Genomic DNA, 55,365 nt, shown 5'->3' with positions numbered 1-55,365 from the left:
GCGGTGGTATTTTTTTGCAGGTGATTGAGGGTGGTCGCATGGCCATCAGCCAGCTCTACAACCAGATCCAGCGCGATGCCCGCCACAAAGATGTGGTGCTGCTGCATTATGAAGAAATCACCGAACGCCGCTTTGCTGGCTGGACCATGGGTGAGGTCAACATGACACGCATCAATGCCTCCATCTTGCTCAAATACGCCGAAAAGCCTGAGTTGGACCCTTATTCGGCATCGGGCAAGGTCTCCATGGCGCTGCTCGAAGAGCTGATGGCTACCGCCTCGGTGATTGGCCGGGCTTGATTCGCACGGCTTGACAGCTGTGACAGTGCAAGCGGCTGGCCCGAGCCCAGCGTTGCTCGGCTGCGATTTCTCTAGTGCGCCCAGCCGCCAGAAGCCGATTGTGATTGCCCTGGGTGCCCAATTGAACGGGCGCGTTGTGCTATCAAAATTGGTCAAACTCGGCTCTCTGCAAGGCTACGCCGAATGGCTTGGGCAGCAGCCCGAGCCATGGCTGGGCGCGTTTGATCTGCCGTTTGGTCTGCCGCGTGAACTGGTCGAAACCTTGGGCTGGCCGACCGATTGGCAGGCCTGCATGACGCACTACAGCACGCTGAGCCGGGCGGAAATTCGGGCCTCATTTGCCGCCTTTTGTGATGCGCGCCCGGTGGGTGGCAAGTTTGCCCACCGCGCCACGGATCGCCTGGCAGGCTCCAGCCCCAGCATGAAATGGGTGAACCCGCCAGTAGCCTACATGCTGCATGCGGGTGTGCCTTTGCTATTGCAAGCTGGCGTTCACCTGCCTGGGTTGCACCCGGTGGCGCATGCCGCGCCCGCCACGGCGCCAGCAAGGCAGCGGCTCGCACTGGAGGGTTACCCAGGTTTGTTGGCGCGCGAGGTGTTGGGCCAGCGCAGCTACAAAAGTGACGACAAAGCGCGTCAAACGCCTGACCGGATGATTGCCCGCAAAGACCTGATCACCGCGCTAGAGCAAGGCCACACCCGGCTCGGCCTGCGCCTGAAGCTGACCCATGCCCAGCGCGACGCGTTGGCAGACGATGCCCGAGGGGATACTTTGGATGCGGTGTTGTGCCTGCTCCAAGCGGCATGGGCGCAACGCCAATTTGAGGCGGGAGATGCCCGCTATGGCCTGCCGGCGACGATGGACCCGCTGGAGGGTTGGATCGTTACCGCCTGAGAGCGTGGTGGCCTCACTGCGGCGTGTTGATGAGCGTGTCTTCAATTTTGCCGGCCAGTTGCGAGATGGCCAGCGCCGCCGGGCAACCCGGCATGGTCGTCATCATCAGTTGCCGACGCATCACCGCCAGGCGCACCGCCGGGTCGGCAGGGATGTCGCCCATGTGAATCAGGCGTACTTTTTCACCCGGCTTAGCCACCACAAACCGGTCTAACACCTGCTGCAACTGGTTAGTGATGGCACGCCCATCGCCCATGCGGGCGGTCTGGTTGATCACCATGCGGATGATCCGGCGCTGCTGCTCACCCACCAGCACCTTGATGGTGGCGTAGGCGTCGGTGAGCGAGGTAGGTTCTGGCGTGGCGACCACCAGCACCTCAGAGGCTAGCGACACGGCAAACAGCACCACGTCTGAGATACCTGCACCGGTGTCTAGCAACACAATGTCGTAGTGCGGCAGCAGCCCGGCAATGATGCGCAGAAAGTCTTCCCGCACATTGGGCGTCAGACGTGAATACTCGACCATGCCCGAGCCGGCCAGCAGCACCGAAAAACCGCCGGGTGCTTTCACAATGGCCTCTTCAAGCTTGGCCTTGCCGGTAAACACATCGTGCAGGGTAATCTTTGGGTAAAGATTGAGCACCACGTCCAGGTTGGCCAACCCCAGATCGGCATCCAGCACCAGCACCTTCTGGCCACGCTTGGCCAAGGCAGCAGCCAGATTGGCCGACACAAAGGTCTTGCCTACGCCGCCCTTACCGCTGGTAACGGCCAGTACCTTGCCCAGTGGCCTGATTGGCCCGGGCTTGAACGCCTGGCCTTCCGGTGTGGGTTGAATGTCGTCGTTCATTTCAGTTCATTCTGTTCATAACACTACCCGATGAACCGGTAGAACCATCGTTGGCAATGCTTTCAATCCAAGCCGGGTCACCCAGCGACAGCGGACCAAACAGCAAATGCTTTTCCTCAGCGCTGACCGCCAGCACAGGCTGCGCCTCAATACACACGCGATTACGCCCCTCAGACTTAGCGCGATACAGTTCAATATCGGCCCGGTCAACCCACAGCTCGGATGTTGAGCGCACCCAACGCGGCGCAAAGGCGCCGCCAATGCTGATGGTGATGCGCAAAGTCACCCCGGAATTCAGCTGGATTTTCAGCGCACTAACTGCCTCACGAATGCGCTCTGCCACCTGCTGGCCGTACTGTCCCTGGCAACTGGGCAGGATGATCACGAACTCTTCGCCGCCAAAGCGCGCCACGGTGTCCATGGGCCGCACACAACCCGCCAGGGTTTTGGCCACCACCTGCAATACCGCGTCGCCCGCAGGGTGGCCGTGCTGGTCGTTGACAGTCTTGAAGTGGTCGATATCGAGCATCAACAGCAGGGCTGACTCACCTGACCTTGCCACCATTTCGATCTCACGTAGCACAATGCTTTGAAAATACCGTCGGTTGGACAAGCCGGTCAGCGGGTCTTTGAGGGACAACTCGCTGAGCTGGTCGATGACGGTTTGTAAAAACTGCGTGGCATCGGTTTGGTCGTCGGGCAAACGCTGCCCACCATGCTCCAGTAATGCACGCGCGTCGTTGAGCCGCAATTGGCGTAAATCAACGAGAGATGATGCAGGCAATAAACTCAAGGAAATCGCTCTTTTTTTTGGATATTTTGAGTCTAACAGGTCGGTTATTCGGATCAGCCTCTTAACAGCGGGTACTTTTATGACCTTTTCGCGTGTTTCGGGGTGGGCATGACTTCAATGAGCCAACCTGCCAACGAAAGTTTCCATGTGAATGATGATCGGGCAGTGGCCTTTTGGCAGCGCTTGCTTGTCGTGAGTTTTGGCCTCTCTTTTGCTTCTACAGTGATAGCTGACGACGCATATTGGGCAAGGGCTACACGCGTTTCTGATGGTGACACCATGTGGGTGCAGCCGGTATCGGGCGCTGCGCCGAAAAAGCTGCGCTTACAGGGGTTGGATGCACCAGAACTCTGCCAAACTGGCGGCCCGGCCTCGCGTGAAGCTTTGCGCGCCTTGGTGGCACAGCGCGTGTTGAAAGTTCGCGTCAAGTACACCGACGACTATGGTCGGGGCCTGGCCCATATTGAAGCTGACGGGCAAGATATCGCAGCGGTGATGGTGCGCAGTGGCCACGCCTGGTCGTATCGCTGGCGCCGCAGTCTGGGGCCGTATGCTGCTCAGGAAGCGCAGGCGCGCAAGGCCAAAGCGGGCCTGTTCGCCCAGCCAGCGCCTGAACCACCGGGCGACTTCCGTCGACGCACCGGCAGTTGTTACGTGCCGGACGAGCAGGGCAGATTCAAGTTGAAGTAGGTGATCTGCAAACCGGACACGCTGGGTTGCGCTTGATGCGCATCTCGGTGAAGCGCATGCTGCGGCCGTCGAGCATCAGCAGACGCCCGGTGAGCGCTTGCCCCACGCCGCAAATCAGTTTCAGCGCCTCAGCCGCCTGCAGGCTGCCGATGATGCCGACCAGCGGCGCAAACACGCCCAGGGTGGCGCAGCGGGTTTCTTCCAGGCGTTCGTCTGGCGGGAACACACACGCATAACACGGTGAATCGGCATCACGCTGGTCATAAACGCACACTTGGCCATCAAAACGAATGGCCGCACCCGACACCAGTGGTATGTGATGCGCCACGCAAGCAGCGTTGATGGCGTGTCGGGTGGCGAAGTTGTCACTGCAGTCCAGCACCACATCGGCGCCGGCCACCAGTTCGTCCAGCAGGGTAGCATCAGCGCGGGCCTGGATGGGGCGAACCTGCACCTGGTGGTTGATCTCGCTCATTGCCCTGGTCAGGGAGTCGACCTTGGGCCAGCCAACACGGGCCTCGGTGTGGGCAATTTGCCGCTGCAGATTGGTGAGGTCTACCGTATCGTCGTCCATCACCGTGATGTGCCCGACACCGGCTGAGCTTAGGTACAGCGCCACTGGTGAACCAAGGCCGCCGGCGCCGATGATCAGCGCCCGCGCTCGTCCGATGCGCTGCTGTCCTTCAATGCCTATTTCATTGAGCAGGATATGCCGCGAGTAGCGCAGCAGATCGTCGTCATGCATCCGCTGGCGCTGGCTCAGTTCTCTTTTGTCTCTTCAGCGCGTTCCACCTGGGTCTTGCTGACCTGCACCGGCAGGCCCTTGAGCTGTCTAATAGCTTGTTGCAATTGGAAGTCTTTGTCAGAGCCGTACTCGGGCAGTTTGCGCTCGGCCGCAGGTTTTTTTAGGTCTTCTTCGAGCTTCTTGCGGGCCTCTTCGCGCTCTTTTTCTCGGGCAGCGTCTTTGACTTCGTCACCCTGGCCGCTGGCGAGGTGTTTTTCCAGGTCGGCCTCTCGGGTGCGCAGGGCTGCAAACAGGTTGCCCTCTGCAGTCTCGTCAACCATCACGTCAGGCACGATCCCTTTGGCCTGGATGGACTTACCGCTTGGGGTGTAGTAGCGGCTGGTGGTGAGTTTCAGGGCCGCTGTCGGGCAGTTGTCCATACGGAATGCAGAATCCAGGCAGACAGCTGTCTGCACCGAGCCCTTGCCAAAGGTCTGGCTACCCAGCAGTTTGGCGCGCTGGTGATCTTGCAAGGCCCCCGCCACAATCTCGCTAGCCGAGGCGGAACCCTCGTTGACCAACACCACCAAGGGCACTTTTTTCAATGCGCCATGGGTGATTTCCTCCAGATGCCGCAGTGGGTCATTGCCACGGCGGGCGTAGTAACTGGGGGATGCCTTGTAGGTGAATTTGCTCTCAGGCAGTTGGCCGTTGGCCGACACAACCACGACGTTCTCTGGCAAAAAGGCGGCCGATATGGCAACCGCTGCATCCAGGTAGCCACCCGGGTCGTTGCGCAGGTCCAGCACCAGGCCCTTTAAATTGGGATCCTGGCGGTAAAGCTCCTCCACCTTGCGGGCAAAGTCAGCCACCGTGCGTTCCTGGAATTGGCTCAGGCGCACCCAGCCGTAACCCGGCTCAATCAGCCGAGCTTTGACGCTTTGAGTCTTGATCACCTCGCGGGTGATGGTGACCTGGAAGGTGCGGCTTTCGTCTTTGCGGTACACGCTCAGCAGTACCTTGGTGTCGGGCTCGCCACGCATGCGCTTGACGCCTTCGTTGAGTGTCAGGCCTTTCACCGGTGTATCGTCAATTTTGACGATCAGGTCGTTGGGCTTGAGCCCGGCGCGAAATGCGGGGGAATCTTCGATAGGAGATACCACCTTGATCAAACCGTCTTCTTGGGTGATTTCAATGCCGACGCCGACAAATTTGCCGGTGGTGCCTTCGTTGAAATCCTTCAGGGTCTTTGCGTCCATGTAGACCGAGTGCGGGTCCAGCCCAGCCACCATGCCGGCTATCGCATCGGTGATGAGCTTTTTCTCGTCGACCGGCTCAACGTAATTGCTCTTGACCATGCTGAACACCGCTGCCAGTTGCTGCAACTCTTCCAGCGGCAAGGGGGCCAGGGAGGCCCGCGCCACCGTCTGCAGCGAAATGCTGGCAAGTGCGCCAGCCAACACGCCTGCCGACACTAAACCAGCAATTTTCAGTTTTTGACCCATTTTTATTTCCAAAGCGTAGAGAGGCAAGGCGCAAAAAATCGGTTTGATCCCGAATCCTGGCGGGGGGTTCCGGCCTGTAGCGGAAAAATTTTCAGGTTTTGCCCTGTGCGGCTACCGCTGCGGCAGCCCGGGCTGCCGCAGCGGCATCGCCCAGATAGTAGTGGCGAATCGGTTTCAGGTCGTCGTCAAGCTCATAAACCAGTGGAATGCCATTGGGAATATTGAGGCCAACGATGTCGTTGTCTGAGATGTTGTCGAGGTATTTCACCAGGGCGCGGATCGAGTTGCCGTGCGCCGCTACCACCACACGTTTGCCCATTTTGATGGCAGGTGCCAGCGCCTCGTTCCAGAACGGCATGACCCGCGCCACGGTGTCTTTCAAGCATTCGGTCAGCGGAACTTGTTCAGTTTGCAGCTTGGCGTAGCGGATGTCACTGCGTTCGCTACGCGGGTCGCTGGCTTTCAGCGCTGGAGGCGCGGTGTCGTAGCTGCGGCGCCAGACCAGCACCTGGGCATCGCCATATTGCTTGGCCGTCTCGGACTTGTTCAGGCCTTGCAAAGCGCCGTAATGGCGCTCGTTGAGGCGCCAGCTGTTGACCACCGGCAGCCAGGTGCGGTCCATCTCGTCGAGCACATGCCACAGGGTGCGCGTGGCGCGCTTGAGCACACTGGTGTAGCACACGTCAAAGTCATAACCTTCGGCTTTGAGCAGGCGCCCAGAATGGATGGCCTGTTCTAGGCCGACGGGGGTGAGGTCCACATCGGTCCAGCCGGTAAAGCGGTTTTCCAGGTTCCAGGTGGATTCACCGTGGCGGATAAGTACGAGTTTATGCATGGTTTCCCTTAGCGTGGTCTTTGTTCACTGTCGCATCATTCTAAAATGTCTGGCTAAGGTCACCTCTACTCAAAAGGATTTGCAAGTGAAATTTATTCTCGACAACTGGATGATGATTGCCGTAACGCTGTCTTCCGGTCTGATGCTTTTGTGGCCGGCCCTGCGCGGCGGTGGCCCGGGCTCTTTGACGGCCGAGGGCGCGGTGCAGCTGATGAACCGTGAAAAAGCGGTGGTGGTGGACATCTGCGAGGCCAGCGAATTTGCGGCAGGCCATGTGGTGGGCGCTAAAAATATCCCCCTGAGCCAGCTGGAAGGCAAGCTTGCCGGTGCGGTGAAAAACAAGACGCTACCGTTGATTTTGGTGTGCCATTCCGGTGCGCGCAGCTCGCGGGCGGTGCAAATCGCCAAAAAGCTCGGGTATGCAAATGTCCAATCGCTCTCAGGTGGCATGGGTGCCTGGCGCTCGGCCAACCTGCCTGTCGAAAAAGCCTGAACCCAACCACCGAAAGCACCCATGCAAGCTGTCAAGATGTACACCACCGCCGTGTGTCCCTATTGCATTCGCGCCAAGCTGTTGCTGAAAGCGCGCGGCGTGGCGCAGATCGAAGAGATTCGTATCGATTTGAACCCGCGCGAGCGCGATCTGATGTTGAGCAGTACCGGCAGGCGCACTGTGCCGCAAATCTTCATTGGCAGCACCCATGTCGGCGGCTGTGATGACCTGATGGCGCTTGACGGGCGTGGCGCCCTGATGCCGCTGCTGCAGGCCTGACACAACCCCTTTCGACCCTGGTGCCTGAACTCTCGGTGCCGGGTTTTGCCCCCTTTATTAACTAAGAGAACCCCATGTCCGATACCCCCACCCCCGTGTTTCAGATTCAGCGTGTTTACCTCAAAGAGATGTCCCTAGAACAACCGAACTCGCCCGCGATTTTGCTGGAGCAAGAGCAACCCACCGTGGATATTCAGTTGGGTGTGAACGCCGCTCCGGTGGCAGAGGGCATGTTTGAAGTGGTGGTGACTGCCACCGTGCACACCAAAATCCAGGACAAAACCGTGTTTCTGGTGGAAGCATCACAAGCCGGGATCTTCGAGATTCGCAACCTGCCGCCTGAGCAGATGGGCCCGATCATGGGCATTGCTTGCCCGCAAATCGTCTATCCCTACCTGCGTGGCAACGTGGCTGACCTGATCCAGCGCGGTGGTTTTCCGCCGGTGCACTTGTCCGAGATCAACTTTCAGGCCATGTACGAGCAGCAGCAAGCTGCTGCGCAGGGTGAAGCAACGCCGCAAGCGACTCAGTAAGTTTTAAGCCTTTTAGGCCTCTAGCCCTTATGGAACATGCGTAAGTAGCTATGAAAATAATAGTTCTTGGCGCAGGTGCATGGGGCACAGCGCTGGCCGTCAGCGCATCAGGTCAGCAGCACCGTGTTACTTTGTGGGCGCGCAATGCCGACCAAGTCTGGTCCATGGAGCAGCGGCGTCAGAACCAGCGTTATCTGCCAGATGTGGTGTTGCCACCCGGACTGGCTTTCAGTTCGGCAGAGCTGTCTGGGCTGCAGGCGCTGGCGTTTGATGCCGATCTGGTGGTGGTCGCCACGCCGATGGCGGCGCTGCGGCCGATGCTGACGACGCTGCGCGGTTTGCGCGCGCCAGTAGCTTGGTTGTGCAAAGGTTTTGAGACCCCGGTTTGTAAGCCTTTAGGCCTTCTAGCCCATGAAATACAAGCGCTAGTAGCTCCTGAAATGGTAGCTGGCGTATTGAGTGGCCCCAGTTTTGCGCTGGAAGTGGCGCGCGGTCAGCCCACCGCGCTGGTGGCCGCCAGCGTGCATGAAGCGGTGCGCCAGGCGCTGGTAGCGGCGTTTCACAGCCCGAGCCTGCGCGTGTATGCCAATGAAGACATCGTTGGCGTGGAGGTTGGCGGGGCGGTGAAAAACGTGCTGGCGATCGCTACCGGGCTGTGTGATGGCCTGCATCTGGGCTTGAACGCCCGCGCCGCCCTGATCACCCGAGGCTTGGCCGAGATGACACGTTTAGGCCTGGCCCTGGGTGCACGCGCAGAAACCTTCATGGGCTTGAGTGGTCTGGGTGATCTGGTGCTGACCGCCACCGGTGACTTGTCACGCAACCGGCGGGTGGGCTTGGCGCTGGCGCAGGGGCAGACCTTGCAACAAGCCACCAGCGCGCTGGGGCACGTGGCTGAAGGGGTTTACAGCGCCCGCACGGTGGTGCAGCGTGCGCTGGTGCTTGGGGTGAACATGCCCATCGCGCAGGCGGTGGTCGATCTGCTGGACGGCCAGATGACACCCCAGCAAGCCGTCGCGCGCCTGATGGGGCGCGAACCCACGGAAGAATTGGCCGCGTCGGCCTGAAACAAAAAAATAGGGAGCCACACATGACCAAACATTTCGACTTTTCCCACAAACAGGTGGCGGCGCTGGCATTGGAAGACGTCGCTCGCGCCTTGCGTGAAGACGTCGGTGAGGCAGATCTGACCGCAGGGCTGGTCGATCCCCAGCGCCGGGCCTGCGCCACTGTGGTGGCGCGTGAGGCGGCGGTGATTTGTGGTGAACCCTGGGCGCAGCAGGCTTTTTTGCAGATGGACCCAACCGCAGAGCTGGTCTGGCACATTCCCGAGGGTCACCGTTGCGAGGCCGATCAGGTGGTACTGGAGGTGCATGGCCAGGCCCGGGCGATGTTGAGCGCAGAGCGCACTGCGCTCAATTTTCTGCAGCTGCTCAGCGCTGTGGCCACCAAGACCAGCACCTTTGTCGAAGCGGTTCGTGAGGTTCCGGGTTCGCGCACCCGCATTGTCGACACCCGCAAGACCCTGCCAGGGCTGCGTCTGGCGCAAAAGTACGCGGTGCAAATCGGCGGTGGGCTGAACCACCGGCTGGGCTTGTATGACGCGGTGCTGATCAAGGAAAACCACATTGCTGCAGCCGGTGGCGTGAAAGCCGTGCTGGCATGTGCGGCCGAGGTCGCGCCGCAGGCCGTGTTTGTCGAGATCGAGGTGGAAACGCTGGAGCAGCTACGTGAAGCGCTGGAAGCCGGTGCCACCATGGTTCTTCTGGACAACATGGGTCTGATGCATTTGCACGAAGCGGTGCGCCTGAACGCCGGGCGCGCGGTGCTGGAGGTCTCGGGCGGGATAAATCTGTCAAGCGTCTGTGCTATTGCTTCTACCGGGGTTGACCGCATCTCTATTGGTGCCTTGACGAAAAACGTCAAAGCGGTTGATTTTTCGATGCGTTTTGTCAACGACCCGCTCTGAATCGGCCCAACTTTCATGAACTCCGGCCACCCCTCGGTCATGAAAGTTGTTTCGCGTTAATCTGCTCTCAACTTTGAAATCAGGAGTCGCCATGACGAATCCAACCCTGTCGCACAAAGAGGTTGAGTACGAACAGCCGCAAAGCGAGCTGGACGGCGGCCCTGTCTGCACCACCAAACAGGCGTGGGCGCGTGTGCCGGTGGCGCCCACCACCCTAGAGCGCGCTGCCCTCAAAGACAAGATTCGCCGCCTGCTCAAAGAGAAAAACGCGGTGATGGTGTCGCACTACTACGTGCACTCAGACCTACAAGATCTGGCCGAAGAAACCGGTGGCTTGGTGAGCGACTCGCTGGAGATGGCGCGTTTTGGCCGCGACCACGCCGCCACCACACTGCTGGTCTGCGGTGTGCGCTTCATGGGCGAAACCGCCAAAATTCTGTCGCCTGAAAAGCGCGTGCTAATGCCCGACCTGGACGCCACCTGCTCCCTCGACCTGGGTTGCCCAGCGGATGAATTCAGCGCCTTTTGTGATGCGCATCCGGACCGCACCGTGGTGGTTTATGCCAATACCAGCGCAGCGGTCAAGGCGCGCGCTGATTGGCTGGTGACATCAAGCTGCGCGCTCGACATCGTCAAAGCCCTGAAAGACCAGGGCCACAAAATTCTGTGGGCACCCGATCGGCACCTGGGCGGCTACATCCAGCGCGAAACGGGTGCCGACATGGTGATGTGGGAAGGCTCGTGCATCGTGCACGACGAGTTCAAGTCCTTTGAATTGCAAGAGCTGCTGCGCGAACACCCTGGCGCCAAAGTGCTGGTGCACCCCGAGTCGCCCGCAGCGGTAGTGGCGCTGGCCGATGCAGTGGGTTCCACCTCCGCCATCCTGAACGCCGCGCGGCAGATGGATGCCAAAGAGTTCATCGTCGCCACCGACAACGGCATGATGCACAAGCTGCGCACCCTGAACCCGGGCAAAACCTTCATGGAGGCGCCCACCTCTGGCAACAGCGCCACCTGCAAGAGCTGCGCGCACTGCCCGTGGATGGCCATGAACGGCTTGGCTGACGTGGCGCGGGTGCTGGAAACCGGTGCCAACGAGATTCAGGTAGACCCAGCGCTGGGCCTGCGCGCCAAGTTGCCGATTGACCGGATGCTGGCCTTCACCGCAGCGCTCAAACAAGGCTCTGTGCCAAAAGGCCTTGTAGCCCATATCGGTGCTGCCTGAATTGCTATTGAATTAATACTTACTGCCGCCATTCAGCGGCTCACACCATGAACGACACCACCACTGACACCATGACCGACGCCACCATCGACGCCATCACCCGCCCCGAACTGCCTGACCATTTGTCCATTCACGCCCACAGCCCGTTTTACAACGCTGCCGTGGTCGAACACGATGTGGGCATCCGCCTCAACGACAAGGAGCGCACCGACGTTGAGGAATACTGTCTGAGTGAAGGCTGGGTGAAAGTGCCCGCCAGCAAAACCCGCGACCGCAAGGGCCGGCCGTTGCTGATCAAGCTCAAAGGCAAGGTCGAGGCGTTCTACAAGTAATTCCGGGGCCAAAGCAGCTCTGTCGGGCGGGCGCGCATTTAACGGCTTCGCGCGTGGCCGATTCGGTCGTTCGCAGCGCCTCAATTTTTGCTTCGATGCCGAAAGACTGATTGCCTGCTAAAGACGCAAGATCTGGCAACGCAAGAGGGCTGACCCGGCTCGCCGCTGGGCAATGCGCCTCAGATTTCCAGGTTGTCGATAAGGCGGGTGTTGCCCACCCGGGCCGCAGCCAGCAGCACCAGACCTGAGTGGGTCAGCAAGCTGGGCAGCTCGGCGGCAGAGGGTGTCTGCAGGTTGCTGCGTTGGCGCACCGTCAAGTAATCGGGTTTCCAGCCGCGTGCCTCTAGTGCCTCTGTGGCCACAGCTTCGAGCGCGGGGAGGATGGTGGCGCCTGCCTGCAAGGCTTGGGCCATGGCTTTCAGGGCCAGCGAGAGTTGCACCGCCTCCACACGCTCGGCAGGGCTCAGGTAATTGTTGCGCGAGGACAGCGCCAGGCCGTCGTCGCTGCGCTGGGTCGGGCCACCAATCACCTCGATGGGCAGCGCAAACTGCTGCGCCATGCGCTGGATCACCATCAACTGCTGGTAGTCTTTTTTGCCAAACAGCGCCACGCGCGGCTGCACGCAGGCAAACAGTTTCATCACCACCGTGCAGACGCCGCCAAAAAACCCCGGCCTGAAGTGGCCCTCCAACATGTTGGCCAGGTCGGTGGGGGGTTGCACGGTGAAGGCCTGCGGCTCGGGGTAAAGCTCTTTTTCGCTGGGTGCAAAGAGCACGTCGCAGCCCGCAGCGTCCAATGCCTGGCAATCGGCCTCCCAGGTGCGCGGGTAGGTGTCAAAGTCTTCGTGCGGCAAAAACTGCAAGCGGTTAACAAAAATGCTCACCACCACCACATCACCGAGTGGTTTCGCTTGACGCACCAGCGCCAAGTGACCGGCGTGCAAATTGCCCATGGTCGGAACAAACGCCGGGTGCTTGAAGGCCGCCAAATGCGTGCGCAGTTCAGCGATGGTGTGTATTATTTTCATAGTGAATAACCCAGGATGATCCAGGGCTAGAGGCTGATTTGATGATATTTTCTTGGCAAGTACAAGCGTTGGCCGGTTGCCGCTGCTGGAGAGTTAGAGGTTTTGTTGAACTGGTGAGTTGGAGAGCTCACGCTCCACACCAGAGGCGGCGCCTCACTAGGGGGCACCTCACCAAGCGTGCAAGGTGTTGTCTGGGAAACTGCCGTTTTTGACAGCTTGAACATAGGTGCTGATGGCTTCCTTGATGCCGTGCTGGCCAGGAATGCCGGGCAGCTCGGCCATGAAGTTGCGAACAAATTTCGGATTCTTGCCTAGGTTCAGGCCCAGCATGTCATGCAGTACCAGCACCTGGCCTGCTGTGCCTTTGCCAGCGCCAATGCCAATGGTTGGGCAGTGGTCCAGCTCGGCGGTTAGCTCGGCCGACAGGGCGGCGGGCACCATCTCCAGCACCAGCAAGGAGGCGCCAGCATCTTGCAGCGCATGCGCGTGGCGCTTAAGGAGGGCGGCAGATTCAACAGTTTTGCCTTGCACCCGGTAACCGCCCAGCGCGTGCACGGTTTGCGGTGTCAGGCCCAAGTGGGCGCAGACCGGGATGCCGCGCTCCACCAGAAAGCGCACCGTGTCAGCCGTCCAGCCACCACCCTCCAGCTTGACCATGTGGGCACCGGCTTGCATCAGCACAACGGCGCTGCGCAAGGCCTGCTCTTTAGACTCGTGGTAGGTGCCAAACGGCAGGTCGCCAATGATCCAGGCAGTACCTTGCACCCGACGCACGCCGCGGGTGACGCATTCGACGTGGTAGCGCATGGTGTCCAGCGACACACCCACGGTGCTCGACAGCCCCTGGCAGACCATGCCCAGCGAGTCACCCACCAGAATGCACTCCACCCCGGCGGCGTCTGCCACAGCGGCAAAAGTGGCGTCGTAGGCGGTGAGCATGACAATTTTTTCGCCGCGCGCATGCATCTCCAGCAGGCGCGGCAGGCTGACCGGTTTGCGCGTGGCCGGGTTGCTGGCCGGTGGCAAAGTGCCGTAGGGGCTGGCATTCTGGATGGTGGGCTCGGTCATGCGGAAATTTCCCCAAAAAAAAGTGGCGTGAGTCTAAACGAGGCGCGACCGGGCTTGGCGGCTTACGCCTGTGGGCTCAAAATGGTCGGCAGTGCTTCGGGCAGCAGGTCAGGGTAATCGCGGCTGAAATGCAGGCCACGGCTCTCGTGGCGGGCCTGGGCGCTGCGCACAATCAGGTCGGCCACCAGCACCAGGTTGCGCAGTTCCAGCAGGTCACGGGTGACCAGAAAGTTCGCGTAAAACTCCTGAATTTCATCTTGCAGCAGGGCAATACGGTGGGCGGCGCGATCTAGCCGTTTGTTGGTGCGCACGATACCCACATAGTCCCACATGAAGCGGCGCAGTTCGTCCCAGTTGTGCGAGATCACCACGGCTTCATCTGCATCAACCACCCGGCTTTCGTCCCAGGCGGGCAGCGCTATCGCTGGCACCGCTGCTGCAGCGGCAATGTCGGTAGTGGTAGCCTGCGCAAACACCATGCATTCCACCAGCGAGTTGCTAGCCAGCCGGTTGGCACCATGCAAGCCGCTGCAGGCAGTTTCACCAATGGCGTACAGGCCAGGAATGTCGGTGCGGCCATGCAGGTCGGCCAGCACCCCGCCGCAGGTGTAATGCGCAGCAGGCACCACGGGAATGGGTTGTTTGGAGATGTCGATGCCCAGCTCCAGACAGCGCGCGTAGATGTTGGGGAAATGCTCCATCAGGAAGCTCAGGGGCTGGTGCGAGATGTCGAGGTAAACGCAGTCAAAGCCGCCTTTTTTCATCTCGAAGTCAATCGCCCGGGCCACCACGTCGCGCGGGGCCAGTTCCAACCGCGCGTCGTGGTTCTCCATGAAGCGGGTGCCGTCGGGCAGCAACAGGCGCCCACCTTCGCCGCGCACGGCTTCGCTGATCAAAAATGATTTGGCGTGCGGGTGGTACAGGCAAGTGGGGTGGAACTGGATGAACTCCATGTTTTGCACCCGGCAACCGGCGCGCCAAGCAGCCGCAATGCCGTCACCGGTGGCGGTGTCGGGGTTGGTGGTGTAGAGGTAGACCTTGCCTGCGCCACCAGTGGCCAAAATGGTTTGCGGGGCCTCGAAGGTGATGACCTCACCGGTGTCGCTGTCCAGCGCATACAAGCCTGCGCAGCGCTTATCAGACTGGCCCAACTTGTCGGTGGTGATGAGGTCAACCAGTGTGTGCTGCTCAAACAAGGTGACATTGGCGGTTTTTTTAACCGCTTCAATCAGTTTTTTTTGCACCGCCGCGCCAGTGGCGTCGGTCACATGCACGATGCGCCGGGCGCTGTGGCCGCCCTCGCGTGTCAGGTGCAGGAGGCCGTGTTCTTCAGAAAAGGGCACACCCATCGATTGCAGCCAGGCAATCGCCTTGGGCGCGTTTTCCACCACAAAGCGGGTGGCGTCTAGGTCGCACAAGCCGGCACCGGCAATCTGCGTGTCGTGGATATGGGCGTCAAAACTGTCGTCCTTGTTCCAGACCGCCGCAATGCCACCTTGCGCCCAGCCGCTGGAGCCTTCCATGACCGCACGTTTGGTGATCACCGCCACTTTTTTGTCAGGCGCCAGCAGCAGCGCCGCGCTTAGGCCCGCCAAGCCACTGCCGACGATCAGCACATCAAAAACCATTGGCGGGCGGGCAGGGGTGTTGAGGGTGCGAGCGTTCATGGTGTGTGCAGTGTAGGTTCAGGACGGGGTGAAGGCCAGGCGCACATAGATGGGCGCAAAAGCCTCGGCTTGGGTGATGTCGATCAGGGTTTCCTTGGCGAGTTCCAGTAGGGCGATAAACGTCACCACCAGCACCGGCGTGCCTTTTTCCGGGTTGAACAGCGCTTCAAATTCGACAAACCGGTGGCCTTGCAGGCGCTTGAGTATCTGGCTCATGTGTTCGCGCACCGAGAGTTCTTCACGGGTGATCTTGTGGTGCTGCACCAGTTTGGCCCGCTGCAAAATCGCCGCCCAGGCCTGCTGCAACTCGCTCACGCTGACGTCGGCGTAGCGCGGCTGCAGCGCCTGCTCGGTGTAAACCTGGGCCACCAAAAAGTCGCGGCCAAACTGCGGCACCGCGTTCAGGCGCGCTGCTGCCAGCTTGATCTGCTCGTATTGCAGCAGGCGGCGCACCAGCTCGGCGCGCGGGTCCTGCGCTTCTTCGCCTTGCGCAACGTGTTTCGGCGGCAGCAGCATGCGCGACTTGATCTCGATGAGCATGGCCGCCATCAGCAGGTATTCGGCGGCGAGTTCCAGATTGCGCTGGCGAATTTCGTCCACATAACGCATGTACTGACGCGTCAGCCCGGCCATGGGAATGTCAAGAATATTGAAGTTTTGTCGCCGGATCAGGTAGAGCAGCAGGTCCAGAGGGCCTTCAAAGGCCTCCAGAAACACCTCCAGCGCATCGGGCGGGATGTACAAATCCTGTGGCAGGCTGAACAAGGGTTCGCCGTACAACCGCGCCACGGCGACCTGGTCTACCACGGTGGGCATGTCGCCAAGATGAGCGAGTGCCGAAGTGTCTGGTACTGCGGATGCCCCCATGGCTTGCACTTGTTGCTATTTGAAAAAATAGCTAGAGGCGCTTATTGGATAAGGGCTACAAGCCAAAAAGTCTTGCTATTCGGCCTGGCTCTGGTAAACATAGGGCTGCTGCGCCACCTGCGCTGCGCGGAATTCGCGCCAAGCGTCACGGTCAACCGCCTTGTCCCACAGCAGGCTGCGACCCTGGCGCTGCCCCTCTTCTATGGCCGGATTTTTGGCCTTCAGTTCCTTGATGAACTGGGTCACTTCGGATTCGTATTTGGGGCGGTAAAAAAGATTCATGGTGTGTCCGGAATTTGACGCATTTTAGGCACGCGCCTGTCAGATGCTACAGCGAAGGCGCTGCGCTGCCCCTGCTTGGCTTGACCGCCCCCACAAAAGTCAAGGTGTACCATGCGCGCAGGTGACGCAAGAGCGGCTCAGCGTCGCCGTTCAGCCTTGACGTCCACAGCGTGCTGCCCGCGGCGGTGCGGCTGGCCAGTACAAGTGTGTGTCAGTCCTGATTAGCCCGTCTTTTTCTCAAAAATAGGTCATCGATTCATGCCCAGTTTGACCTTTGCCGCCACGTGGACACACCTCGATTGGGTGCTGGTGGTGGTGGGGGCGTGGCTGTTGATCGGCGTCGCTGGCATTGCGGCACTGCGGCGCTTTCGCTTTGTGGCGGTGGTGCTGTTTCCGCTGGGGGCGATCTTCTCGGTGGGGTTGATGGCGGTGGCGCTGAGCGCGGCCTACGCCACGCCGGAGGTAGCCGTGCTGCCGCTGGGCCTGCCGCAATTGCCGTTTCACCTGCGTCTGGACAACCTCTCGGCCTTTTTTCTGCTGCTGATTGGCGGCGTGGCGGCCGGGGTGTCAACCTTTGCGGCCGGCTATTTCCGTCAGGGCGAGGGCACGCCGCCGGGCTTGCTGTGCCTCGAATACCACGTGTTCATTGCCAGCATGGCGATGGTGGTGCTGGCAGACGATGCCTATGTGTTCATGGTGATGTGGGAAACCATGGCCTTTTCCTCCTTCTTTCTGGTGATGGCGAACCACCGTATTGCGGAAATCCGCAGCGCTGGTTATCTGTACATGCTGGTGGCCCATGTAGGGGCACTCGGCATCCTGTTGTGTTTTGGCGTGCTGCAGGCCAATACCGGGGACTACACCTTTGCCAACATGCGGGCGCAGCAGCTGGACCCGTTCTGGGCGTCGGTGGCGTTTGTGCTGGCGGTGTTTGGCTTTGGTGCCAAAGCCGGTTTGTTGCCGCTGCACGCCTGGCTGCCCGAGGCGCATCCTGCCGCGCCCTCGCCGGTGTCGGCGCTGATGAGCGGGGTTATGCTCAAAATTGCGCTTTATGGCATCTTGCGGGTGGGGTTTGATCTGCTGCAGACGCGCATCTGGTGGTGGGGTGTGCTGCTGATGGGGCTGGGGCTGTCGACCGCGCTATTTGGCGTGGTGTTTTCTACCGTGCAGGTGGAAATGAAGCGTCTGCTGGCGTATTCCTCGATCGACAACGTGGGTCTGATGTGCGCTGGGCTGGGTTTGTCACTGCTGTTTTCCAGCTACGGCATGACGGCCCTTTCCGCCTTGGCGTTGACCGCCGCGCTTTACCACATGCTGAGCCACGCGTTCTTTAAGAGTCTGTTGTTTTGCAGTACCGGCGCGGTGCTGCATGCCACCGGCGAGCGCAGCCTGGGCAAGCTCGGCGGCCTGATTCGCACCATGCCCTGGGTGGCCTGGCCGACCCTGGTGGGCGTGCTGGCCTGTGCCGGGCTGCCGCCGTTTGGCGGCTTTGTGGCCGAATGGCTGCTGTTGCAAAGTTTTTTATTCACCACTGGCTTGCCCAGCTCGTTTCTGGACATGCTGGTGCCGGTAATGGCAGCGCTGATTGCGCTGGTGGCTGCGCTGTCTGGCTTCACCATGGTGAAGTACTTTGGCGTGGTATTTCTGGGCCAGCCGCGTGAAGAAAAGCTCGCAAAAGCGCATGACGCCGGCCGCTGGGAGCGCCTGGGCATGCTCTGGCTGGCGGCGGGTTGCGTGTTGCTGGGGTTGTTTCCGAACCAGGTGATTGCGTTGATGGATCCGGTGACGAACGGGCTGGTGGGGGCTGGGCTGGCGCAGACGGTGGCTGAAAACAGTTGGCTACTGGTGCCGGTCAGCGTCGAGCGCGCCAGCTACGCACCGGTCATTTTCCTGCTGGGCGTGGTGCTGAGCTTTGGTCTGGCGTTTGTGCTGGTGCGCCGGCTCTACCACGGCCGCCTGCGCCGGGTGCCACCTTGGGACTGCGGTCACCCTTGGCAGACGGCGCGCATGCAAGACACGGCCGAAGGCTTTGGCCAACCTATTCGGCAAATTTTTGAGCCGTTTTTCCGCGTCACAAAGCAGCTGCCCAGCGCTTTTGACGACAAACCCACCTATAACGTCAAGGTGGAAGACCCGCTGTGGTATTGGCTGTACCTGCCGGTGGCGCGGCTGGTGGAAAAAATCTCCCGCCTCGTCGGCCTGCTCCAGCAGGGCCGCATGGCGGTGTACCTGATGTACAGCTTTGCCACCCTGATCGTGGTGCTATTGGTGGTGAAGCGATGAGCGCGCTCGGCGTTTTTTCACAGTTGCTGGCGCTGCTGCTGGCCTTGCTGCTGGCACCCTTGCTCACCGGCTGGGTGAACCAGTGGCGGCACTGGCTGCAAAACAAGTCGGCCCCCAGCCTGCTACAGCCCTACCGCATGCTGCACAAACTGTTCAACAAGGAGTCGCTGGTTGCTGAGCATGCCTCGCCCCTGTACCGGTTTGCGCCTTATGTGGTGTTTGGCTGCATGCTGCTGGCCAGCGCGATTATTCCGACGATTTCTACCGATTTGCCGCTGTCGCCAGCAGCGGACGCGATTGCGCTGGTGGGCTTGTTTGCGCTGGCGCGGGTGTTTCTCTCGTTGGCGGCGATGGATGTGGGCACGGCGTTTGGCTCGCTGGGCGCGCGCCGCGAAATGCTGGTGGGTTTTCTGGCCGAGCCTGCGCTGCTGATGGTGCTGTTTTGCGCCTCGATGATCACTGGCTCCACCTCGTTGACAACGATTGTGCAAACCCTGGCGCACCGTGAACTGGCCATCTACCCCAGCCTGTTGTTGGCCGGGGTGGCGTTCACCATGGTGTCGCTGGCAGAAAACGCACGGGTGCCGGTGGACAACCCCGCCACCCATCTGGAACTCACCATGATCCATGAGGCGATGGTTCTGGAGTATTCAGCCCGCCATCTGGCGCTGATGGAGTGGGCGGCCAGCCTGAAGCTGTTCGCCTACTCATGCATCGGGCTGGCGCTGTTTTTTCCCTGGGGCGTGGCCGAGGCGAATGCACCGCTGGCGCTACTGCTAGCTTTACCGGTGCTGGTGTTCAAGCTGGCCGTGGGCGGCATGCTGCTGGCGATGATTGAGACCGCTGGTGCCAAGATGCGCGTTTTTCGCGTGCCCGAGTTTCTGGGTTCCGCCTTTTTGCTGGCGGTGATTGGCTTGCTGGTGAATGTGTTGCTGGGGGGCAAATGATCAAATTTGTGCCGCAGCTGATCAACCTGTTCGCCACGCTGATTCTGTTGCTGTCGTTTGCCATGATTTCGCAGCGGCGCATCGTGTCGCTGATTCACCTGTTCATGATTCAGGGGGCGGCGCTGGTAGCAGCTTCGTTTTTGCTGGCCTATGTGACGAATCAACCTGAGTTGTACATCTCTGGCGTGCTCACTCTGGTGCTCAAGGTGGTGCTGATCCCGTGGATGCTGCACCGCATGATCCGCAAGCTGAATGTGCGCTGGGACGTGGAAACGCTGCTGAACATTCCCACCACCATGCTGATTGGCATTGCGCTGGTGATTTTTGCCTTTAGCCTGGCGCTGCCAATTTCACGCTTGTCAGACGCTGTGGCCGGGGGCGCGTTGGGTATTGCGCTGGCGTGTGTGTTGCTGTCGTTCATGATGATGATCACCCGCTCGAAGGCGGTGCCGCAGGTGATTGGCTTTTTGTCCATGGAAAACGGCTTGTTGTTTGCCGCCACCACCGTTACCAACGGCATGCCGATGATTGTCGAATTTGGCATTGCGTTGGACGTGCTGGTGGGCGTGCTGATTCTGGGGGTGTTCTTGTTCCAGCTTCGCGAAAAGTTTGACAGCCTGGACATTCACCACCTGGAAACGCTCAAGGATGACTCAAGATGAGCGCGCTGTTTCTGATCCTTGGGGTGCCGCTGCTGGGCGGCATGCTGCTGGCGCTGGTGGGGCACCGCAGTTATGCGCGAGACATCAACGTGGTGTTCAGTCTGCTGACATTTCTGGCCGCCTGTGTGATGACGATGCAGGTGATTCAGGACGGCCCGCAGTTTGTCTGGGACAAGCAGTTTTACATTGACCCGCTCAACGTCTTTCTCGTCACCCTGACGGCCTTTGTCAGCCTGACCACGGCGATCTTCTCGCGCCCTTACATGCGCATTGAGCAAGACCACGGCAAGATGACGCCAGCGCGCATGCGCCTGTACCACAGCATGTACCAGTTGTTCAGCTTCACCATGCTGCTGGGCTTCACCACCAACAACCTGGGAATTATTTGGGTGGCGATGGAGGCCGCCACGCTGACCACCGTGCTGCTGGTCAGTGTCTACCGCACCCCGGCCAGCCTGGAGGCGGCCTGGAAATACTTTATTTTGTGCGGCGTTGGCATCGCCCTGGCGCTGTTTGGCACGATTCTGGTCTATATGGCAGCGGACAAGGCGCTGGGCTCAGAGCACGCCACGTTGCTGTGGAGCAATCTGTCTGACATCAAGGGCCAGCTTGACCCGACCATCATGTCGCTGGCGTTTGTGTTCCTGTTGATTGGTTATGGCACCAAGATCGGTCTGGTGCCGCTGCACAGTTGGCTGCCGGACGCCCACGCCGAAGGCCCCACGCCGGTGTCAGCGGTGCTGTCGGGTCTGCTGCTGAATGTGGCCATGTATGCGGTGCTGCGCTGCAAGGTGCTCACCGACGGCGCGTTAGGCACCCAAATGGCCGGGCAACTGATGATGGGCTTTGGCCTGCTGTCGGTGGTGGTGGCAGCGTTTTGCATCTCGCGGCAAAAAGACGTCAAGCGCATGTTTTCTTACTCCAGTATTGAGCACATGGGGTTGATCACCTTTGCTTTTGGCATGGGCGGGCCGGTGGCCAACTTTGCCGGGCTGCTGCACATGACGGTGCATTCGTTGGTGAAATCCGCCATCTTTTTCACCGTTGGCCACGCCACGCAAAAGGCCGGCACACAGGTCATGAGCGAGATACGCGGGCTGATCAAGGTCAACCCCGCAGTGGGCTGGGGCCTGATGCTGGGCGTGATGGCCATCCTGGGCATGCCGCCGTTTGGCGTGTTTGCCAGCGAGTTTTTGATCCTCACCACCGCCATGCGTGAGCAGCCCTGGGCCACACCGTTCCTGTTTTTGGCGCTGGGCGTGGCGTTTGCCTCGATGCTGATCCGCGTGTTGCCGATGGTGTTTGGCGAATCCACCCTTAAGCCGCTGGCGCATCCGCCGGCGCTGATTCCGGTGTTTGTGCACTTGGCGCTGGCCTTGGCGCTGGGCTTGTACATTCCGCCCTATCTGGACGGCTGGTACGTGGCGGCATCACGCATGCTGGGGGGTTGAACCGATGAAGCTACCTGGCCTGGAATTGGAACTTGTCGCGCTGCCAGCCCCGGTGCCGATATTTTGGGCGCGGGTGACGCCAGCCCAGTGGCAAACCGCCGCTACAACGGTGCGTGACGCCGGTGGCCGACTGATCACACTGTGGGCTGGCAAAGCTATTAAAGATATAGCTTCTAACGCAGGTGGGACAAGGGCTGAGAGCATATTTTGTGCGTATGCCACGCTGGAGGGGCTGTTCTGGCTGGCCTTGCCCTTGGAGGTGCAAGATGGGCGCTGCAGCTACCCGAATCTATCTGGCGTCTTTCTGGCGGCCTCACGCATGCAGCGTGCGGCAGCCGACCTGTCTGGTGTGCTGGCAGAAGGTGCGCGCGACCAGCGTCCCTGGCTGAACCACGGCGCCTGGGCGGCTGACCACTACCCGCTGCTGCAAGATCCGCAAGCCTTGCCTGAACCCGCGCCCGGTGCCTTGACCGACTACCCGTTTGTGCGTGTGCAGGGCGACGGCGTGCATGAAATCGCCGTGGGCCCGGTGCACGCGGGCATCATCGAGCCGGGGCACTTCCGGTTTTCTGCCGTTGGTGAGAAGATTTTGCGCCTGGAGCAGCGCCTGGGCTACACCCACAAAGGTATTGAGCAGAACATGACGCAGCTGCCCGCCCAGGAAGCCTACCGGCTGGCCGGGCGCGTGTCGGGCGACTCCACCGTGGCCTATGCCTGGGCTTACTGCATGGCGCTGGAGTCTGCCTGCCAGACCAGCATCCCGCCGCGCGCGGCTTGGCTGCGTGCGCTGATGCTGGAGTGCGAGCGCGTGGCCAATCACCTAGGCGACCTGGGTGCGCTGGGCAACGACGTCGCCTATGCCTTTGCGCTGGCGCAGTTTTCGCGGCTGCGGGAAGACTGGCTGCGCGCCTGCAAAACAGCTTTTGGTCACCGTTTGATGATGGACTGCATCGTGCCCGGCGGTGTGAAAGCAGATTTGTTGCCCGGCGGATGGGACGCCTTGTGGCAGCGTTGCCTGGAAACGGCGGTTGATGTGCGCAAGCTCTTCGAGGTGTTTGAATCCCACGCCGGGCTGCAAGACCGCTTCTTGGTCACTGGCCGGGTGGAACCCGCGCTGGCCGCGCAGCTGGGCATGACCGGGCTGGCCGGGCGCGGCAGTTCGCAGAGTTGGGATGTGCGCTGTGACCACCCGTTTGCACCCTACGATACCTTGAGGGTGGTGATGGCCACCCATGCGCGCGGCGATGTGGGCGCGCGCGCAGCGGTGCGGTTTCAGGAGGTCACCGAGGCCATCCGCCTGATTGAGCGCATCCTCAATGAAGCCCCAGAAGGCCCGGTGCGAACCCCGTTAACGCTGCCCGCGCAGCCTAGCCGGGGCGCCGGCTGGGTGGAAGGCTGGCGTGGCGAGATTGTCGTGGCGCTGGAACTCGCCGGGGCTGAGCAGGCCAACCGCATTGAGCGCTGCCACCTGCACGACCCGTCCTGGCAAAACTGGCCGGTGCTGGAACACGCTGTCATGAACGACATCGTGGCCGACTTCCCGCTCATCAACAAGTCGTTCAACCTGAGCTACTCGGGGCAAGACCTATGAGGAAGACCGCATGATCTGGAAAGTTGTCCAGCAGATCGCCAAGGTGGGCATCTGCACCGAAGCAGCGCCTGACATTGGTGATGTTTCAGGCCTTGAGCCCTCACACATACAGGCTGAGATGCTATCTATTTTGGGTGACGCTTTGTGCATCCGCGAGGTGGATGCGGGTTCCTGCAACGGCTGCGAGATGGAAATCAGCGCGCTGGGCAACCCGTACTACAACATTGAGGGCCTGGGCATCAAATTTGTGGCCAGCCCGCGCCACGCCGACATGCTGCTGGTCACCGGCCCAGTGTCGCGCAACATGGAGATGGCGTTAAAGCGCACTTTTGATGCCACGCCCGAGCCCAAACTGGTGGTGGCGGTGGGCGACTGTGCCTGCACAGGCGGCATCTTCGGTGAAAGCTACGCCACCTGCGGCCGGGTAGACAAGGTCATTCCAGTGGATGTGACCGTGCCGGGCTGCCCACCGGAGCCGATTGATATTCTGCGCGGCATTCTGCAGGCGGTGCGACGGCGGGTTGTGCAAAGGTCTTAGAAAGGCGGCTACGGAACATCCTGCCAGAAGCAGCAAAGCACCCGCATGTCACCAAACAAGTGTTTTCCACTATTTGGCGATGCCCAAAAATACAGCAAGACAACGCTCAACCTCGATCATGGCTGCAGCGTCAATGTGCCCGAAGGCTGGGCCAACCTTGTCGCGCTTCACGGTCATCGCTTTATCTACCATCACCTGTGACGGCTTTTGCAAACCGTTTTTTGGACTTGGCTCAATAGTGATGCGCAATAGCGGCGCGGCAACCAGCGCGGCTGTCACGGGCAGAACGGTGACACTGGTGTGCTCGTCGTACGGGTCAGCCTGAATCACCAAGGCGGGTCTGGGCTTGCCAAAGTCGCCTTGCATAGCGATGGTCACAAAGTCGCCACGCATTAAGCCGTCCAGCCGTCCACATCTGCTAAGGCTTCATTCATGAATGTCTGCATGTTCTGGTCGGCCATGTCCGCTTGCGCGACAAGGCGGCACTGGCGACGGCATTCCTGAGCGAAGTCTGGCGTTCGCGTATCTGGCACCCAGATTTGCACAGGGCGCAACCCCGCCATACGAAGCGCATCGCGGTACTTTTGAACACGTAAATTGACATGCAGCATTGGGGGTCTCTCTTTTGAGTTACATGCAACAGTTTATAGGCTTGTGCCGTTACATGCAATAACTGGAAAAGCATCGGCGTTTCCGGCATAGAACCCCCACTTATCATTGCCTGCACAGGCCCTTACAACGGCCTGAGTCGACGCCAAACGCGCAAGCGACATCATGGTCCTTCCACCGCAGATACGGCCACCGGCTCGGTGTCGCCTGAAAACCCCTGTGTCTTCGGGCAAGCTCAATGCCGGCCTATTTCAAACTGCGCACGACACGCCCAATCGTCAGACCCTGCGCCAGAGTGGAAAAATACCACCCCGCAATAGGTCAGCGCCAGCACCGTGTCGCGGTGGGGCCCGGCGGGCAACGCCAAGGCCAGCGCTACCGAGATGCCGCCGCGCAGCCCGCCCCAGGTCAGCACCCGCCAGGCACCCGCATGCAGGCCAGAGCGATGCTCCAACGCGCGCACCGGCAAGCCAGGCGTGACCGTCCGGGCGAACAAAGTCACCGCAATGGCCACGGCCCCAGCCAGCAAAACAGGCACTGAAAACGCGATCAGCAGCACCTCCATGCCAATCAGCACGAAAAGAACCGCATTGAGAATTTCGTCCAACAACTCCCAAAACATATCCACCTAACGCCGTGTGGTGTCTGACATGGCCAGTGCACGTCCCTGGTTGCCCACCACCAAGCCGGTCACCACCATGGCCAATGGGCCGGATACATGCAGTTTGCTGGCCAGCAAAGCGGTCACGACGAGGCAGATGGCGGCAATATCAAGTATGGGTCTGGTGGTTCCTTTCGTGGAAGATCCACAAGACCTTGCATGGTAGAAGCACCTGTGGCGAGCATCAGGTTACCCACGGCCAGGGTTCTAGAACAACCCCACCTGCTTTGCCGACCTTGGCGGTGATCATGTCGACGCGCACCAAACCGTCAACTTACTATATTTTCAGTAGCTACTTGCGCTTGTTGTATATGGGATAGAGGCACAAATAGTGCTTAAAGTTGTTGGTTGTCCACACACTGCATCCGGTGCGAAAAAGCGCCGTTGACAGGCCAGTTTGCAGTGGCTCAGTAAGCGTGGCGGCGGGTGAAGCCGTGTTTCTGTCGCCCCGCGCTGGCTTGCGCTCATGGGCCGGACGGTTTGACCTCGATCTGGATCTCGTTTCGGCGCCAGAAAGGTAGCGTCCAAGGTGGGTCGTAGCGGGCCAGTTGTGCCGGGCCTGCCGCAGCCAGTTGGCGTGTTTGCATCCAGTCAACCAGTGCCTGGGTTTCTTGTCGGATGCGGCTCTCGGTGTTGAACCCGGAATAGGTTGCCACCGCCACGGTTTTGCCAGGCACCTCGCGCAAAGTCACCGCGGCGTTGTTGGGCTGTGGGAGCGCCTCCAGGGTGTACTGGCTGGGCATGACGAACTGCACCCGCCAGCGCTGTGCTGCTACCCAACCTGGCGCCTCACCTGCTGGCTGCACCGTGACCGGGGCCGTCATGGCCAGCTTACTTGACTGGGCCTGTGGCTCCACGGTGACGGGCGCTGTCATCGCGATCTTGCTGCTTTGATCGGTTTGGGGCGTTGTGTTGTTGCCAAAAATGTAGTCCGCAATGGCTCGGAAACCCTTGCCAGAGGCGGCGTCCATGTCGCCATCGACCCAGGTCTCGGCAACGATCAGCGGCGCGTATTGACGCAGCTCAAACCCATTGTCTTGGGCCAGAACTTGAAACTTGGGTTCTTCAACCGCCATCGCAGCACCCCCGAGCATCAACGCCGCAAAAAAGCAAAACAGCCGTCGCATCATTGGTCACCTTACTTGGGCATGATCACGCTGTCGATCACATGGATCACACCGTTATCGGCCACGATGTCGGTGCTGGTGATGTGGGCGCCGTCCACCATTGCACCGCCAGCGGTGGTGACGGTCAGCTCAGAGCCTTGCACGGTTTTGACCTTGCCCGCCTTGACATCAGCCGCCATCACTTTGCCAGCGACCACATGGTAGGTGAGCACGGCGGTGAGCTTGGCCTTGTCTTTCAGCAAGGCGTCCAGATCCGCTTTGGGAATCTTCGCAAAGGCCGCGTCGGTCGGCGCAAAGACGGTGAAGGGGCCCTTGCCCTTGAGGGTGTCAACCAAGCCCGCAGCGGTGAGTGCCGTGGCCAGGGTTTTGAAGTTTCCGGCACCCACGGCCGTGTCTACGATGTCTTTAGCCTGCACAGAAAAAGCCGCGCCGAGGGCCAAAACAGAAGCGATTACCATTTTTTTCATAAGGAGCTCCGAACAAATCAGGGGTTACCTGAGACGCCAAAAATGTGGCAGGTGAAGTATCCGCTACCAGCACGTATCCTTATGAACTGAACGGTCTATCAATAGTCTCATCGGTAATTAAATGCTAGCCCTGTGGTTTCTGAGTTTTTACCGTTTGATTTCCTTCGGGTTCAGTGAATCCGCATGCCTGGCTGCGCACCGGGGAAAGGCTCAAGCACATAAATGCCGGGCTGGGCTTTTTCATCAGCATGGCTGGCGGCCAGCACCATGCCTTCACTCACACCAAACTTCATCTTGCGCGGTGCCAGGTTGGCCACCAGCACGGTGAGTTTGCCGGTCAGGTCCTCGGGCTTGTAACAACTTGCAATGCCTGAAAAAACACTGCGGGTTTTGGCTTGCCCGGCGTCGTCGAGCTCACCCACATCCAGCGTGAGTTGCAGCAGCTTGGTGGAGCCCGCTACCGCCTGGCATTGCACGATTTTGGCAATGCGCAGGTCGATCTTGGCAAAGTCGTCGATGCTGATGGTGGGGGCAATGGCTTCGCCACCAGGCAGTTTGGATGCTGCGTTTTCAGTAGCTGTTAGCGCTTGTTCCATAAGGGCTGGAGGCATAAAAAGTGCTTCAAGTTGTTTGATGTCCACACGCTGCATCAGATGTTGGTAAGTGCCGATCACATGGCCAGTCTGCAGTGGTTCGCCAACATTGCCAAAACTCAGAGGTTCGATGTTCAAAAAGGTTTCGACTTGGGCAGCTAGCTGCGGCAATACCGGTTTCAGGTAGCAGGTGAGGATGCGAAAAGCCTTGATACAAACCGAGCAGACGCCCTGCAGCCGTACCTCCTGCCCCGGCTGTTTGGCCAGGTCCCAGGGTTTGTTGGCGTCCACATAGGCGTTCACCCGGTCAGCCAGCAGCATGGTTTCACGCAGGGCCTTGGCGTACTCGCGCTCTTCATACAGGCGCTCGATGCTGACGCGCTCAATGCGCAACTGGTGCAGCAAGGCCGCGCCCTCTTCAGGTGCCTCACCGAGCTTGCCTTCAAAGCGCTTGCTCAAAAACCCGGCTGCCCGTGAGGCGATGTTGATGTATTTGCCGACCAGGTCGCTGTTGACGCGGGCCATGAAGTCGTCGGCATTGAAGTCGATGTCTTCATTGCGGGCGCTGAGTTTGGCGGCCAGGTAGTAGCGCAGCCACTCAGGGTTCATGCCCAGGCTCAGGTATTTGAGCGGGTCCAGCCCGGTGCCACGGCTTTTGCTCATTTTTTCGCCGTTGTTCACCGTCAGGAAACCATGCACAAAGATGTTGTCGGGCACCTTGCGGCCGCTGAATTTGAGTGTGGCGGGCCAGAACAGAGTGTGAAAGGTGACGATGTCTTTGCCAATGAAGTGGTACTGCTCCAGCTCGGGGTTGGCCATGTAGGCCTCGAAGTCCGCGCTTTGCGGGTCCAGCGCAGCGCGTTTGTCCAGCAGGTTTTTCAGCGACGCCAGGTAACCAATGGGCGCGTCGAGCCAGACGTAGAAGTATTTGCCCGGCGCATCAGGTATCTCAATGCCAAAGTACGGCGCGTCGCGGCTGATGTCCCAGTCGCCTAGGCCTTCGCTTTGTGTGCCGTCGGGGTTGGTGCGCACACTGAACCATTCCTTGATCTTGTTGGCCACTTCGGGTTGCAGCTTGCCGTCTTGCGTCCACTCCTCCAGAAATGCCACACAGCGTGGGTCGGACAGCTTGAAAAAGAAGTGCACCGAGTTTTTCAGCTCCGGCTTGGCACCTGACAGCGCGGAATACGGGTTGATCAGGTCAGTTGGCGCATAGACAGCGCCGCAGTTCTCGCAGTTGTCACCATACTGGTCTTTGGTGTGGCACTTGGGGCACTCGCCCTTGATGAAACGGTCCGGCAGGAACATGTTTTTCGCCGGGTCGAAAAACTGCGCAATGGTGCGGGTGTCGATCAGCGTGCCGTCAACGTTGTCGCGCAGGCCACGGTAGATGGACTGGGCCAGCTCGTGGTTTTCGGGGGCGTCGGTGCTGTGCCAGTTATCAAAGCTGATGTGAAAACCGTCTAGGTACTGCTTGCGACCCGCGGCAATGTTGGCCACAAACTCTTGCGGCGTGACACCTGCTTTCTCGGCAGCGATCATGATTGGCGCGCCGTGGGTGTCGTCAGCGCAGACAAAATCGACCGCGTTGCCCATCATGCGCTGGTAACGCACCCAGATGTCGGCCTGGATGTATTCCATGATGTGGCCAATGTGAAAGTTGCCATTGGCGTAGGGCAGGGCGGTGGTGACAAAGAGTTGGCGGGTCATGGGGCGGGGTCTTTCTGGATCAGCCCACCATTTTAGTCGGGCAAGCTGGGCCCGAGGCGATTTGATGCTGTTGGCGCCATCAGCCGGGCGATACGCTTTGCTACGTGTCCCCAGCCCGCTGCGCGGTCTCCGCCTTTCATTCGCAAAGCGCATCACCCGACTGATTTTGCGAGCGTTTTGGTACGCCGGCGGAGGACTGTCAAAAGTTGCCTGCATCGGATATGGCAAGAATGGATGTGAGTCGTTAACAGCAGAAATTCTGCCCCTGAGAGCGCTAGGCGCGGTGATTGGGTGATGCGACCGGGCTTCGGGGTGAAAGGCGCGCGCCTTCATTCGCGGGCGTGCTGATCCGTGCGTTTCGCGTGTGTTTTCATCTCGAAACCGCATGCGCATCACCCAGTCGCCGTGCCGGGTTTGACATCAAACGCTGCGCCGGGCCAAGCCGGGACGATCAGCGCAGGCGCAAAGGGTCGCGGCGGCGTTCCTGGTAGGCAGGCGCTGGCACTGTGGCACCCGGATCAGCCTTGGGCGCGGCTTGCGGGTCGGTCCAGTCAAAAAACGCGCAGATCTCGGCGCGCTGGCGCATCGCGTCCTTGTGGCCCAGCGCCATCAACTCACCGGTGTAACCCGGCTCAAACAGCAGATAGCTGGCCAACGGCGCACCGTGCTCATCGGAAACATGGGACGACACGCCCAGACTGCCCAGCACGCGGCGCACCGGCGCGGGCAACTCGTGCACGTGTCTGGCAGCGATCACATCGAGCCGTTCCGAAGGCGATATCAGCAACAGGTCCACCGGGCGCAGGTTGCTGGCGGCGCGCATGTCGGGCGGCACCAGGTTCAGAGTCTGGTTGATGCGCCGAATGCGCTCAATGTCCACCGCCAGCGCATCCAGGAAAATATTCGCCAGCGCATGGCCGGCAATCTGCGCCAAGCTGGGGTAATCGCCCGAGTCACCCACGCTGCCCGGTTTTTTGGACGCGTGCACGCGCCCGGCGCCTATCACCAAGATACGTTGCGCACCCAGATGGATCGCTGGCGCAATCGGTGCCGACTGGCGCATGGAGCCGTCGCCGTAGAAAGCCGTCTCGCCGTTCACATGCAGCGGCATGGCCGGGAAGACGAAAGGAATCGCGCTCGATGCCAGCAAGTGCTCATGGGTGATCTTGTCGCGCAGGCCGCGCCGCTGCGAGCGCGTCCAGGGCAGCAGGCGCTTGTCTCCCTCGTAAAAGGTAAAGTGTTCGCCCGAGGTGTAGCTTGACGCGGTGACTGCCAGCGCCTGCAGGTGCCCATCACGAATCAGCATGGGGATGCGGTCCAGCGGCACCATCTTGGTGAGCAGTTCCGCCAGCGGACTGTTGTCCAGCAGCGACTTCGGCTTGACACGTCGCCATTTGGCAATCATCCAGCCCATGGAGAGCAGCGTCATCCACTTGGCGCCTGAGCGCAACATGCTCACCGAGTCAGCTCGGTACACCTGGTCGGCGCGAAAGTTGCGCCACACATGGGCAATACGCCGCACCGCCTCATCAAACTGGTCGGCACCGCAGGCCAGCGAGGCCGCATTGATGGCCCCGGCCGAGGTGCCGCTGATGATCGGAAACGGGTTGGGCTGGTTCTGCGCCCCGCAGGCCCGGCGCAACTCGGAGATGGCCTCAAGCACCCCCACCTGGTAAGCGGCGCGGGCGCCGCCGCCCGAGAGCATCAGGGCGGCTGTAGTTTCAGCCGCTGGCGGCGCGGCGCTAGGGGTAGCTGGGTAAAGAGGCATGGCCCGATTATCAGCAGCTGCCTGGGGTGCTTGCGGCAAAGAGTGGGCAGCATGTGAGGTGTTGCGGGTAAACCCCGATTTGCAATCTGCGCAAAAAGGGAATTGCGTGTTGGCTAGACTCAACGTTTTCGGAGAAACCCATGCCCGTGACTGAACAAACTATTCTGGAAGCGCTGAAAAGCGTGATCGACCCCAACACCGGGCGCGACTTTGTGTCGACCAAAGCCGTGAAGAACCTAACGGTCAGCGACGCTGATGTCGCTTTTGAGGTGGTGCTGGGCTACCCCGCCAAAAGCCAGATTGCCGGTTTTCGCAAAGAGCTGATTGCCGCTGTCAAAAGCGTGGCACCGGCGGCCAATGTGTCAGTCAACGTCACCAGTCTGATCACCGCGCATGCGGTGCAGCGCGGTGTGCAACTGTTACCCGGCGTTAAAAACATTGTTGCGGTCGCCTCCGGTAAAGGTGGTGTGGGTAAAAGCACTACCGCGGTGAACCTGGCGCTGGCGCTGGCTGCCGAAGGCGCACGAGTGGGCCTGCTCGACGCGGACATCTATGGCCCCAGCATTCCGATGATGATGGGCATCCACGGCAAGCCCGAGAGCACCGACGGCCAGACCATGGATCCGCTGGAAAACTACGGCGTGCAGGTCATGTCGATCGGCCTGCTGGTGCCGCAGGACGAAGCCATGATCTGGCGCGGCCCCATGGCCACCCAGGCGCTGGAGCAGTTGCTGCGTCAGACCAATTGGAACGACCTGGACTATCTGATTGTGGACATGCCCCCCGGCACCGGCGACATTCAGCTCACCCTGTCGCAAAAGGTGCCCCTGACCGGCGCAGTGATTGTGACTACGCCACAAGACATTGCCTTGCTGGATGCACGCAAAGGCATCAAGATGTTTGAAAAAGTCGGTGTGCCGATTCTTGGGATTGTGGAAAACATGGCGGCCCATGTGTGCAGCAACTGTGGCCACGTGGAAGCTATCTTTGGCGCCGATGGCGGTAAAAAAATGGCGGCTGAGTACAACATGGACTACCTGGGTGCTCTGCCACTGGATATGCACATCCGCTTGCAGTCCGATAGCGGCAAGCCGCCAGTGGTGGCAGACCCCGACAGCGAAGTCTCGGGCCTTTACAAGGCGGTGGCGCTTAAGGTGGCGTTGGCTATAGCTGCTAAAAACAAAGACTTTTCTAGCAAGTTCCCGTCGATCAAGATTTCACAGAACACCTGATGCATCTGGCCTGTGGCATAGGCCCATTTTTTGCTTGGAAGGGGTGCCATGGCGTATCGCAAATACAATTTTAATGTCGGACCCCATCAACAATCAAATACATACCACCGTGAAGCGCATCGATCTTTTTCTGCTTGGTCTCGTTGGGTTGTTTTTGAGTCTGCCTGCACTGGCTCAAACCTCTGCACCGCCCTCCAGCATTGCTGCGGCCAACCGGCTGCAGCGGGTTTTGGTGGTGCAAAGTCTTCGGGTCTGCATCTGGCCTGATTACTACAGCATCACCTACCGCAACCCCAAAACATTGCAGTTGTCGGGCATTGACATCGAGATGGCACAGGCGCTGGGCAAAGACCTTGGCGTGGCTGTGCAGTTTGTCGACAGTTCATTTGCCAAATTGATTGATGACGTGACGCAAGACCGCTGCGATGTGGCCATGTTTGCCGTGGGCATCACCCCGGAGCGACAAAAGCGCTTGCGCTTTACCCAGCCGCATCTGGTCAGCGATATTTTTGCCATCACCTCCAGGACCAACCGCCGCATTCGCCAGTGGTCTGACATTGACCAGCCGGGCTCCGTGGTGGCCGTGGCGCAAGGCACGTTGCACGAGCCAGTGATGAAGGCCAGGCTCAAAAACGCTCAGTTGATGGTTTCGAACACCCCCTTTGCTCGCGAACAGGAAGTGCGGTCGGGCCGAGCAGATGTGTTCATGACTGACTACCCTTACAGCCAGCGCTTTCTCGCCAATGCTGATTGGGCGCGCTTGGTTGCACCTGATGGCGTCTACCACACCACGCCCTATGCCTATGCCGTGGCACCGGGCGATGATGCGTGGCTGGCCAGGCTTGACAAGTTTGTCAGCGACGTCAAACGCGATGGTCGGTTGCTGGCTGGTGCCCAACGTTATCGGCTTGAACCCATCGTGGCGCGCTGATGCAGCCGGGCAAGCGCCAGAAAACGCTGTTTTTTGCGGCGTTGACAGCGTTTGTGGTTGGCGTGCTCGTACTGACCTGCTACATCCTGTGGCTGATGCGCAGCGAGGCATTGGCCGGCGGTTTTCAGGTGTCGGCGCTAATGTCACGCAGCTTCGAGAGCAGCCTGACTCAAAGCCTTAGCGCCAGTGCGCAGGCGACTGCCAACGCGGTTTTGGAGCAGCCCGAAGCCGCTAACCTGCCTCAGGCAGAGGCCCAGTTTTTGCGGATTTTGCGCGGCGCACCGCAGTTGCGTTCGCTGTCGCTGATGGATGAGCGTGGCCGCATCGTGGCGAGTTCTAGCCGCGCCAATGTGGGACGCGAGGTGGATACGGCCGATTATTGGCCGCAGACGCCTGATCAGCAGCAGGTGCTGCGTATCGGTGCGCCTTGGACGGGGCGCGATTTTTCCGAGGGCCAATCGCTGAACACGGGGGCCAGCAGCGACGGTGTGTTAACGCTGATACCGGTGACCCTGCCCTTGCCCATGGTTAAAGGCGGCTGGCGCTTGTTGGTGGCTTTGAATCCGGACTATTTTGTCAACCAGATGTCGCAACAGCTGGCCTCGCCTATAGGCGCGGCCGAAGTGTTGCGCCTAGATGGCATGCGCTTGTGGAACACCGACCCGCAACAAAGCGTTGGCGTGGTGCCCTATGGCAAGGCTCTGGCGCAACGCATCGGTGAGCGCGATTTTGGTCAGTTTGAAGATGACGCGGGTTTGGGGCAACCGTCGATGACGGCGTTTCGGGTGTCGACTCTGTACCCGTTTGCGGTGGTGACCCACCTGCGTCGCGATGCAGTGCTAGAACGCTGGCAGACCGAGGCGAAAAACGTGCTGGGCGTGATGCTTGTGGTGCTGACGGTGCTGTGTGCGTTGGCGGTGGCGTTTTACCGACGCCAGTCGCTGCTGCAGGCGCAGCGTGCCGAGTCGGCGCGGCTGCAGCAGATCAACGCGGCATGTGTCTTCACCAATATCCGCGAGGGCATTCTGATCACCCAGACCAATGGCAGCATCATCGATGTGAATGAGGCCTTCTGCCTGATGACCGGCTACAGCCGTCTGGAACTGCTGGGCAAGAATCCGCGCATTTTGAAATCCGGTCGGCAGGACAAAGGTTTTTACGAAGCCATGTGGCGCGAACTGCTGGCCAAGGGGCACTGGCAGGGCGAGATCTGGAATCGCCACAAAAATGGCGAGGTATTCGTTGCGATGCTCAACATCAGTGCTGTACCCGACTCACACGGGCAGGTACAGCAGTATGTGGCAGTGTTTCACAACATCACCGAAAACAAGATGTACCAAGACCAGTTGGAGCGCCTCGCGCGGTATGACGCCCTGACTGACATGCCAAACCGTGTGTTGCTGGCAGACCGTTTGCGTCAGGCCATGTCTCAGGCGCTGCGCCATCAGCAACTGCTGGGTGTGGTGTTTATTGATCTGGACGGTTTCAAAGCCATCAATGACCAGTTCGGTCACGAGGCGGGTGACCAGGTGTTGATCAGTGTGTCAAGCGGTTTGCGCCGCGCCTTGCGCGACGGCGATACCCTGGCACGCAACGGGGGTGACGAGTTTGTGGCCCTGCTAGCCGAATTGCAGTCCCCGCAAGATGCCGAGTCCACGCTCAGACGTCTGCTAGAGGCCGCCTCGCAGCCGATTCTGGTCGCCGACCAGATCCTGCGGGTGTCTGTCAGCATGGGCGTGAGCTTTTACCCGCAGGCCAACCCATCTTCAGCCGACGAGCTGTTGCATGAAGCCGATATGGCCATGTACCAGGCCAAGGTTTCGGGTAAAAATCAATACCGGCTCAGCATGACGCCTATGCCCCAAGCCTCAAGTGCCAGAGAGCAGCAGCGACGTCACCAAGACCACTGACTTAACCACTTGCCACCTGGGATTGAGGGGGTGAAACTGCCAGCCAGCGGTGCTGCCGGTACTGACTGCGGTATCTTTGGCGCATGACCATTTCATTTTTAACCCTTGGCTGGCGATCTTTGGCGCGTGACTTGCGCGCAGGCGAGTTGCGTTTGCTCATTGTGGCGGTGGCACTGGCGGTGGCCGCGCTCACCGCGGTGGGTTTTTTTGCCGACCGCCTTAAAGGCGGCCTGCAACGCGATGCCCGCCAGTTGCTCGGTGGCGACGCTGCGGTGGTCAGCGACAACGCTATCCCAGCGGCGTTTCTGGCGCAGGTGCAAGAGCTGGGCCTGCAACGCAGCCAGACGATGAGTTTTCCGACCATGGCCCGCGCGCCGGATACGGTCGGTGGGCAGGGCGGGCAGACCAAGCTGGTCGCACTGAAGGCGGTCGAGGCAGGTTACCCGCTGCGCGGCAGTATGCGCGTCAGCGCTGGTCCAGGCGAACCAGATGCCCTAACCCGCGACATTCCCACCGCTGGAGAAGCCTGGGTTGACCCTGGCGTGCTGGACAGCCTGGGGCTGCAGATGGGCGACGCGCTGCTGCTGGGCGACAGCAGCGTGCGGGTGGCGCGCATCATCATCACTGAGCCAGACCGTGGCTCGGGTTTCATGAGTTTTTCACCCCGGATCATGATCAACCAGGCGGATCTGGCCGCCACCGGCTTGGTGCAGCCCGCGAGCCGCTTGACCTACAGGCTTCTGGTCGCCGGGCCCGACCCCAAGGTTGAGGCCTTTGTGGACTGGGCGCAGACGCAGGTGCTGGCGCGCAACGTGCGCGGGCTGCGGGTGGATGCGCTGCAAGGCGGGCGACCCGAGCTGAGCACCACGCTGGAGCGCGCAGAAAAATTCCTCAACCTGGTGGCGCTGCTGGCGGCATTGCTAAGCGCGGTTGCTGTGGCGTTGGCGTCGCGTGGTTTTGCTGCCAGCCATCTGGACGACTGTGCCATGCTGCGCGTGTTGGGGCTGCCCCAGCGCAAGATCGCAGCGGCGTATAGTTTTGAGTTTTTGTTGGTGGGCCTGCTGGCAAGCGCTTTGGGTGTGCTGCTGGGCTACGCGGTGCATCTGGGTTTTGTCGCGTTACTGGCCGGGCTGGTCACCACCAGCCTGCCAGCGCCTTCGATCTGGCCGGTGCTGTTTGGCATGGGCATGGGCCTGACGCTGTTGATCGCCTTCGGGCTGCCGCCAGTGCTGCAACTGGCGCAGGTGCCGCCGCTGCGGGTGATCCGTCGTGATGTAGGCGGGCTCAAACCTGCATCACTCACGGTGCTGGGCCTGGGCGTGCTGGGTTTTGCCGCGCTGTTAATGGCCGCTAGCAGCGACATCAAGTTGGGCCTGATTGCAGTTGGCGGCTTTGCGGCTGCCACGCTGCTGTTTGCCACTCTGAGCTGGGTAGCGGTAAAGCTGCTGCGTATCAGCGTCAATGACAGCACCGCGCCCACAGCGCTGGTGCTGGCCACCCGGCAAATTTCGGCGCGACCCGCCTTTGCGGTGGTGCAGGTCAGCAGCTTGGCGGTGGGCCTGCTGGCGCTGGTGTTGCTGGTGTTGCTGCGAACTGACCTGATCGACAGCTGGCGCCAGGCATCCCCCCAGGATGCACCCAACCGCTTTGTGATCAACATTACCGCCCAACAGGGTCCGGCCTTTACCAAGGTACTGACCGACGCCGGCGTGGGCAAGTTTGACTTTTTTCCGATGATTCGCGGTCGGCTGGTGGCCATCAACGAGCGCGAGATCGGCCCCGACGACTACACCGACGTCCGTGCGAGCCGCCTAGTAGACCGCGAGTTCAACCTGTCGCATAGCGCCACCTTGCCGCCGCAAAACCAGACGGTGGCGGGGCGCTGGCTGCCCGACGAGGCCGGTGCCATCAGCCTTGAGGAAGGCATTGCCAAGACGCTTGAGCTGTCGCTGGGCGACACCCTGACCTTTGACATCGGTGGCATCAAGATCACCTCCAAAATCACCTCGCTGCGCAAGGTGGACTGGGGCTCGATGCGGGCCAACTTCTTTGCCATGTACCCGGTGGCGCAGCTCGATAACGTGCCTGCCACCTACCTGAGTGCGTTTCAGGCGCCGGCACAGCCAGGGTTTGACAACGCCCTGGTGCGCCAGTTTCCCAACATCACCAGCATCAACACCGCAGCCACCATTGCGCAAATTCAGCAGGTGCTAGACCAGGTGACCGCAGCGGTGGAGTTTTTGTTTGCCTTCACCCTGGCGGCCGGGCTGGTGGTTCTGTTTGCCGCTGTCACCGCCACGCGCGAAGAACGTGCGCGTGAATTTGCCATCATGCGCGCGGTCGGTGCCGGCCAGAAGCTGCTGCGCCAAGTGCAGCGCATTGAGCTGATTGGGGTGGGTTTGCTGGCAGGCTTCTTGGCCTCCAGCGTGGCTAGCGCGGTGGGCTGGGCGTTGGCCAAGTATGTGTTTAGCTTTGCCTGGACGGTATCGCTGTGGGTGCCACTGCTGGGCGCACTGGCCGGTGCCGTGTTGGCGCTGGCGGCGGGCTGGTGGGGTCTGCGCGACGTGTTGCGCCGCCCGGTGGTGCAAACGCTGCGCCAGGCGGCGCAGTGACCCCTGGCATGCTGTTTGGCACGGTTTCCATATAACGCGTGTGGTCAATTTGAGAATGGAAATTCTTAAGGGTACTAAAGCGTAATAATAAATACTCTTCAGTAACTAAACCCACCAAGGAGTAATACCATGAATGACGCCAAGATGAACTTTCTGGACCGTGTGCTTTATTCGACCGCTGCCGCTGCCATGCTGCTTCCGCTGATTCCTTACGCGATTGCAGGTTGACGATGGTCGGTAGATGTATCAAAAAGCGGCGCAAGCCGCTTTTTTTTCGCCAGTGCTGCCAAGCTGGCTCAGGCTCTGGAAGTCATTAGCAGCACCACCAGGGCGCCCGCACCTCCGTCGGCGGGCTTGGCTTGCACAAAGGCCAGCACCTCATTTTTTTGCACCAGCCAGCTGTGCACGCGGCTTTTCAGGATGGGCGCCTTGCCGGGCGAGCCCAGGCCTTTGCCGTGCACCACCCGCACGCAGCGGATGCCGTGGCGGTGCGCTTCGCGGATGAAGATGCTCAGCGCCTCGCGCGCGTCGTCGCGGCGCAGGCCATGCAAATCGAGCTGGCGCTGAATGCTCCAGTCACCCCGGCGCAGCTTGCGCGTCACGTCCACGCCGATACCGGGGCGACGAAAGCTTAAGAGCTCATCGGTGTCGAGCAGGGTGCTCACATCAAATTCGTCGCTGATGGCTTCTTTAAGAACTGCCTTCTCGTCTTGCTGATACTGCATCGCCAGCGGTATCGTTTGCTCTTTTTTATGCAGCACGTGGCGCTTGTCTGGTATGGGCTGAACGGCTCCAGCGGCCCTGATGAACAAGTCGCGGTCAGAGGCGGTTTGCTTCACCGCCTTGATCTGTACGCTGGCTTGGGCTGCTTGCTGCTGGGCTTGTTCGGCGATCGCGCGCTTGACAATTTTCAGGTCGGTCAGCGTGTTGACTTTCAGCGGGGCTGGGGTTGTCAAAGGCGCACTGTGCAGCATGGCTATTGCTTTGACAGGCTGCTTTTTCGCTATCACATCAGCCCCCGCTCGGCTAGGCTCAGCGCCTCGCCGGGTGCGACGATGACGTGGTCCAGCACGCGCACGTCGATCAGTGCGAGCGTGGTTTTCAGGGTTTGCGTCAGCATTTCGTCGGCACGGCTGGGCTGCACCGTGCCGCTGGGGTGGTTGTGCGACAGCACCACGCTGCTTGCTTGGTGATGCAGGGCGCGCAATACCACCTCGCGCGGGTAGACGCTGGTTTGTGTCAAGGTGCCGGTAAACATCTCTTCCAGGGCGATCAGTCGGTTTTGCACATCCAGAAACAGCACCGCAAACACCTCGTGCTTGCGCGCGGACAGGTGCAGTTGCAGGTAGTGTTTGACGGCATCGGGCGTGTCAAACACGGTGCGCTCCTGCAGGCGCTGGGCCATGGCACGGCGCGCCAGTTCCAGCACCGCGACGATTTCGGCACGTTTGGCCGGCCCTAAGCCTTTGACGCGCTTCAGGTCGTCAGCGGTGGCGCCCAGCAGCCCGGCCATACCGTCAAAACCGGCATCTGCGCCGTTTTTGGGTTTGAGTTGCAGCAGCTCGTGGGCCATTTGCAGCACGCCTTTGCCAGCGATGCCGGTGCGCAGCAAAATGGCCAGCAGCTCCACATCACTCAGGGCGCCGGGGCCACGGGCCAGCAACTTCTCGCGGGGGCGGGCATCGGGGGGAAGGTCTTTGAGGGGCATGGTCTAAAGCTCTTGGATAGGGCGCAGGGCAGGGGGCTTTTACAATGCAGTCAGTTTATGCGCTGCGGTGACGGGCGGGTGATTCTGGGGATTAGGCATTCGTCCATCTCGGTCTGCCACAGAATCCTCCCGCGTCGGGCGCACCGGAGTCGTTTTCCCCCAATGGTTTTATTTTCAGGTACTGGATGAGTATGACAAGCACCGTTCCCAGCGTTCAACCCGGCTCTTTTTTGACTCTGCATTACCGCCTGAGCGGCCCGGCCGGGGTGGTGATCAGCACGTTTGAGGGCTCGCCCGCCACGCTGACGCTGGGCACCGGCCAACTCTCGCCCGCCCTGGAGGCCGCCATGCTGGGCCTGCCAGAGGGCATCCACAGCACCATCAAGATGCCCGCTGGCGCCGCTTTTGGTGAGCGTAGCGCGGATATGCAGCAGTGGCTGGCGCGCCAGGAACTCATCGACATGGGTGTGGAAAACGAGGAGTATGCGGTGGGCGACGTGCTGCAGTTCCCTACGCCAGACGGCAAAGGCCAGTTTGCCGGGGTGATTCTGGACTTTCGCACTGGGGCCCGGGGCGACGCGGTCAAACTCGACTTCAACCACCCGCTGGCTGGCCAGCCGGTGAGTTTTGAAGTGCATCTGATTGGAGTGCTGTAACCATGTCCACCGTTGTTCAAAACATTTTGCTCGCCGAGCCACGCGGCTTTTGCGCCGGGGTAGACCGGGCCATTGAGATCGTTGAAAGAGCCCTGACCAAGTTTGGCGCGCCCATTTATGTGCGCCACGAAATCGTCCACAACACCTATGTGGTGGACAACCTGAAAGCCAAGGGCGCTATCTTTATTGAAGATCTGGATGACGTGCCGGAAGGGGCGACGCTGGTTTTTTCTGCGCATGGTGTGAGCCGTGCGGTGCAGAAGGAAGCTGTAGCGAGGGGCTTTCAGATTTTTGACGCCACCTGCCCGTTGGTGACCAAAGTGCATGTGGAAGTGGCCAAGCTGGCCAAAGAGGGCTATGAATTCATCATGATCGGCCACAAAGGCCACCCCGAGGTGGAGGGCACCATGGGCCAGCTTGACGACGGCATTCATCTGGTGGAAGAGGTGGAGGATGTGGCCCGGGTTACCCCGCGCCAGACCGAACGGCTGGCGGTGGTGACGCAAACCACGCTGAGTGTGGACGATGCGGCGCACATTGCCACTGCCATCAAGGCGCGCTTTCCGACGGTGCGCGAGCCCAAGCACCAAGACATCTGCTACGCCACGCAAAACCGCCAGGACGCGGTCAAGTTGATGAGCTCGCAGGTGGATATCGTCATCGTCGTGGGCAGCCCCACCAGCTCCAACAGCAATCGGCTGGCCGAAGTCGCGCGCAAGCTGGGCACACCGGGCTACATGGTGGACAGCGCCGAAGACCTGCAGGAGGAGTGGTTTGACGGCTTTAGCCGCGTAGGTCTGACTGCAGGTGCCTCAGCCCCAGAGATTCTGGTGCGCCAAGTGGTCGAACGCATCAAGGCCCTGGGCGCGGTATCGGTGCGAACCATGCCGGGCCAGCCCGAGACCGTCAAGTTCCCACTGCCCAAAGGCTTGAAGCTAGGCTCGGAAGACGACGAAACCACCAATTGATGCTATTGATTAAATAGCTGCTACCGCTTATTCCATAAGGGCTAGAGCCCGATTTCTTATAGAAAATCATGCTAGACATTACCCTGCTTCGCAAAGATTTGGCCAGCGCTATTGCCCGCCTGGAAACCCGCAAAAGCCCGCAAACTTTCCTGAACGTGGAAGCTTTTACCGCGCTGGAGTCCGAGCGCAAAACCATCCAGATGCGCACCGAAGCCTTGCAGGCACAGCGCAATGTGGCCAGCAAGCAGATCGGCATGCTCAAAGGCAAGGGCTTGCATGACGAGGCCAATGCGGCCATGGCCCAAGTGGCGGGTATCAAGGACGAGCTCGACGCCTCAGCCACGCGCCTGGACACTATTCAGGCAGATCTGCAGAACCTGCTGCTGGCTGTGCCGAACCTGCCGCATGAGAGCGTGCCAGTGGGTGCTGACGAACACGCCAACGTGGTGGTGCGCAGTTGGAGTCTTGACAATAAAGGGCCGCGCACCTTCGATTTTGTGGTCAAAGACCACGTCGATGTCGGCACGCCACTGGGTCTGGACTTTGAGATGGGTGTCAAGCTCACCGGCTCGCGTTTCACGGTCATGAAGGGCCCGGTGGCGCGCCTGCACCGGGTGCTGGCCCAGTTCATGCTCGACGTGCAAACACAAGAGCACGGCTACACCGAGTGCTACACGCCCTACATCGTTAACGCTGAAACCTTGCGTGGCACCGGCCAGTTGCCCAAGTTTGAGGGTGATTTGTTCGCTGCCAAAAAGGGCGGGCAAGACGGCGAGGCGCAGCCCGACAACACCGCGCTGTACCTGATTCCCACCGCAGAAGTGCCGCTGACCAACTTTGTCCGCGACGTGGTCACGCCCGAGGCAGATTTACCGATCAAACTCACCGGCCACACGCCGTGCTTCAGGTCAGAGGCTGGCAGCGCCGGGCGCGACACCCGTGGTCTGATCCGTCAGCACCAGTTTGACAAGGTCGAGATGGTGCAAATCGTCCACCCCGACACCAGTTACGAGGTACTCGAAGTGATGACCGGCCACGCCGAAGCCATTCTGCAAAAGCTCGGCCTGCCTTACCGCGTGATGAGCCTGTGCACCGGCGACATGGGTTTTGGTGCCAGCAAGACCTATGACCTGGAAGTGTGGCTGCCCGCGCAGAACACCTACCGCGAGATCAGTTCGGTCTCCAACTGCGAAGCCTTCCAGGCGCGCCGCTTGCAAGCGCGCTTCAAAAACGCGCAGGGCAAAAACGAACTGGTTCACACCCTGAACGGCTCCGGCCTGGCAGTGGGCCGCACGCTCGTGGCGGTGTTGGAAAACTACCAAAACGCTGACGGCTCGGTGACCGTGCCCGAGGTGCTGCGGCCCTACTTGGGCGGGCTGGAAGTTTTGACGCCCTGAGCTAAGACGGGCCAGCGGTTGGCGCATCAGATCCATCCGGTAGCTGGAGAGCACCCACGATCTCTAGTGGGTGATTTGAGTGCCCCGGTGCTCGTCTGCATCATCGGTGCTGAATGCACTGGCAAGACCGTTCTGGCGCAGCAACTGGCTGCCCAGTTTGGCGGCGTGGTGGTGCCAGAAGGGCTGCGCCATTGGTGCGAAGAACACGGTCGCACGCCGCTGGCGACTGAGCAGGTGGCGCTGATGCAGACGCAGATTTATAAGGAAAATAAGGCTCTAGCCCTTACAGAAAATGCGCGAGCAGCTATCATTTTTTGTGACACTGCTGCGTTGCTGACAGCGGTTTACAGCCAGCATTATTTTGCCGACAGCAGCCTGCTGGGCGCAGCCCAAGCCCATCACCAGCGCTACGCTTTAACGCTCTGGCTGCAGCCAGACTTGCCCTGGGTGGCGGATGGATTGCAGCGCGACGGTGTAGCGGTGCAGGCAGCCGTGCACGGCTTGCTGGCCCAGCAATTGGCCAGCCAACCCTGGGTGTTTCGCATCAGCGGCAGCGGGCAGGCCCGTTTGCATGCCGCGCGCGCGGCGCTGCTGCAGGCGCTGGGGCCGCAGTGACACGGTTAAGTTAATTTTTCGATCTACGGGTTAACCCTTGGATAATCCATGCTGCATTGCAGCATCTGGAGTTTTTTCATGCGTACCTATTTTTTGACTGCTACTGAACCCAATGTTGGCCTGACCTCGGTGTCTTTGGGCTTGTTGCGCGCCTTGCAGCGGCGTGGCCTGAAGGTGGCTTTTTTCAAACCAGTCACCAAACACACGCCCCAGGAGGAAGCCTCCGTCTGGTTTGCACGCACTATCTGCCAGGTTGAGAGCACGCCCGACCCACTGCCAATGAGTTGGGTGACGCAACAGGTCACCAGCGGCAAGACCGACGAGGTGCTGGAAGACATTGTCAGCCTGGCCATGTCAAGCGTCAGCGGGGCAGATGTGCTGGTGGTGGAGGGCATTCACGCCGACCCTAACCGTGCCTTCATTCCACAGCTCTCGGTGGAGATCTCGCGCAGCCTGCAGGCCGACGTGATTCTGGTGGGCAGTGGGGCCGATGCCCAGGGCATTGCGCAAACCCAGTACCTGATTGCCCGGGTACGCAACTCGGGCCGCCATGTGAAGGGCGTCATCTTCAACCGTGTCACCGCAAGTTTTGATGAAGCTGCGGTAGCCAACCAGCTTCACGGTGTGCCGATTTTTGGCGTGGTGCGTGAAAACCCCATGCTCTCGGCCCCGCGCACGCTCGATATGGTGCGGCATCTGGGGGCCGAGGTGATGATCGAAGGCGAACTGGCCACACGCCGAGTGCGTGAAACCGTGTTGTGCGGGCGCTCGGTGGCAGAGGTGATTCCGCGCCTGAAGCCCGGTGCGCTGGTGATCAGCGCAGGTGACCGGGATGATGTGATGCTGGCCACGGCACTGGCCGCCAGCAATGGCATTGAGCTGGCGGGCCTGGTGCTCACCCACCACAGTTACATCAGCCCACGCATCCTGCGCTTTGGTGCCAAAGCCTTTCAGAGCGGCCTGCCGGTGCTGCGCACCGACGGTGACAGTTACGAAACGGCCAACCGCATCAGCCGCCTGCCGCTGGCGGTGCCGCCAGATGACCTGCTGCGTATGAACCAGGTGATCGACAGCGTGGTGGAGCAGCTCGATGCCAGTGCTATTTGTGCCGGGCTGGATCACGTGGCCTCGCGGCGCATGTCGCCCCCGGCGTTTCGCTACCAACTCATGCAAAAGGCGCGTGCTGCCAACAAGCGCATTGTGCTGCCCGAAGGCGACGAGCCACGCACCATCCGCGCGGCAGTCACCTGCACCGAAAAAGGCCTGGCGCGCTGCGTGCTGCTGGGCAAACGCCGGGCCATCCAGGCAGCGGCCGAGGCGATGGGTGTGGAATTGCCCGAGGCGCTGGAGATTCTGGACCCCGCCGAGATTGCCGCGCGCTTTGTCGCACCGATGGTGGCCTTGCGCCAAGCCAAGGGACTAACCCCTGGGCAAGCGTTGCTGCAACTGGAAGACACGGTGGTGCTGGGCACCATGATGCTGGCAGTAGGTGAGGTGGACGGCCTGGTCAGCGGCGCGGTGCACACCACCGCCAACACGGTGCGCCCGGCGTTGCAACTCATCAAGACGGCACCTGGGTCGAGCATCGTGAGCTCATGTTTCTTCATGCTGATGCCCGAACAGGTGCTGGTGTATGCCGACTGCGCCGTCAACCCCGACCCCAGCGCCGAAGAATTGGCCGACATCGCCAAACAAAGCGCCGACAGCGCGCGTGCCTTTGGCATCGACCCCAAGGTAGCCATGATCAGCTACAGCACCGGTGTTTCGGGCGCGGGGGAAGACGTGGAAAAAGTCCGCGCCGCCACCGAACTGGCCAAAGCCCGCTGGCCGGATCTGGTGATTGATGGCCCGATGCAGTACGACGCTGCCACGGTGCAGGAGGTGGGCGCACAAAAGGCCCCAGGCAGCGCCGTAGCGGGCCAGGCCACGGTGCTCATCTTTCCGGACTTGAACACTGGCAACACCACCTACAAGGCGGTGCAGCGCTCAGCCAATGTGTTGTCGGTCGGCCCGATGTTGCAGGGCCTGCGCAAGCCGGTGAATGACCTGTCGCGCGGCGCGCTGGTGGATGACATCGTTTTCACCATCGCGCTGACCGCCATTCAGGCTGAGGCGATGTCCAAGGCTTGAGCGACTTGACCCTGTTGGCCGAATCAGTCGGGCGATGCGCTTTGCTACGTGTCCCCCGGCCTGCGGCCTCCTTCTTGATCCTGTCGCAAAGCGCATCACCCGACTGATTTTTGCGAGCGTTTTTGGTGCGCGAGCAGGGGAAAGGCAAAAGTGGCCTCAGTTGGAAATGGCGGAGTTGATGGGAATTGGTGTGAATGGTCGATAGCAGAAATTCTGACCCAGACACCGCTAGGCACGGTGATTGGGTGGTGCGACCGGGCTTCGGGGTGAAAGGCGCGCGTCAACAGTCGCAGGCGCACTGATCACACCGTTTCGCGTGTGTTTTCACCTAGAGGCCGCATGCGCATGACCCGGTCGCCGTGCCGGGTTTGACATGAAGCGCTGCGCCTGGGTTAACGTGAAAGTTTGAATCGCACCCGACCAGCCAAGCATCACCTGCCGCCCTTTACAATCCGCTGCTTCACCGGGGGTGTCTGGCGCTTTGCCAGGCTGAGAGAGTCCCCAAACCTGATCTGGATCATGCCAGCGTAGGGAGCGTGATGGGTTGGATATAGCCGCTTGGCCGGTGAACCCCTTGGAACCCGCGCTTTTCTGGCGCTGGCGCTTTTTAAAGGGAGTGTCATGAACCGCCGTCTTTTCACCCTGGCCAGCACCGCGCTGGCCACGTTCACTTTTTCAACGCTGACCCACGCCGCCACCGAATTGCGCGTCATGGTGCACAGCTCGTTTGCCCTGCCCAAGCCTTTACTGGCGCAGTTTGAAGCGCAAAACGGCATCAAACTGGCCATCATCAAGGGCGGTGATGCGGGTGAAATGCTCAACAAGCTCATCCTGACGCGGGCCAAACCGGTGGCCGATGTGGTTTACGGCATTGACAACACCCTGCAAGCCAAGGCGCTGGCAGCGGGCGTGATCGAACCCGCTTTGCCGCAAACGGCAGGGTCAACCGATGCGCAGTTGGGCGACGCGCTGGCAGCAGTTGATTACGGTTTTGTCACCCTGAACTACGACAAGGCGGCTGTCGCCAAAACCGGCACGCCACTGCCCAAAACCCTCTCGGACCTGACCCAACCCGCCTACAAGGGCTGGCTGGTGGTGCCCAACGCAGCCACCTCCAGCCCCGGTTACGCCTTTTTGCTGGCCACTATTGCCGGCATGGGCGAGGAAAAAGCCTTTGCCTGGTGGGCGCAGATGCGCGCCAACGGCATAAAAGTGGTCAAGGGCTGGAGCGAGGCCTACTACACCGAGTTCAGCCTCAACAAGGGCAGCCACCCGCTGGTGGTGAGCTACGCCACCAGCCCGGCGGCCGAGGTGTTTTATGCCAAAACCAAGCTCACCGAGTCGCCCACAGCCAGTCTGAACCTGGCCGGCGGCGTGTTCCGCCAGGTGGAGGGTGTGGCGCTGATCAAGGGCACGGCCAACAAGGCCGCTGGCCTGAAGTTTGTTGACTTCATGCGCTCAGGCCCGGTGCAGCAAGCGCTGCAAACCGAGATGTGGATGTACCCGGCGGTGCCCAAAACCGCGCTGGTGCCGGTGATGCGCCACGCTGTCGAGCCCCCGGCTTTTGAGAGCTTGGCGCCGCAGATCATCGCCGACCAAGGTCCTAAGTGGGTGGCGCGCTGGACGCAGGTGGTGCTGAAGTGAGGGCTCGTGACGCAACAACAGGCACATTTGTCATGTCAGCTTTGGGCGCATGGCATCGTTGCGAATCGTTTGTTTAGCAGAGCTAAACGGCGCGCTTGGCGCTTAGTGCGGCACCCCAAAGTCGACACCCAAATCCACAGCTCATTACGTAACGGGCTCTGAACGTGAAACACCAGCGCGCACTCTGGTTGGCGCTGTTGCCTGCAGCGGTCCTGATTCTGTTGCTGCTGGCGCCACTGGCGCGGCTGGCGCTGGAAGGTTTCACCGGCCAACTGGGTTCATCAGAGGCCGTTTCCCTCTTCAAGCCCTGGCAAGACGACTACCTGCGCTGGCGTGTGATCTGGTCACTGGCACAAGCGGCCATCACCTGTGTGCTGGCGCTCCTGTTGGGGCTGCCGGTGGCCTGGGTGCTGGCGCGCTTTGAGTTTACTGGGCGCACGTTGGTGCTGCGGCTGCTGATGCTGCCTTTTGTCGTGCCCACGCTGGTGGCGGCGTTGGGTGTGCTGGCGCTGTGGGGGCCGCGCGGGTTGATTAGCGGTGCTTTGGGCATCAACCTGCACGACACGCCTTGGCTGCTGCTCTACGGCAACCTGTTTTTCAACCTGTGTTTGGTGGTGCGCGCCGGGGTGGACGCGCTGGGGCAGGTCAATGCCCGTCAGGTGGCGGCGGCGCGTTCATTAGGGGCAACGCCCTGGCGTGCCTTCTGGCGGGTGGAGTGGCCGGCCATTGCGCCGTGGCTAGTGTCGAGTTTGTGCCTGGTGTTTTTGTATTGCTTTGCCGGGTTTGGGTTGGCGCTGGTGCTGGGTGGTCAGCGCTACGCCACGGTGGAGGTGGAGATTTACACCTTGGTGGCCTATGAGCTGCAACTCGGTCAGGCCAGCGTGCTGGCGCTGTGGATGCTGCTGCTCACAGGCGGCGTGGCACTGGCCTACGCTGCGCTGGAAAAGAGCTTGGCCGCGCCAGTGCGCCCGGTACCCATTGCCCGTGCTCGCCCACACAGTGCATTGCAGTGGCTGAGCCTGTGGCTGGCGCTGACGGTGCTGTTTGCTGTCTGCGCGCTGCCTATCGTTGCTATATTTATCAAAGCTATCGGCGCTTTGTGGACGGGGGCTACAGGCATATTTGATGATGAAACCTTGGCGGCCACCTGGAACACGCTGCGCTTCTCGGCGATGGCGCTGGTGGTGGCGACTGTGCTGGGTGTGTTGCATGCTCTGGCAGCGCAGGCGTCGGTCGTGTGGCGGGCGGCGGCTTACCTGCCGTTTGTGGTGTCGCCGGTGACGGTGGCGTTTGGTTTGCTGCTGTTGTATCCGTCGCTGACTGCCAGTTTGTTTTTGCTGATCGCAGCGTACGCGGTGTTGGCTTACCCGTTTGTGGCCAAGTCGCTGGCTGGCGGGTTGGACAGTTTGCCGGTGCAATTGGGCCAAGCCGCGCGCACTTTGGGCGCGAGCCCGTGGCGCTGCTTCTGGCGCGTGACCTTGCCGCTGCTACTGCCCGCCTTGCGCCGAGGCATGGCGTTTGCGGCTGCCACCGCGCTAGGTGAATTTGCCGTGACGCTATTTTTATCCCGCCCCGAGTGGGCCACCCTTACGACCTTGATCTACCAGCGTCTGGGCCGCCCCGGGCAAGCCAACATGGACGCAGCCATGGTGCTTGCCTGTGTGCTGATGGCGTTGGCGCTGCTGGCTTTTTTGCTGATCGAATGGCCGGTGCGAGAAGACAGCCCAGTACGCGCTGGTCCAAGAGGTTCACGCAAGCCCCTGCCCAATTTGCCAACACAACATGCTTGAACTGCGCCACATTCAGCAGCATTACGCTGATCAGCCCCTGTTGCAGGACATCAACCTGCGGGTGGCGGCGGGTGAAATCGTGGCGCTGCTGGGCCCCTCGGGCAGCGGGAAAAGTACGCTGCTCAACATCGTTGCGGGCTTGCAGGTGCCGGATGCGGGCAGTGTCTGGTTTGATGGCCAGGACATCACTGACGCAGCACCAGAGCAGCGCCGTTTTGCGCTGATGTTTCAAGACTTTGCGCTGTTTCCCCATCTGAATGTGCAAGACAACACCGCGTTTGGCTTGGTGGAGCAGGGCCTGCCCAAGCGCGAGGCGCGCGACCAAGCGTTGCAGATGCTGGGCGTTTTTGGTTTGAGTGATTTGGCGCGGCGCCGCGTCTGGAATCTGTCGGGCGGTGAACAGCAACGCGTGGCGCTGGCGCGCGCACTGATCACCCAGCCGAGGGTTTTGTTGCTCGACGAGCCTTTCTCAGCGCTGGACGCGGATCTGCGTGTGGCCCTGCGCGAGGAGTTCCGCGCTCGCATTCAGACCGCCGGCATGCCCACCTTGCTGGTCACCCACGACGAGACTGAGGCGAGTGACATGGCCGACCGCTCGGTGCGGTTGGTGCAGGGGCAACTTGTCGATGCCACGCGAGCTTCATCGTCGGCAACCTATCGCAATGCGTGAGCGGCTTTGATAGCGATGCGCTGGACAGGGCTTCGCGTGTGGCGCGTGGGCGATCAGCCCCATCGGCCCAAGCCTCGCCGCTGTTGCAGTCACTGGAAGAAGTTCCCAGTGACCGATTGCTGGCGTTGGTGTGACATACAGGCGTCGTTGCGAACGAAGTGAAGCAACCCACAACTGAGCAACGGATGCATTGCCAAGTCGCGACGCGCTTCGCGAAGACGAGGATTGTCATGCTCCGGGGTTTCTGAACCGTTCATCCGGGTTAGGTCAGGTACTCCGACTCGAATAGGGGCACACCGTGCCAACTCAGGCGCTTCTCTTCCAAGTCGTACGTCGCTAGGCAGTCCAGCCTGCCGCCGATGCTTGGGGCGTCATAGGCGAAAAGCCCGATACGCGCCACCTTCAGGTTAAGCGCCGGGCATGGGGCAAAGTCTGTGAGTCTGGGCCGCACCGAGTCGGTCGGCCACGCATCTGCATACAAACCCACCGTTACATGTGGTATGTAGGCTCGGGTGTCATTGCCCAAGCTGAGACAAAACCGGATTTTCGCGATGCCGCCCGAGTTGTCTGTCAGGCCGAGATACGGCGCCGAGCCGAAGCTCAACAGGCCGCCTACCGTGATGTCGAACGGTGCGGTCTGCGCTTGTTGCAGTGACGCAACTTGCTGTTCCAAAAGGGAGCCGTCAAACTCGTCAGGCAACAAAGGCTGAGCACCCGGAAAACCGCACAGCGCCAAGGAGATGTGCGGCTGTCGCGCATAGCCGCCCAGCAGCAGACCATCGAGATGGGATTGCGCGGCAGCGACGCGGGATTGCACGGCTGGCAGGTCGACATCAATGGCCCACAGCATGTAGCGCAGCCGACCCCGATGCCATTCAACGAAATCCCGGTCGACATTACGGATGCAAAAGCCCTCGGCTCGCAGATGGGGGTGTGCGCTCATGACCTGGGATGATAGCCATGAGGCGTTGGCCTTCAGGTGCTGAAGCCGCACTGAACCGTGCGGTGCCGTGTTTGGCGATGCACACCCGGTTCAAGTGGGCATCACCGCAGCCGACGGCGCGCAGGAATGCACAGAGATAACCGGCTCCAAAACAGAAAAAACCTTTAAGTAAATCAATTACTTAAAGGTTTTAAATGGCGCAGAGAGTGGGATTCGAACCCACGGTACCTTGCGGTACGCCTGATTTCTAGTCAGACCAATAAAGTATTTGCCAGTGTTGATTTACACCTATACCATCCATACAAATCAACAGCTTATGAGCAAAGCACTGGACAGGTTGACAGTGCCAGCGTTGATTGATATTCCCCAAAATGGGGCAAAAGTGGCTACACAGTGGCTACACGGGCTGCAAGTTGGCTACACAGTGGCTACACGGAATTGAGGCAAAACATCATGGCAAGACCAAAGAAAACAGACGCACCAGATACAGCGCAAGCCATTGAGTTGACCGCTGGCGCAATCGAGCGCCTGACCTGCCGCACCGACACCAAGGCGCAAGCATTCCTACGCGACACCAAGGCACCCGGCCTGCGCGTGCGAGTTACCAACACTGGCGTGAAGGCATTCGTGTTTGAGGCGAAGCTGAACCGCCAGACCATCCGGCGCACCATTGGTGACGTGAGAGCCTGGAGCCTTGACGCTGCCCGTACTGAAGCCAACAGGCTGCGCGTGATGCTGGACAGTGGCACCGACCCGCGAGAGCCAGAGCGCCAGCAAGCTGCCGAAAAGCAAATTCAAGCCGCCGATGTGTTGGAGTCTGGCAGGCAGGCCACTTTGACCGTGGGCGATGTTTGGGCGTTGTATCTGGCCGCACGCAAGCCAGATTGGGGCGAACGCCACTACAGCGAGCATCTATTGCTGGTGAAAGCCGGTGGTGTTGCATCAAATCGTGTTGCCAGTGGCAAGACCGCGCCGGGCATACTGCATCAGCTTATGGTGATGCCGTTGCGCGACCTGGACAACGCCACTGTCGAGGCTTGGGCTGCACGCGAAGCACAGACCCGCCCATCAGCCGCCCGGCTTGCGTGGCGCTGCCTGAAGGCGTTTTTAGGCTGGTGCGCAGAGCAGGCCGAATATGCCGAGCTGGTGTCAGAGCGCAACCCGGCAAAGACAAAGAAGGCGCGTGAGTCATTGGGTAAACCCGGCGTGAAGCAGGATGCGCTACTCAAAGAGCAACTGCCTGCATGGTTCTCTGCTGTGCGCCAGCAACAGAACCCGGTCATTGCCGCCTACCTGCAAACGCTGCTACTCACTGGCGCACGGGCTGGTGAAGTGCTGGGGCTGCGCTGGGACGATATGAACACCAAGTGGCGCGGATTGACCATCCGTGACAAGGTAGAGGGCACGCGGGTTATTCCGCTTACCCCGTATGTGTCGCAACTGCTGGCAACCCTGCCCAAGCGCAACGAATGGGTTTTTTCAAGCGCTGTAGCTGCTGGTGGCACCATCGTTATTGCCCGCAACCCACACAACGACGCGTGCAAGGTGGCAGGCATTGATGACCTGACTATTCATGGCCTGCGCCGCAGTTTCAAGAGCCTGACAGAGTGGCTTGAGATACCCGCTGGCGTGGTGGCGCAAATCATGGGACACAAACCAAGCGCCACGGCTGAAAAGCATTACACCGTTCGACCCCTTGACCTGCTTCGCGTGCACCATGAAAAGATTGAAGCGTGGATTTTGCAAGAGGCCGGGGTGACGTTCGACCCCAAGGCAGAGCCGGGCAAACTGCGCGCTGTGGTGGGGTGACTGGCAAAGCGTAGCGCTACAAGATACAATAAACCATGATTAAGTCATTCGGTCACAAAGGGCTGCAAGCGTTTTTTGAGCGTGGCACCAAGGCAGGTATTCGCCCTGACCATGCGCCCAAGCTGGCGCGACTACTGGCACGCCTGGACGTGGCCACCTGCGACCGGGATATGAACCTGCCGGGCTGGGGCTTGCACCCGCTGACAGACGATTTGAAGGGGCATTGGGCCGTATCGGTCAATGGCAACTGGCGAATGACTTTCACCTTTGATGGCACAGACGCTGTGCTGGTTGATTACATGGATTACCACTGAGCAACTGGAGAATGACTATGGCACGCATGTTTAACCCACCCCACCCTGGCCTGGCGCTGCGCGATGACGTATTGCCTGCGTTGGGGCTGGGCGTGACCCAATCCGCCGAACAGTTGGGTGTGTCGCGTGTGGCGTTGTCCCGTGTGCTGAATGGCCGGGCTGCTATTTCGCCTGATATGGCGCTGCGCATTGAAGCGTGGCTGGGTGCTGACCGTGGGGGTGATGCCCGTGTGTGGCTGGCAGGGCAAAGCGCCTATGACGTGTGGCAGGCAGAGCAAAGGTTCAAGGCCGCGCCCATGCACGTTCAACCAGCGCCAGCAATGGCCGCATAGAGTTTTGCACCAGCTAGGCCGGGCTGCAATCCGACCGAAAAGCGGGTTTCTTCAACTCGCCTGCTGGTGCTCCTTAAATTGAAGTGACCACCTTGAAGGGGGTGTGACAGTGGAAATAGACGAATCTGATTGGCCTGTAAATACTTCGCCGCGAGACCGTAAGCCGTGGGAGGTGCTGAACGTGTGGGATGACGGGCTTTATATGTACTAACAGGCCGCGCGCGAAATAGCCGACGCGCGAGGGTGGAGTGATGACAGGCTGACGGCGTTATTAGAGGATATGGCCGCTGCTATCAACAATGGCAAACTGACAACGCACGACCGCAAAACGGGAATGGCACGCCCACTCAATCGGCCTGAGTTTTTTGGATTAGTTACACCTGAGTCAGTTAACAAATGGCTAGCCAGCACACAGGCGATTTATCAATGGACACCACAAACACCAGCCGCCCAAGCCGCTACCGCCCCGCCTGATGCGCCTGTGGTGGATGTGCCAGCGAGTGAGCCGTGCCTCGCTGCAACCGGCCCACGATTCATCCTGAAAAACGTCGCATTGATTGCCAATCTTGAATATGAATGGTCATCAATCAAGGCGGACATAAGCGACGCGAAACGAAACGGGTTAAAAGCTGCTGCCCACACTGGAAAACATGGTGAATGGGATGCAGACAAAGCCCGCGCATGGGCCGTACTCAAGGGCAAGGTAAAGCAAACTGCACCCGTTAACCAACTGGCCAGTGCGTGGAACGGCGCAACCACACGCCACACAATTAGCCACTGACCGAAAGCGCCCCGAACATCGGGGTTTTATCGGGCTTTTGTCGGGAAAAGCCGGGAACGGGAAAGTTCACCCCACGACACGAATCAACGTGTTTCAAAGGTGAATTTATGCAAGCATTCCCAACTCAACAGCAGCCCGATATTCAGGCCCTGTTTTCTCAGTTTCTGGCGCAATTGCCGCCTGCACAACTTGAGCAACTGACCACCCGCAAGTCTGACGGTTTCCCGGACATTCGCACCGAGAGCCGGACGCACGTCAAAACCGCCGTTGCAGCGCATTGGCTGGGCAGGCAAGAGCAAACCGGTCAATGGTCGACGTGGTTACAGCATTGGGGCCGCTGTGACCTGCTGGCGCTGATTACTGCGGCCAAACAGGTGAGGGCCATCAATGCGCGGCTGGTCTGGACACGCTACCGGCCAAACACCAAGCTGGCGCAAGAATTGTCCGAGCTGGCCACCAAGGAGCTGGGCCTGGCTGCGCTGTCCACCACGCTGGGAATGCGGGTCACCTACATGCAGGCGCTGGGTGAAGGTCTGACTGTGGCAGAGCTGGCCGATCAAAGCGCAAAGGTCGAGGCCAGATCACTGGTTGAGGAAGTCAAAAAACTATTGAAGGTAAAACCATGAGCACACCAAAGAAAATCACCAACCTGGTGAAACCAACCCTGTCCAAGGTATCAGAGCTGGCTACAGCCTTCGCTGAAGCTGGCACCCCGGCCACGGAGACAAAGCGGGTTTTCCATGCGCCTGAAGGCTATCGGCGGCTGACCATCAATCTGACCCACGAGCTGCACAAGAAGCTGAAGCAGGCGGCGCTGGATGCTGATTGCACCGCTACCGACATTGTTGAAAAGATGCTGCTGGAAAAGCTGGACCAAGTCTGCCCGTTACGAGTAACAGGCCACCATCATGGCAAAGACCAACAGCACACGGCAGGCAGAGTTCAGGGCGCGTATGCGCGAGGAAGGCAAGCAGGGGCTGCATATCTGGGTGACACCAGAGCAAGCGGCCAAAGTGCAGGCGGTCATCAACCTGGTCGAGCCTGTCCTGGTCGCACCGTTACGAGTAACAAAGCCAACCGGCAAGCCTGCACCTATCCCCCTGCCAGTGATACCAACCAAGGCACCGGCTTCGATTGTCCGAGAGCTGACTGAAGCCGAAACCTTGCGCAAGAAGAAGCTGGCGCAGATAGCCAAACTCCAAAAGGATGCCGATGGTATCGAGAGCTGGTATCGGCAGACAGTGGCAGCTTGCAATAATCTTTGATCGTCACATATGTATGCACTGCGAAAAGTAATCACGGCCATGCTGCTGGCGCTGGCCTGCACTGCCAATGCTGAAACCATCACCGTGCTGGATGCCGACAAGGTGCAGCACAAGATTCGCTTGGCCGACATTGATGCGCCTGAGAAAAATCAGGCATTCGGCAATCGCTCCAAAGAATCACTGTCTGCCCTGGCCTTCGACAAGACCGTGAATGTCGAGACAAGCAAGCGAGATCGCTATGGGCAGCAAGTTGGTAAGGTGCTGGTCAATGGGCAGGATGTGAACCTAATGCAGGTCGAGCGCGGCATGGCGTGGTTCTCCACGCCAATTTGAGGTGATGAACGAGAAGAGTCGGTGCTCTACCTTGTTCCATTTGCTTGTACCTGGTGGTTTCATCGGCAAGCTTAGGAAGTGAAAAAATTTCACCTTGTTGTAAGCACTTTATTGCTGGCTGCAAGTGGGTTTGCCATCGCGCATGGCGGCGGGCTAAATTGGGGTCGAGGTCTGCATTGATTGACACATTCTCCCAAAGCTCATAGACCTCGCTTCTTGATGTACTTGTCCAGAGCGGCAAGCAGGTTCTTTGGCTTGGCCAGCTCGCGTGTCAGGTCTTGGGCGGCTTCAATTTCTTTGTTGGACATTTTCTCTGTCAAGCTGGTGCGGTTGCCCGTGGCCTTGTTATCAGCAGATGGATCGTTGGCAGCTGACAGGTTGAATAGGGCAAAAGCGACCACGCGGCTCTGCGACACGCCTTGGCCGTTGAAGTACATCACGCCCAGGTTGGACTGGGCATTGGCATTGCCCTGCTCAGCGGCGAGGCGGTACCACTTGACGGCTTCCTTGTAATCTTGCGACACGCCTTGGCCGTTTTCGTACATCACGCCCAGGTTGGACTGGGCGTCAGCGAGGCCCTGCTT

Annotated in this window: 57 protein-coding genes, 1 tRNA gene, 1 pseudogene and 1 riboswitch (1 of these 60 only partly in view); of the genes and pseudogenes, 36 read left to right on the top strand and 23 right to left on the bottom strand. The window is 60.2% G+C overall.

All coding sequences use genetic code 11. The features are described 5' to 3' along the window. Window positions 1–299, top strand: partial view of a BLUF domain-containing protein gene (locus BLL52_RS18390; protein ID WP_075588101.1) — the 3' portion only. The gene continues 124 nt to the left of window position 1, outside the view; only the last 299 of its 423 coding nucleotides appear in the window; its start codon lies beyond the left edge, outside the window; its stop codon occupies window positions 297–299. Between the two features lie 19 nt (window positions 300–318). Further along, a complete protein-coding gene (locus BLL52_RS18385; protein ID WP_420852638.1) occupies window positions 319–1,194 on the top strand; it encodes a DUF429 domain-containing protein in 876 nt (291 codons plus the stop codon). Between the two features lie 13 nt (window positions 1,195–1,207). On the opposite strand, the gene BLL52_RS18380 is transcribed toward BLL52_RS18385, so the two are convergent. Together BLL52_RS18380 and BLL52_RS18375 are read right to left on the bottom strand one after the other, a co-directional pair. After that, window positions 1,208–2,044, bottom strand: coding sequence for a MinD/ParA family protein (locus BLL52_RS18380; RefSeq protein WP_075588100.1), 837 nt, complete (start codon window positions 2,042–2,044; stop codon window positions 1,208–1,210). 1 nt (window position 2,045) lies between these two features. Continuing rightward, window positions 2,046–2,837: a GGDEF domain-containing protein gene (locus BLL52_RS18375; RefSeq protein ID WP_083634065.1), complete on the bottom strand. Its 792-nt coding sequence runs from the start codon at window positions 2,835–2,837 to the stop codon at window positions 2,046–2,048. Window positions 2,838–2,954: 117 nt separating this feature from the next. Between BLL52_RS18375 and BLL52_RS18370 the strand changes: the two genes are divergently transcribed. Continuing rightward, a complete protein-coding gene (locus tag BLL52_RS18370) occupies window positions 2,955–3,527 on the top strand; it encodes a thermonuclease family protein (RefSeq protein ID WP_075588098.1) in 573 nt (190 codons plus the stop codon). On the opposite strand, the gene BLL52_RS18365 is transcribed toward BLL52_RS18370, so the two are convergent. The 3 genes from BLL52_RS18365 to gpmA all read right to left on the bottom strand — a co-directional run bounded on the left by BLL52_RS18365 (window position 3,514) and on the right by gpmA (window position 6,591). Next, window positions 3,514–4,272, bottom strand: a complete 759-nt coding sequence (locus BLL52_RS18365) for a HesA/MoeB/ThiF family protein (protein ID WP_075588097.1) — start codon at window positions 4,270–4,272, stop codon at window positions 3,514–3,516. The genes BLL52_RS18370 and BLL52_RS18365 overlap by 14 nt on opposite strands. Before the next feature lie 14 nt (window positions 4,273–4,286). After that, on the bottom strand, window positions 4,287–5,756 hold the full coding sequence (locus tag BLL52_RS18360) for a S41 family peptidase (RefSeq protein WP_075588096.1): 1,470 nt from the start codon (window positions 5,754–5,756) through the stop codon (window positions 4,287–4,289). A gap of 91 nt (window positions 5,757–5,847) precedes the next feature. Continuing rightward, a complete protein-coding gene (gene gpmA / locus BLL52_RS18355; protein ID WP_075588095.1) occupies window positions 5,848–6,591 on the bottom strand; it encodes a 2,3-diphosphoglycerate-dependent phosphoglycerate mutase in 744 nt (247 codons plus the stop codon). A gap of 85 nt (window positions 6,592–6,676) precedes the next feature. Here gpmA and BLL52_RS18350 point away from each other — a divergent pair, with 85 nt between their 5' ends. The 7 genes from BLL52_RS18350 to BLL52_RS18320 all read left to right on the top strand — a co-directional run bounded on the left by BLL52_RS18350 (window position 6,677) and on the right by BLL52_RS18320 (window position 11,422). Further along, complete coding sequence (locus BLL52_RS18350; RefSeq protein WP_075588137.1) at window positions 6,677–7,084, top strand: rhodanese-like domain-containing protein; 408 nt, start codon at window positions 6,677–6,679, stop codon at window positions 7,082–7,084. Between the two features lie 21 nt (window positions 7,085–7,105). After that, the gene (gene grxC, locus BLL52_RS18345; RefSeq protein ID WP_075588094.1) at window positions 7,106–7,363 is read left to right on the top strand and encodes a glutaredoxin 3; all 258 of its coding nucleotides are present in this window, start codon (window positions 7,106–7,108) and stop codon (window positions 7,361–7,363) included. 74 nt (window positions 7,364–7,437) lie between these two features. After that, on the top strand, window positions 7,438–7,896 hold the full coding sequence (gene secB, locus BLL52_RS18340) for a protein-export chaperone SecB (protein WP_075588093.1): 459 nt from the start codon (window positions 7,438–7,440) through the stop codon (window positions 7,894–7,896). Window positions 7,897–7,946: 50 nt separating this feature from the next. Next, entirely contained in the window at window positions 7,947–8,963 is a 1,017-nt protein-coding gene (locus BLL52_RS18335; protein ID WP_075588092.1) for an NAD(P)H-dependent glycerol-3-phosphate dehydrogenase, read from the top strand. 23 nt (window positions 8,964–8,986) lie between these two features. Beyond that, window positions 8,987–9,865 carry a carboxylating nicotinate-nucleotide diphosphorylase gene (nadC, locus tag BLL52_RS18330; RefSeq protein WP_075588091.1) on the top strand — a complete coding sequence of 293 codons (879 nt, stop codon included), beginning with the start codon at window positions 8,987–8,989 and terminating at the stop codon, window positions 9,863–9,865. A 91-nt stretch (window positions 9,866–9,956) separates the two neighbouring features. Continuing rightward, entirely contained in the window at window positions 9,957–11,090 is a 1,134-nt protein-coding gene (gene nadA, locus BLL52_RS18325) for a quinolinate synthase NadA (protein ID WP_075588090.1), read from the top strand. A 71-nt stretch (window positions 11,091–11,161) separates the two neighbouring features. Next, window positions 11,162–11,422 carry a DUF3297 family protein gene (locus tag BLL52_RS18320; protein WP_075588136.1) on the top strand — a complete coding sequence of 87 codons (261 nt, stop codon included), beginning with the start codon at window positions 11,162–11,164 and terminating at the stop codon, window positions 11,420–11,422. A gap of 179 nt (window positions 11,423–11,601) precedes the next feature. Here BLL52_RS18320 and panC read toward each other — a convergent pair whose 3' ends face one another. The 5 genes from panC to BLL52_RS18295 form a co-directional block, all read right to left on the bottom strand. Further along, complete coding sequence (panC, locus tag BLL52_RS18315; RefSeq protein WP_075588089.1) at window positions 11,602–12,450, bottom strand: pantoate--beta-alanine ligase; 849 nt, start codon at window positions 12,448–12,450, stop codon at window positions 11,602–11,604. Window positions 12,451–12,618: 168 nt separating this feature from the next. After that, the gene (gene panB / locus BLL52_RS18310; RefSeq protein ID WP_075588088.1) at window positions 12,619–13,518 is read right to left on the bottom strand and encodes a 3-methyl-2-oxobutanoate hydroxymethyltransferase; all 900 of its coding nucleotides are present in this window, start codon (window positions 13,516–13,518) and stop codon (window positions 12,619–12,621) included. Between the two features lie 62 nt (window positions 13,519–13,580). Next, window positions 13,581–15,185: an L-aspartate oxidase gene (gene nadB, locus BLL52_RS18305; protein WP_173861786.1), complete on the bottom strand. Its 1,605-nt coding sequence runs from the start codon at window positions 15,183–15,185 to the stop codon at window positions 13,581–13,583. An 18-nt stretch (window positions 15,186–15,203) separates the two neighbouring features. Further along, a complete protein-coding gene (locus BLL52_RS18300) occupies window positions 15,204–16,052 on the bottom strand; it encodes a segregation and condensation protein A (RefSeq protein WP_075588087.1) in 849 nt (282 codons plus the stop codon). Window positions 16,053–16,127: 75 nt separating this feature from the next. Then, window positions 16,128–16,334 carry a DUF3460 family protein gene (locus tag BLL52_RS18295; RefSeq protein WP_075588086.1) on the bottom strand — a complete coding sequence of 69 codons (207 nt, stop codon included), beginning with the start codon at window positions 16,332–16,334 and terminating at the stop codon, window positions 16,128–16,130. Window positions 16,335–16,592: 258 nt separating this feature from the next. Here BLL52_RS18295 and hyfB point away from each other — a divergent pair, with 258 nt between their 5' ends. From hyfB to BLL52_RS18265, 6 genes are read left to right on the top strand one after another with little or no spacing between them, the layout of a single operon-like run. After that, window positions 16,593–18,617: a hydrogenase 4 subunit B gene (hyfB, locus tag BLL52_RS18290; protein WP_075588085.1), complete on the top strand. Its 2,025-nt coding sequence runs from the start codon at window positions 16,593–16,595 to the stop codon at window positions 18,615–18,617. Then, on the top strand, window positions 18,614–19,564 hold the full coding sequence (locus tag BLL52_RS18285; RefSeq protein ID WP_075588084.1) for a respiratory chain complex I subunit 1 family protein: 951 nt from the start codon (window positions 18,614–18,616) through the stop codon (window positions 19,562–19,564). Before hyfB ends, BLL52_RS18285 begins: the two co-directional genes overlap by 4 nt. Then, entirely contained in the window at window positions 19,561–20,226 is a 666-nt protein-coding gene (locus tag BLL52_RS18280) for a formate hydrogenlyase (protein ID WP_075588083.1), read from the top strand. Before BLL52_RS18285 ends, BLL52_RS18280 begins: the two co-directional genes overlap by 4 nt. Continuing rightward, complete coding sequence (locus BLL52_RS18275) at window positions 20,223–21,677, top strand: hydrogenase 4 subunit F (protein WP_075588082.1); 1,455 nt, start codon at window positions 20,223–20,225, stop codon at window positions 21,675–21,677. Before BLL52_RS18280 ends, BLL52_RS18275 begins: the two co-directional genes overlap by 4 nt. Before the next feature lie 4 nt (window positions 21,678–21,681). Beyond that, window positions 21,682–23,268 carry a hydrogenase large subunit gene (locus tag BLL52_RS18270; protein ID WP_075588081.1) on the top strand — a complete coding sequence of 529 codons (1,587 nt, stop codon included), beginning with the start codon at window positions 21,682–21,684 and terminating at the stop codon, window positions 23,266–23,268. Window positions 23,269–23,278: 10 nt separating this feature from the next. Beyond that, complete coding sequence (locus BLL52_RS18265) at window positions 23,279–23,806, top strand: NADH-quinone oxidoreductase subunit B family protein (RefSeq protein ID WP_198930661.1); 528 nt, start codon at window positions 23,279–23,281, stop codon at window positions 23,804–23,806. A 69-nt stretch (window positions 23,807–23,875) separates the two neighbouring features. On the opposite strand, the gene BLL52_RS18260 is transcribed toward BLL52_RS18265, so the two are convergent. The 7 genes from BLL52_RS18260 to BLL52_RS18230 form a co-directional block, all read right to left on the bottom strand. Next, on the bottom strand, window positions 23,876–24,199 hold the full coding sequence (locus tag BLL52_RS18260; protein ID WP_075588080.1) for a type II toxin-antitoxin system PemK/MazF family toxin: 324 nt from the start codon (window positions 24,197–24,199) through the stop codon (window positions 23,876–23,878). Continuing rightward, a complete protein-coding gene (locus BLL52_RS18255) occupies window positions 24,199–24,417 on the bottom strand; it encodes an antitoxin MazE family protein (RefSeq protein WP_075588079.1) in 219 nt (72 codons plus the stop codon). Before BLL52_RS18255 ends, BLL52_RS18260 begins: the two co-directional genes overlap by 1 nt. Before the next feature lie 233 nt (window positions 24,418–24,650). Continuing rightward, window positions 24,651–25,037 (bottom strand): cation:proton antiporter domain-containing protein, encoded by a 387-nt coding sequence (locus tag BLL52_RS18250; RefSeq protein ID WP_075588078.1) that lies wholly within the window; start codon window positions 25,035–25,037, stop codon window positions 24,651–24,653. A 503-nt stretch (window positions 25,038–25,540) separates the two neighbouring features. Beyond that, a complete protein-coding gene (locus BLL52_RS18245) occupies window positions 25,541–26,203 on the bottom strand; it encodes an SOUL family heme-binding protein (RefSeq protein ID WP_241839281.1) in 663 nt (220 codons plus the stop codon). An 11-nt stretch (window positions 26,204–26,214) separates the two neighbouring features. Continuing rightward, complete coding sequence (locus BLL52_RS18240; RefSeq protein ID WP_075588076.1) at window positions 26,215–26,670, bottom strand: fasciclin domain-containing protein; 456 nt, start codon at window positions 26,668–26,670, stop codon at window positions 26,215–26,217. A 170-nt stretch (window positions 26,671–26,840) separates the two neighbouring features. Beyond that, entirely contained in the window at window positions 26,841–28,973 is a 2,133-nt protein-coding gene (gene metG / locus BLL52_RS18235; protein WP_075588075.1) for a methionine--tRNA ligase, read from the bottom strand. A gap of 451 nt (window positions 28,974–29,424) precedes the next feature. Further along, window positions 29,425–30,741: a patatin-like phospholipase family protein gene (locus tag BLL52_RS18230; protein WP_075588133.1), complete on the bottom strand. Its 1,317-nt coding sequence runs from the start codon at window positions 30,739–30,741 to the stop codon at window positions 29,425–29,427. Between the two features lie 140 nt (window positions 30,742–30,881). Between BLL52_RS18230 and apbC the strand changes: the two genes are divergently transcribed. From apbC to BLL52_RS18210, 4 genes are all read left to right on the top strand, one after another. Then, on the top strand, window positions 30,882–31,973 hold the full coding sequence (apbC, locus tag BLL52_RS18225; RefSeq protein WP_075588074.1) for an iron-sulfur cluster carrier protein ApbC: 1,092 nt from the start codon (window positions 30,882–30,884) through the stop codon (window positions 31,971–31,973). Between the two features lie 109 nt (window positions 31,974–32,082). Continuing rightward, window positions 32,083–32,904, top strand: coding sequence for an ABC transporter substrate-binding protein (locus BLL52_RS18220; RefSeq protein ID WP_075588132.1), 822 nt, complete (start codon window positions 32,083–32,085; stop codon window positions 32,902–32,904). After that, window positions 32,904–34,814, top strand: a complete 1,911-nt coding sequence (locus BLL52_RS18215; protein WP_075588073.1) for a bifunctional diguanylate cyclase/phosphodiesterase — start codon at window positions 32,904–32,906, stop codon at window positions 34,812–34,814. Before BLL52_RS18220 ends, BLL52_RS18215 begins: the two co-directional genes overlap by 1 nt. 83 nt (window positions 34,815–34,897) lie before the next feature. Further along, on the top strand, window positions 34,898–37,426 hold the full coding sequence (locus BLL52_RS18210) for an ABC transporter permease (RefSeq protein ID WP_075588072.1): 2,529 nt from the start codon (window positions 34,898–34,900) through the stop codon (window positions 37,424–37,426). A gap of 296 nt (window positions 37,427–37,722) precedes the next feature. On the opposite strand, the gene BLL52_RS18205 is transcribed toward BLL52_RS18210, so the two are convergent. After that, window positions 37,723–38,400 (bottom strand): Smr/MutS family protein, encoded by a 678-nt coding sequence (locus BLL52_RS18205; RefSeq protein WP_075588071.1) that lies wholly within the window; start codon window positions 38,398–38,400, stop codon window positions 37,723–37,725. Window positions 38,401–38,432: 32 nt separating this feature from the next. After that, the gene (radC, locus tag BLL52_RS18200; protein WP_075588070.1) at window positions 38,433–39,134 is read right to left on the bottom strand and encodes a RadC family protein; all 702 of its coding nucleotides are present in this window, start codon (window positions 39,132–39,134) and stop codon (window positions 38,433–38,435) included. A 191-nt stretch (window positions 39,135–39,325) separates the two neighbouring features. Between radC and BLL52_RS18195 the strand changes: the two genes are divergently transcribed. The 9 genes from BLL52_RS18195 (at window position 39,326) to BLL52_RS20840 (ending at window position 49,138) form a co-directional block, all read left to right on the top strand. After that, window positions 39,326–39,790, top strand: coding sequence for an FKBP-type peptidyl-prolyl cis-trans isomerase (locus BLL52_RS18195; RefSeq protein WP_075588069.1), 465 nt, complete (start codon window positions 39,326–39,328; stop codon window positions 39,788–39,790). A 2-nt stretch (window positions 39,791–39,792) separates the two neighbouring features. Beyond that, window positions 39,793–40,758, top strand: a complete 966-nt coding sequence (gene ispH / locus BLL52_RS18190) for a 4-hydroxy-3-methylbut-2-enyl diphosphate reductase (RefSeq protein WP_075588068.1) — start codon at window positions 39,793–39,795, stop codon at window positions 40,756–40,758. Window positions 40,759–40,826: 68 nt separating this feature from the next. Continuing rightward, the gene (gene serS, locus BLL52_RS18185) at window positions 40,827–42,155 is read left to right on the top strand and encodes a serine--tRNA ligase (protein ID WP_075588067.1); all 1,329 of its coding nucleotides are present in this window, start codon (window positions 40,827–40,829) and stop codon (window positions 42,153–42,155) included. 66 nt (window positions 42,156–42,221) lie between these two features. Next, a complete protein-coding gene (locus BLL52_RS18180) occupies window positions 42,222–42,770 on the top strand; it encodes an AAA family ATPase (RefSeq protein ID WP_206744496.1) in 549 nt (182 codons plus the stop codon). A gap of 78 nt (window positions 42,771–42,848) precedes the next feature. Continuing rightward, a complete protein-coding gene (gene pta / locus BLL52_RS18175; protein WP_075588130.1) occupies window positions 42,849–44,900 on the top strand; it encodes a phosphate acetyltransferase in 2,052 nt (683 codons plus the stop codon). A gap of 455 nt (window positions 44,901–45,355) precedes the next feature. Further along, window positions 45,356–45,452: riboswitch (TPP riboswitch) on the top strand. Between the two features lie 69 nt (window positions 45,453–45,521). Continuing rightward, window positions 45,522–46,544: a thiamine ABC transporter substrate-binding protein gene (locus tag BLL52_RS18170; protein ID WP_075588066.1), complete on the top strand. Its 1,023-nt coding sequence runs from the start codon at window positions 45,522–45,524 to the stop codon at window positions 46,542–46,544. 164 nt (window positions 46,545–46,708) lie between these two features. Then, window positions 46,709–48,334: an ABC transporter permease gene (locus BLL52_RS18165; protein ID WP_241839277.1), complete on the top strand. Its 1,626-nt coding sequence runs from the start codon at window positions 46,709–46,711 to the stop codon at window positions 48,332–48,334. Further along, a complete protein-coding gene (locus BLL52_RS18160) occupies window positions 48,327–49,004 on the top strand; it encodes an ABC transporter ATP-binding protein (protein ID WP_075588065.1) in 678 nt (225 codons plus the stop codon). Before BLL52_RS18165 ends, BLL52_RS18160 begins: the two co-directional genes overlap by 8 nt. Beyond that, window positions 49,001–49,138 carry a hypothetical protein gene (locus BLL52_RS20840; protein WP_156876271.1) on the top strand — a complete coding sequence of 46 codons (138 nt, stop codon included), beginning with the start codon at window positions 49,001–49,003 and terminating at the stop codon, window positions 49,136–49,138. Before BLL52_RS18160 ends, BLL52_RS20840 begins: the two co-directional genes overlap by 4 nt. A gap of 128 nt (window positions 49,139–49,266) precedes the next feature. Here BLL52_RS20840 and BLL52_RS18155 read toward each other — a convergent pair whose 3' ends face one another. Both BLL52_RS18155 and BLL52_RS20835 read right to left on the bottom strand, forming a co-directional pair. Continuing rightward, window positions 49,267–49,947, bottom strand: a complete 681-nt coding sequence (locus tag BLL52_RS18155) for a 2'-5' RNA ligase family protein (protein WP_083634061.1) — start codon at window positions 49,945–49,947, stop codon at window positions 49,267–49,269. A 195-nt stretch (window positions 49,948–50,142) separates the two neighbouring features. Next, window positions 50,143–50,241 (bottom strand) — tRNA-Ser (locus BLL52_RS20835). A 159-nt stretch (window positions 50,242–50,400) separates the two neighbouring features. Between BLL52_RS20835 and BLL52_RS18150 the strand changes: the two genes are divergently transcribed. From BLL52_RS18150 to BLL52_RS18115, 7 genes are all read left to right on the top strand, one after another. After that, on the top strand, window positions 50,401–51,756 hold the full coding sequence (locus BLL52_RS18150; protein WP_075588063.1) for a tyrosine-type recombinase/integrase: 1,356 nt from the start codon (window positions 50,401–50,403) through the stop codon (window positions 51,754–51,756). 35 nt (window positions 51,757–51,791) lie between these two features. Then, a complete protein-coding gene (locus BLL52_RS18145; protein WP_075588062.1) occupies window positions 51,792–52,070 on the top strand; it encodes a type II toxin-antitoxin system RelE/ParE family toxin in 279 nt (92 codons plus the stop codon). A 17-nt stretch (window positions 52,071–52,087) separates the two neighbouring features. Further along, window positions 52,088–52,402: a HigA family addiction module antitoxin gene (locus BLL52_RS18140; RefSeq protein WP_075588061.1), complete on the top strand. Its 315-nt coding sequence runs from the start codon at window positions 52,088–52,090 to the stop codon at window positions 52,400–52,402. A gap of 280 nt (window positions 52,403–52,682) precedes the next feature. Then, window positions 52,683–53,183 (top strand): hypothetical protein, encoded by a 501-nt coding sequence (locus tag BLL52_RS18135; protein WP_075588060.1) that lies wholly within the window; start codon window positions 52,683–52,685, stop codon window positions 53,181–53,183. A 107-nt stretch (window positions 53,184–53,290) separates the two neighbouring features. Beyond that, on the top strand, window positions 53,291–53,809 hold the full coding sequence (locus BLL52_RS18130) for a hypothetical protein (RefSeq protein WP_075588059.1): 519 nt from the start codon (window positions 53,291–53,293) through the stop codon (window positions 53,807–53,809). Beyond that, window positions 53,806–54,336, top strand: coding sequence for a hypothetical protein (locus tag BLL52_RS20500; RefSeq protein WP_076072246.1), 531 nt, complete (start codon window positions 53,806–53,808; stop codon window positions 54,334–54,336). The genes BLL52_RS18130 and BLL52_RS20500 overlap by 4 nt, the downstream gene beginning before the upstream one ends. Before the next feature lie 121 nt (window positions 54,337–54,457). Beyond that, window positions 54,458–54,781 (top strand): thermonuclease family protein, encoded by a 324-nt coding sequence (locus BLL52_RS18115; RefSeq protein ID WP_075588056.1) that lies wholly within the window; start codon window positions 54,458–54,460, stop codon window positions 54,779–54,781. Here BLL52_RS18115 and BLL52_RS18110 read toward each other — a convergent pair. Then, window positions 54,761–54,838, bottom strand: a pseudogene (locus BLL52_RS18110) (ISAzo13-like element transposase-related protein); the annotation flags it as partial. The gene BLL52_RS18115 and the pseudogene BLL52_RS18110 overlap by 21 nt on opposite strands. Window positions 54,839–54,981: 143 nt before the next feature. Then, a partial coding sequence (locus tag BLL52_RS21795; RefSeq protein WP_139313454.1) for a tetratricopeptide repeat protein occupies window positions 54,982–55,365 on the bottom strand: 384 nt, incomplete at its 5' end.

It is taken from the genome of Rhodoferax antarcticus ANT.BR, assembly GCF_001938565.1.
Lineage (GTDB): Bacteria > Pseudomonadota > Gammaproteobacteria > Burkholderiales > Burkholderiaceae_C > Rhodoferax > Rhodoferax antarcticus.
This window is presented reverse-complemented; position numbering and strand designations above follow the sequence as displayed.

Bases quoted from the DNA above. Each gene is read 5' to 3' on its own strand.
- BLL52_RS18380 (WP_075588100.1), bottom strand. From the start codon at position 2,044: ATGAACGACGACATTCAACCCACACCGGAAGGCCAGGCGTTCAAGCCC.
- BLL52_RS18370 (WP_075588098.1), top strand. From the start codon at position 2,955: ATGAGCCAACCTGCCAACGAAAGTTTCCATGTGAATGATGATCGGGCA.
- BLL52_RS18365 (WP_075588097.1), bottom strand. From the start codon at position 4,272: ATGCATGACGACGATCTGCTGCGCTACTCGCGGCATATCCTGCTCAAT.
- BLL52_RS18360 (WP_075588096.1), bottom strand. From the start codon at position 5,756: ATGGGTCAAAAACTGAAAATTGCTGGTTTAGTGTCGGCAGGCGTGTTG.
- gpmA (WP_075588095.1), bottom strand. From the start codon at position 6,591: ATGCATAAACTCGTACTTATCCGCCACGGTGAATCCACCTGGAACCTG.
- grxC (WP_075588094.1), top strand. From the start codon at position 7,106: ATGCAAGCTGTCAAGATGTACACCACCGCCGTGTGTCCCTATTGCATT.
- secB (WP_075588093.1), top strand. From the start codon at position 7,438: ATGTCCGATACCCCCACCCCCGTGTTTCAGATTCAGCGTGTTTACCTC.
- BLL52_RS18335 (WP_075588092.1), top strand. From the start codon at position 7,947: ATGAAAATAATAGTTCTTGGCGCAGGTGCATGGGGCACAGCGCTGGCC.
- nadC (WP_075588091.1), top strand. From the start codon at position 8,987: ATGACCAAACATTTCGACTTTTCCCACAAACAGGTGGCGGCGCTGGCA.
- nadA (WP_075588090.1), top strand. From the start codon at position 9,957: ATGACGAATCCAACCCTGTCGCACAAAGAGGTTGAGTACGAACAGCCG.
- BLL52_RS18320 (WP_075588136.1), top strand. From the start codon at position 11,162: ATGACCGACGCCACCATCGACGCCATCACCCGCCCCGAACTGCCTGAC.
- panC (WP_075588089.1), bottom strand. From the start codon at position 12,450: ATGAAAATAATACACACCATCGCTGAACTGCGCACGCATTTGGCGGCC.
- panB (WP_075588088.1), bottom strand. From the start codon at position 13,518: ATGACCGAGCCCACCATCCAGAATGCCAGCCCCTACGGCACTTTGCCA.
- nadB (WP_173861786.1), bottom strand. From the start codon at position 15,185: ATGAACGCTCGCACCCTCAACACCCCTGCCCGCCCGCCAATGGTTTTT.
- BLL52_RS18300 (WP_075588087.1), bottom strand. From the start codon at position 16,052: ATGGGGGCATCCGCAGTACCAGACACTTCGGCACTCGCTCATCTTGGC.
- BLL52_RS18295 (WP_075588086.1), bottom strand. From the start codon at position 16,334: ATGAATCTTTTTTACCGCCCCAAATACGAATCCGAAGTGACCCAGTTC.
- hyfB (WP_075588085.1), top strand. From the start codon at position 16,593: ATGCCCAGTTTGACCTTTGCCGCCACGTGGACACACCTCGATTGGGTG.
- BLL52_RS18285 (WP_075588084.1), top strand. From the start codon at position 18,614: ATGAGCGCGCTCGGCGTTTTTTCACAGTTGCTGGCGCTGCTGCTGGCC.
- BLL52_RS18280 (WP_075588083.1), top strand. From the start codon at position 19,561: ATGATCAAATTTGTGCCGCAGCTGATCAACCTGTTCGCCACGCTGATT.
- BLL52_RS18275 (WP_075588082.1), top strand. From the start codon at position 20,223: ATGAGCGCGCTGTTTCTGATCCTTGGGGTGCCGCTGCTGGGCGGCATG.
- BLL52_RS18270 (WP_075588081.1), top strand. From the start codon at position 21,682: ATGAAGCTACCTGGCCTGGAATTGGAACTTGTCGCGCTGCCAGCCCCG.
- BLL52_RS18265 (WP_198930661.1), top strand. From the start codon at position 23,279: ATGATCTGGAAAGTTGTCCAGCAGATCGCCAAGGTGGGCATCTGCACC.
- BLL52_RS18260 (WP_075588080.1), bottom strand. From the start codon at position 24,199: ATGCGTGGCGACTTTGTGACCATCGCTATGCAAGGCGACTTTGGCAAG.
- BLL52_RS18255 (WP_075588079.1), bottom strand. From the start codon at position 24,417: ATGCTGCATGTCAATTTACGTGTTCAAAAGTACCGCGATGCGCTTCGT.
- BLL52_RS18250 (WP_075588078.1), bottom strand. From the start codon at position 25,037: ATGTTTTGGGAGTTGTTGGACGAAATTCTCAATGCGGTTCTTTTCGTG.
- BLL52_RS18245 (WP_241839281.1), bottom strand. From the start codon at position 26,203: ATGCGACGGCTGTTTTGCTTTTTTGCGGCGTTGATGCTCGGGGGTGCT.
- BLL52_RS18240 (WP_075588076.1), bottom strand. From the start codon at position 26,670: ATGAAAAAAATGGTAATCGCTTCTGTTTTGGCCCTCGGCGCGGCTTTT.
- metG (WP_075588075.1), bottom strand. From the start codon at position 28,973: ATGACCCGCCAACTCTTTGTCACCACCGCCCTGCCCTACGCCAATGGC.
- BLL52_RS18230 (WP_075588133.1), bottom strand. From the start codon at position 30,741: ATGCCTCTTTACCCAGCTACCCCTAGCGCCGCGCCGCCAGCGGCTGAA.
- apbC (WP_075588074.1), top strand. From the start codon at position 30,882: ATGCCCGTGACTGAACAAACTATTCTGGAAGCGCTGAAAAGCGTGATC.
- BLL52_RS18215 (WP_075588073.1), top strand. From the start codon at position 32,904: ATGCAGCCGGGCAAGCGCCAGAAAACGCTGTTTTTTGCGGCGTTGACA.
- BLL52_RS18210 (WP_075588072.1), top strand. From the start codon at position 34,898: ATGACCATTTCATTTTTAACCCTTGGCTGGCGATCTTTGGCGCGTGAC.
- BLL52_RS18205 (WP_075588071.1), bottom strand. From the start codon at position 38,400: ATGCTGCACAGTGCGCCTTTGACAACCCCAGCCCCGCTGAAAGTCAAC.
- radC (WP_075588070.1), bottom strand. From the start codon at position 39,134: ATGCCCCTCAAAGACCTTCCCCCCGATGCCCGCCCCCGCGAGAAGTTG.
- BLL52_RS18195 (WP_075588069.1), top strand. From the start codon at position 39,326: ATGACAAGCACCGTTCCCAGCGTTCAACCCGGCTCTTTTTTGACTCTG.
- ispH (WP_075588068.1), top strand. From the start codon at position 39,793: ATGTCCACCGTTGTTCAAAACATTTTGCTCGCCGAGCCACGCGGCTTT.
- serS (WP_075588067.1), top strand. From the start codon at position 40,827: ATGCTAGACATTACCCTGCTTCGCAAAGATTTGGCCAGCGCTATTGCC.
- pta (WP_075588130.1), top strand. From the start codon at position 42,849: ATGCGTACCTATTTTTTGACTGCTACTGAACCCAATGTTGGCCTGACC.
- BLL52_RS18170 (WP_075588066.1), top strand. From the start codon at position 45,522: ATGAACCGCCGTCTTTTCACCCTGGCCAGCACCGCGCTGGCCACGTTC.
- BLL52_RS18160 (WP_075588065.1), top strand. From the start codon at position 48,327: ATGCTTGAACTGCGCCACATTCAGCAGCATTACGCTGATCAGCCCCTG.
- BLL52_RS18155 (WP_083634061.1), bottom strand. From the start codon at position 49,947: ATGAGCGCACACCCCCATCTGCGAGCCGAGGGCTTTTGCATCCGTAAT.
- BLL52_RS18150 (WP_075588063.1), top strand. From the start codon at position 50,401: ATGGCAAGACCAAAGAAAACAGACGCACCAGATACAGCGCAAGCCATT.
- BLL52_RS18145 (WP_075588062.1), top strand. From the start codon at position 51,792: ATGATTAAGTCATTCGGTCACAAAGGGCTGCAAGCGTTTTTTGAGCGT.
- BLL52_RS18140 (WP_075588061.1), top strand. From the start codon at position 52,088: ATGGCACGCATGTTTAACCCACCCCACCCTGGCCTGGCGCTGCGCGAT.
- BLL52_RS18135 (WP_075588060.1), top strand. From the start codon at position 52,683: ATGGCCGCTGCTATCAACAATGGCAAACTGACAACGCACGACCGCAAA.
- BLL52_RS18130 (WP_075588059.1), top strand. From the start codon at position 53,291: ATGCAAGCATTCCCAACTCAACAGCAGCCCGATATTCAGGCCCTGTTT.
- BLL52_RS20500 (WP_076072246.1), top strand. From the start codon at position 53,806: ATGAGCACACCAAAGAAAATCACCAACCTGGTGAAACCAACCCTGTCC.
- BLL52_RS18115 (WP_075588056.1), top strand. From the start codon at position 54,458: ATGTATGCACTGCGAAAAGTAATCACGGCCATGCTGCTGGCGCTGGCC.